General features: G+C 60.9%; 39 protein-coding genes and 1 tRNA gene (2 of these 40 cut by a window edge). 25 read left to right on the forward strand and 15 right to left on the reverse strand.

What is annotated here, in order from left to right:
• Together gcvH and mdh are read left to right on the forward strand one after the other, a co-directional pair.
• A protein-coding gene (gene gcvH, locus BLU78_RS11140; RefSeq protein ID WP_010264785.1) for a glycine cleavage system protein GcvH crosses the window boundary here: on the forward strand, nucleotides 1-248 show its 3' portion. The gene continues 130 nt to the left of window position 1, outside the view; only the last 248 of its 378 coding nucleotides appear in the window; the start codon falls outside the window, past its left edge; it ends in the stop codon at nucleotides 246-248.
• A gap of 203 nt (nucleotides 249-451) precedes the next feature.
• Nucleotides 452-1393, forward strand: coding sequence for a malate dehydrogenase (mdh, locus tag BLU78_RS11145; RefSeq protein WP_010264787.1), 942 nt, complete (start codon nucleotides 452-454; stop codon nucleotides 1391-1393).
• 106 nt (nucleotides 1394-1499) lie between these two features.
• Here the strand turns inward: mdh and BLU78_RS11150 are convergent, their stop codons facing one another.
• The 3 genes from BLU78_RS11150 to greA all read right to left on the reverse strand — a co-directional run bounded on the left by BLU78_RS11150 (nucleotide 1500) and on the right by greA (nucleotide 4819).
• Complete coding sequence (locus tag BLU78_RS11150; protein WP_026020793.1) at nucleotides 1500-3803, reverse strand: TonB-dependent receptor; 2304 nt, start codon at nucleotides 3801-3803, stop codon at nucleotides 1500-1502.
• A 66-nt stretch (nucleotides 3804-3869) separates the two neighbouring features.
• Nucleotides 3870-4205 carry a hypothetical protein gene (locus BLU78_RS11155; protein WP_026020794.1) on the reverse strand — a complete coding sequence of 112 codons (336 nt, stop codon included), beginning with the start codon at nucleotides 4203-4205 and terminating at the stop codon, nucleotides 3870-3872.
• A 137-nt stretch (nucleotides 4206-4342) separates the two neighbouring features.
• Nucleotides 4343-4819, reverse strand: coding sequence for a transcription elongation factor GreA (gene greA / locus BLU78_RS11160; RefSeq protein ID WP_010264790.1), 477 nt, complete (start codon nucleotides 4817-4819; stop codon nucleotides 4343-4345).
• 144 nt (nucleotides 4820-4963) lie between these two features.
• On the opposite strand from greA, the gene cls reads away from it, so the two are divergent.
• From cls to BLU78_RS11195, 7 genes are all read left to right on the forward strand, one after another.
• The gene (gene cls / locus BLU78_RS11165) at nucleotides 4964-6298 is read left to right on the forward strand and encodes a cardiolipin synthase (protein WP_010264791.1); all 1335 of its coding nucleotides are present in this window, start codon (nucleotides 4964-4966) and stop codon (nucleotides 6296-6298) included.
• A gap of 157 nt (nucleotides 6299-6455) precedes the next feature.
• Nucleotides 6456-7274: an outer membrane protein assembly factor BamD gene (locus BLU78_RS11170; RefSeq protein ID WP_010264792.1), complete on the forward strand. Its 819-nt coding sequence runs from the start codon at nucleotides 6456-6458 to the stop codon at nucleotides 7272-7274.
• 1 nt (nucleotide 7275) lies between these two features.
• A complete protein-coding gene (locus BLU78_RS11175) occupies nucleotides 7276-7608 on the forward strand; it encodes a DNA-directed RNA polymerase subunit omega (protein ID WP_010264794.1) in 333 nt (110 codons plus the stop codon).
• A gap of 13 nt (nucleotides 7609-7621) precedes the next feature.
• Nucleotides 7622-8842: a bifunctional phosphopantothenoylcysteine decarboxylase/phosphopantothenate--cysteine ligase CoaBC gene (coaBC, locus tag BLU78_RS11180; protein ID WP_010264796.1), complete on the forward strand. Its 1221-nt coding sequence runs from the start codon at nucleotides 7622-7624 to the stop codon at nucleotides 8840-8842.
• A gap of 8 nt (nucleotides 8843-8850) precedes the next feature.
• Nucleotides 8851-10494: a DNA repair protein RecN gene (recN, locus tag BLU78_RS11185; protein WP_010264799.1), complete on the forward strand. Its 1644-nt coding sequence runs from the start codon at nucleotides 8851-8853 to the stop codon at nucleotides 10492-10494.
• 20 nt (nucleotides 10495-10514) lie between these two features.
• Complete coding sequence (locus tag BLU78_RS11190) at nucleotides 10515-11747, forward strand: hypothetical protein (protein ID WP_010264802.1); 1233 nt, start codon at nucleotides 10515-10517, stop codon at nucleotides 11745-11747.
• Between the two features lies 1 nt (nucleotide 11748).
• Entirely contained in the window at nucleotides 11749-12336 is a 588-nt protein-coding gene (locus BLU78_RS11195) for a hypothetical protein (protein WP_010264805.1), read from the forward strand.
• An 83-nt stretch (nucleotides 12337-12419) separates the two neighbouring features.
• On the opposite strand, the gene BLU78_RS11200 is transcribed toward BLU78_RS11195, so the two are convergent.
• Entirely contained in the window at nucleotides 12420-13430 is a 1011-nt protein-coding gene (locus BLU78_RS11200) for a LacI family DNA-binding transcriptional regulator (RefSeq protein WP_010264811.1), read from the reverse strand.
• A gap of 187 nt (nucleotides 13431-13617) precedes the next feature.
• Between BLU78_RS11200 and BLU78_RS11205 the strand changes: the two genes are divergently transcribed.
• The 11 genes from BLU78_RS11205 to BLU78_RS11255 all read left to right on the forward strand — a co-directional run bounded on the left by BLU78_RS11205 (nucleotide 13618) and on the right by BLU78_RS11255 (nucleotide 30513).
• Nucleotides 13618-15432, forward strand: coding sequence for an FAD-dependent oxidoreductase (locus BLU78_RS11205; RefSeq protein ID WP_010264814.1), 1815 nt, complete (start codon nucleotides 13618-13620; stop codon nucleotides 15430-15432).
• A gap of 24 nt (nucleotides 15433-15456) precedes the next feature.
• Nucleotides 15457-17070 (forward strand): sodium:solute symporter family transporter, encoded by a 1614-nt coding sequence (locus BLU78_RS11210; protein ID WP_010264818.1) that lies wholly within the window; start codon nucleotides 15457-15459, stop codon nucleotides 17068-17070.
• The gene (locus tag BLU78_RS11215) at nucleotides 17067-18101 is read left to right on the forward strand and encodes a zinc-dependent alcohol dehydrogenase (protein ID WP_010264821.1); all 1035 of its coding nucleotides are present in this window, start codon (nucleotides 17067-17069) and stop codon (nucleotides 18099-18101) included. Before BLU78_RS11210 ends, BLU78_RS11215 begins: the two co-directional genes overlap by 4 nt.
• Nucleotides 18102-18138: 37 nt before the next feature.
• Nucleotides 18139-18984, forward strand: a complete 846-nt coding sequence (locus tag BLU78_RS11220) for a carbohydrate kinase family protein (RefSeq protein ID WP_010264825.1) — start codon at nucleotides 18139-18141, stop codon at nucleotides 18982-18984.
• Nucleotides 18981-20303: a histidine-type phosphatase gene (locus tag BLU78_RS11225; RefSeq protein ID WP_010264829.1), complete on the forward strand. Its 1323-nt coding sequence runs from the start codon at nucleotides 18981-18983 to the stop codon at nucleotides 20301-20303. The genes BLU78_RS11220 and BLU78_RS11225 overlap by 4 nt, the downstream gene beginning before the upstream one ends.
• Nucleotides 20304-20401: 98 nt before the next feature.
• On the forward strand, nucleotides 20402-23422 hold the full coding sequence (locus BLU78_RS11230) for a SusC/RagA family TonB-linked outer membrane protein (protein WP_010264833.1): 3021 nt from the start codon (nucleotides 20402-20404) through the stop codon (nucleotides 23420-23422).
• A 13-nt stretch (nucleotides 23423-23435) separates the two neighbouring features.
• Entirely contained in the window at nucleotides 23436-25238 is a 1803-nt protein-coding gene (locus BLU78_RS11235) for a RagB/SusD family nutrient uptake outer membrane protein (protein WP_010264837.1), read from the forward strand.
• A gap of 12 nt (nucleotides 25239-25250) precedes the next feature.
• Entirely contained in the window at nucleotides 25251-26873 is a 1623-nt protein-coding gene (locus BLU78_RS11240; RefSeq protein ID WP_010264840.1) for a hypothetical protein, read from the forward strand.
• Nucleotides 26873-28114 (forward strand): ComEC/Rec2 family competence protein, encoded by a 1242-nt coding sequence (locus BLU78_RS11245; protein WP_010264845.1) that lies wholly within the window; start codon nucleotides 26873-26875, stop codon nucleotides 28112-28114. The genes BLU78_RS11240 and BLU78_RS11245 overlap by 1 nt, the downstream gene beginning before the upstream one ends.
• A complete protein-coding gene (locus BLU78_RS11250; protein ID WP_010264848.1) occupies nucleotides 28107-29402 on the forward strand; it encodes a ComEC/Rec2 family competence protein in 1296 nt (431 codons plus the stop codon). Before BLU78_RS11245 ends, BLU78_RS11250 begins: the two co-directional genes overlap by 8 nt.
• A gap of 7 nt (nucleotides 29403-29409) precedes the next feature.
• Entirely contained in the window at nucleotides 29410-30513 is a 1104-nt protein-coding gene (locus BLU78_RS11255; RefSeq protein ID WP_010264852.1) for a glycerophosphodiester phosphodiesterase, read from the forward strand.
• Between the two features lie 163 nt (nucleotides 30514-30676).
• On the opposite strand, the gene BLU78_RS11260 is transcribed toward BLU78_RS11255, so the two are convergent.
• From BLU78_RS11260 to BLU78_RS11300, 8 genes are all read right to left on the reverse strand, one after another.
• A complete protein-coding gene (locus BLU78_RS11260; RefSeq protein WP_010264856.1) occupies nucleotides 30677-31597 on the reverse strand; it encodes a DMT family transporter in 921 nt (306 codons plus the stop codon).
• A gap of 109 nt (nucleotides 31598-31706) precedes the next feature.
• The gene (locus tag BLU78_RS11265) at nucleotides 31707-33374 is read right to left on the reverse strand and encodes a RagB/SusD family nutrient uptake outer membrane protein (RefSeq protein ID WP_231290926.1); all 1668 of its coding nucleotides are present in this window, start codon (nucleotides 33372-33374) and stop codon (nucleotides 31707-31709) included.
• A 29-nt stretch (nucleotides 33375-33403) separates the two neighbouring features.
• Nucleotides 33404-36637, reverse strand: coding sequence for a SusC/RagA family TonB-linked outer membrane protein (locus BLU78_RS11270; RefSeq protein ID WP_081504103.1), 3234 nt, complete (start codon nucleotides 36635-36637; stop codon nucleotides 33404-33406).
• Between the two features lie 32 nt (nucleotides 36638-36669).
• Nucleotides 36670-39435 (reverse strand): glycosyl hydrolase 115 family protein, encoded by a 2766-nt coding sequence (locus tag BLU78_RS11275; RefSeq protein ID WP_010264865.1) that lies wholly within the window; start codon nucleotides 39433-39435, stop codon nucleotides 36670-36672.
• A gap of 6 nt (nucleotides 39436-39441) precedes the next feature.
• Entirely contained in the window at nucleotides 39442-40641 is a 1200-nt protein-coding gene (locus tag BLU78_RS11280; protein ID WP_143029395.1) for a hypothetical protein, read from the reverse strand.
• A gap of 279 nt (nucleotides 40642-40920) precedes the next feature.
• Complete coding sequence (locus BLU78_RS11290; RefSeq protein WP_010264878.1) at nucleotides 40921-42852, reverse strand: DUF4962 domain-containing protein; 1932 nt, start codon at nucleotides 42850-42852, stop codon at nucleotides 40921-40923.
• A 92-nt stretch (nucleotides 42853-42944) separates the two neighbouring features.
• Nucleotides 42945-44243 (reverse strand): acetylxylan esterase, encoded by a 1299-nt coding sequence (locus tag BLU78_RS11295; protein ID WP_010264882.1) that lies wholly within the window; start codon nucleotides 44241-44243, stop codon nucleotides 42945-42947.
• Nucleotides 44244-44253: 10 nt separating this feature from the next.
• Entirely contained in the window at nucleotides 44254-45486 is a 1233-nt protein-coding gene (locus tag BLU78_RS11300; protein WP_010264884.1) for a glycoside hydrolase family 88/105 protein, read from the reverse strand.
• Nucleotides 45487-45657: 171 nt separating this feature from the next.
• Between BLU78_RS11300 and BLU78_RS11305 the strand changes: the two genes are divergently transcribed.
• Both BLU78_RS11305 and BLU78_RS11310 read left to right on the forward strand, forming a co-directional pair.
• Entirely contained in the window at nucleotides 45658-49767 is a 4110-nt protein-coding gene (locus BLU78_RS11305; RefSeq protein WP_010264886.1) for a hybrid sensor histidine kinase/response regulator transcription factor, read from the forward strand.
• Nucleotides 49768-49841: 74 nt separating this feature from the next.
• Nucleotides 49842-52334, forward strand: a complete 2493-nt coding sequence (locus BLU78_RS11310; protein ID WP_010264888.1) for an alpha-galactosidase — start codon at nucleotides 49842-49844, stop codon at nucleotides 52332-52334.
• An 86-nt stretch (nucleotides 52335-52420) separates the two neighbouring features.
• Here BLU78_RS11310 and groL read toward each other — a convergent pair whose 3' ends face one another.
• Both groL and BLU78_RS11320 read right to left on the reverse strand, forming a co-directional pair.
• Nucleotides 52421-54052: a chaperonin GroEL gene (gene groL, locus BLU78_RS11315; RefSeq protein ID WP_010264890.1), complete on the reverse strand. Its 1632-nt coding sequence runs from the start codon at nucleotides 54050-54052 to the stop codon at nucleotides 52421-52423.
• Between the two features lie 12 nt (nucleotides 54053-54064).
• Nucleotides 54065-54334: a co-chaperone GroES gene (locus BLU78_RS11320; RefSeq protein WP_010264892.1), complete on the reverse strand. Its 270-nt coding sequence runs from the start codon at nucleotides 54332-54334 to the stop codon at nucleotides 54065-54067.
• A 236-nt stretch (nucleotides 54335-54570) separates the two neighbouring features.
• Between BLU78_RS11320 and BLU78_RS11325 the strand changes: the two genes are divergently transcribed.
• Nucleotides 54571-54646 (forward strand) — tRNA-His (locus tag BLU78_RS11325).
• Nucleotides 54647-54858: 212 nt separating this feature from the next.
• Entirely contained in the window at nucleotides 54859-55086 is a 228-nt protein-coding gene (locus tag BLU78_RS11330; RefSeq protein WP_010264896.1) for a (4Fe-4S)-binding protein, read from the forward strand.
• 55 nt (nucleotides 55087-55141) lie between these two features.
• On the opposite strand, the gene eno is transcribed toward BLU78_RS11330, so the two are convergent.
• A complete protein-coding gene (gene eno, locus BLU78_RS11335) occupies nucleotides 55142-56443 on the reverse strand; it encodes a phosphopyruvate hydratase (protein WP_010264899.1) in 1302 nt (433 codons plus the stop codon).
• A gap of 280 nt (nucleotides 56444-56723) precedes the next feature.
• Between eno and BLU78_RS11340 the strand changes: the two genes are divergently transcribed.
• Nucleotides 56724-57671 carry the 5' portion of a cation:proton antiporter gene (locus tag BLU78_RS11340; RefSeq protein WP_010264904.1) on the forward strand. Its footprint extends 237 nt past the window's final position, so 948 of the gene's 1185 nt are visible here — the first part of the coding sequence; its start codon is at nucleotides 56724-56726; its stop codon lies off the right edge, out of view.

Raw genomic sequence — 57671 nt, forward strand, 5'->3', positions numbered from 1 at the left:
CGACTGTCGGCGAGACGCTCGCCGCCGGCGAGGTATTCGGCACGATCGAGGCCGTGAAGACCGTGAGCGACGCTTTCCTTCCGGTGGGCGGCGAGGTCGTGGAGTTCAACGACGCCGTAGACGCCGACCCCTCCATCGTCAACAAGGACGCTTACGGCGAAGGCTGGCTCGTCAAGGTCAAGATGTCCGACCCGGCCGAGTACGACGCCCTGCTGAGCGCTGCCGACTACGAAAAGCTGATCGGCTAACCTGCTTAAGAAGCGTTTAGGGCGACTCCGTACCTGCTATTCAGATAATATTGCCGAAATCCCGGTCGCATGCGATAAGCCCCTCCCGAGGGAGGGGTTTGGGGTGGGGTCAGGCTTGCAAACGACGCCAAAGGCGGCGACAAGGAGTTCGGATAGCGGGATAAGGAACGAAAACGTATAACATACCTATAAAAACAAACGTTATGTCTAAAGTTACTGTCGTAGGTGCAGGCGCCGTGGGCGCAACCTGTGCAAACGTAATGGCTTGCCGCGAAGTGGCGAGCGAAGTGGTCCTCATCGACATCAAAGAGGGTCTTTCGGAGGGCAAGATGCTGGATATGTACCAGTGCTCGACGCTGATGGATTTCGACACGAAGCTCGTCGGATTGACCAACGACTATAAGATGACCGCCAACTCGGACGTCGTAGTCATCACCTCGGGTATTCCCCGCAAGCCGGGCATGACCCGCGAGGAGCTGATCGGTACGAACGCCGGCATCATGAAAGGCGTGATCGAGAACGTCACCAAGTATTCGCCCCGCGCCATCATCATCGTGGTAGCCAACCCGATGGATACGCTGACCTACCTGGCCCTGAAGGCTTCGGGACTTCCGAAGAACCGCATCATCGGCATGGGCGGCGCTCTGGACTCGTCGCGCTTCAAATGCTATCTGGCCAAGGCTACCGGCGCCAACATCAACAACGTCGACGGCATGGTCATCGGCGGCCACGGCGACACGACGATGATTCCGCTCGTATCGAAGGCTACCGTGAACGGCGTTCCGGTATCGCAGTTCGCGTCGAAGAAGAAGCTCGAGGAGGCTGTCGCCAACACGATGGTCGGCGGCGCTACGCTGACCAAACTCATCGGCACGTCGGCCTGGTATGCTCCGGGAGCCGCCGCAGCGATGATGGTCGAGGCGATCCTCAACGACCAGAAGAAGATGGTTCCCTGCTGCTGCTACCTCGACGGCGAGTATGGCCAGAAGGACATCTGCATCGGCGTTCCCGCGATCATCGGCCGCAAAGGTATCGAGAAGATCGTGAAGATCGACCTCACGAAAGAGGAGGCCGAGAAGTTCGCCGCTTCGGCCGACGCCGTCCGCAAGACGAACAACGTCCTCCACGAGATCAAAGCGCTCTAAGCGAAGGAGGGAGGGGGCTATTCGCCGCATCCCCTGAAAGCAAGATTCCTACACAAAAAAGCCGCTCCTTTCGGGGCGGCTTTTTTGCGTCCGGGGAGAAGCGGCATTAGAAGCTGATCTTCGCACCGACGAACCAGCTGCGGGGCATCGAGGGACCGTAGACATAACCCGAATCACGTTCGGCCCCCTGGTCGAAATCCTTCTGATAGGCGTTGAAGATGTTCTGCACGCCGCCATAAAGCTGGAGCGTGATCTCCTTGTAAATCCGCAGGTCGTAGGCCAGCCGCAGGTTCACGTCGCAGAACGTCGGCGTGGTGACCGCCACGTCCCGGTCCACGCCCGACCCGGCCATGTGCTGCACGAGCATCTCACCCGTGCAGGTGCCGGTCACATCGGCCGTGAAGCGGCGCAGCGGTTTGAACGACGCCGTGAAATAGCCGTAGAGATCGGGCGTGCGGAACATCCGGCGCACGGGAGGCACCTCCGCATCCTCGCTCCACTGCTCGGGCTCGGAGTAGCGGCTCCGCTGCCACGTCATCCCCGCCTGCAGTTCGAACCAGCGGGTGAAGGCCGCCCGTCCCTCGACATTCAGTCCGCGCACCGTGGCGCCCGAGCCGTTGTAACGCTCTTTGATCTTGCCGCCGTCGGCCGTGTCCTCGATATCCCGCAGCGCAAATACATCTTCCAGCTTGGTATAGAATCCTTCGACGAGCAGGTTGGCCTGCACGCTTCCGAAGGTATGGTAGAGGTCGGCCGAGAGGCTCACGCTGTGCGACCGCTCCTCTTTCAGATCGTCCGCGAGGCGGATGCGGACCCGCTCGCCGCCCACGACGGCGATGTGCATATCCTCGTCGAAAGCCTGCGGAGCGCGGTAGCCTCCGGCGTAGCTCACCCGCAGGTTCACCGACTCCGAAGGGTTGAAGCGGACGTTGGCCCGGGGGCTGAAAATCACGTGATCCACAAGGTTGTGCTTATCGAGGCGGCCGCCGATCAGCAGCGACCATTTTTTGGTCTTCCACTCGTTCTGCAAATAGCCGCCCACGATATGCACCGTCTGGTCGGTGTCGATTGCGTAGCCGATCGAACGGTCCTCGAGTTCGTCGAAACTGTATTCGGCCCCTAAGGTCAATTCCGAGGGCATGAACAGCAGCTTGCGGAAGGCATGGACATACTGCACGCCGGCCGCCGCGGTCAGGTCGTGCGTCGTGCCGTAGGCGTCGGGGTCCTGGTTGCCCCCGTAGTAGCTCTTGCGCGCGGTGTTCTGGAACGAGGCGTAGGCGTTGAACCGGTTGCTGCGGTCGGCCGAGGAGAGGTCGAACGAGAGACTTCCGCCGTCGATCGCATGGTCGGTCTGCTCGGCGACGAAGGCTTCGTGCGGAGGCAGGTCCAGCCGGTCGCCGCCCCGGCGGTATTCGCCGATGTGGTGATACTGCGCCGTGATGCGCGAATAAGCGCCCGTGCGGAAAAACGAGCGCATGCCGACCGACTGGCTGTTGATGACCGGCAGTTCGGTGAATCCGTCGCCGTCGTGGTCGTAACCCGAGCGGTGGCGGCTCTGGCCGAAGACGCTGATGCCCGCGCGGCCGCTCTCGGAGACGATCGAGGCGTTGAGCATCGTCGAATTGTCATAGGAATTGCTGCCTCCGAGCGAGGTCAGCGTATGCGACAACTGGGCCGAACTGCGCGTCGGCTCCCGGGTGATGATGTTGATTGTGCCGCCAATGGCCGACGAACCGAAGAGCGCCGAGCCGCCGCCGCGCAGCACCTCGACCCGTTCGATCATGTTGGCCGGAATCTGTTCCAGCCCGTAGACGCCCGTCAGGGCCGAAAAAACGGGATGCGAATCGACCAGTATTTGCGAATAGTGTCCGTCGAGGCCGTTGATGCGCACCTGCATAAAACCGCAGTTCTGGCAGTCGTCCTCGACACGCACGCCGGGCTGAAACGAAAGCCCCTGCGCCAGACACGCGGCATTGGTGCGCTCGAACAGTCCGGCGTCGAGTACGCTCACCAGCGCCGGAGCTTCGCGCCGCAGCGTCGCCGAACGGCTCGCCGAGACGACCACCTCGTCCATCGAGATGCCGTTCTGCGCCACCTCGAAATTCAGTTCCAGCGTCTCGCCGCGCTTCAGCGCGACGGAGGTTCTTTTCGCAGCGTAGCCCAGGGCGCGGACTTCGAGCGTCAGCTCCCCTTCGGGCAGGTTTTTCAGGAAATAGTGTCCCGAAGCGTCGGTCGTCGTACCGAAGGCCGTGCCGACGACGGCTATCGAAGCATAGGGAATGTGTTCGTGGGTTTCACGGTCCACCACGTGGCCGTAAAGGTTGGCGTCCGTGCCTTTGCGCGGCGCATCGGCACCGGACACAATAAGATACAGGCATAGGAACAATGCCGATAAAACAGATCGTTTCATGGTAAAATCGAATTGAGGATGAGGCCCGGAGGACTCCGGGCAAATCAGAAAAGAGGCGTGACGGAGCTACGCCGCAGGAGGCGCCCGCAGGGAGAAAAGCGAAATCTCCGACGCACACTTGCAGCGCGTGGCCTCGGGCAGCAGCACGGCAAGCACCTCGGCATAGAACTGGTGCGCGTAAGGAATTTCGAGCAGATAGGGAAAGAAATGGAAATCATCGACGATACAGAGCTCGACGACCAGCTGGTCGGCACCGTTGTCGGGCACCAGGTCGCCGCTGAATGCCGCGAAGTGGGCCGGGTCCTCGTTATAGATATGCACCTTCTGTCCCGCATAGGCCGCGAGCAGGACCGACAGCAAGAAAGCCGCACAGCATTGTCTGAATCTGAGGTGCATCTTCATCGGACACAAAGGTATAACAAAAAAAGGGGCGCGACAAGCGGCCCCTGCAAAAATACCTAAATGTTAGTAGGTTGTATGTCTGTCCGACGGCCCGCTGCGGGAGACGGGCCGTGCGCCCCTCCCGGAAGCCGGGCGCCTCAAATGCTGATGTCGAGAATCTCGAAATGGATCGTACCCGCAGGCACGTCCACATCCACGCGGTCGCCCTTCTTGCGGCCCAGCAGCGCCTTGGCGATCGGCGTGCCGATGGCCAGCTTCCCTTCGCGCAGGTTGGCCTCGTGTTCGGCGACGATCGTGTAGGTCATCTCCTTGCGGGTGTTGTGGTTCAGGAGCGTCACCTTGCTCAATATCTGCACCTTGCTCTTATCGATCTTCGTCTCGTCGATTACGCGCGCATTGGCGAGCGTATCCTCCAGCTTGGCGATACGCATTTCCAGCAAGCCCTGTGCCTCCCGGGCAGCGTCGTACTCGGCGTTCTCCGAAAGGTCACCCTTGTCACGCGCTTCGGCGATCGCCGCCGAAATCGCCGGGCGCTCGACGGAACGCAGGTGATCGAGCTCCTCTTTGAGTTTTTTGTAACCCTCCGCTGTCAGATAAATAATCTCTTTTGCCATACCTAAAAAACATAAAAAATAAAGAATCCTGACCCGTAAAGGTCAGAACCCCGTTGCATTACTCAGACAAAGATAAAAAGTAAATTCCATATTTCCAAATCTTTTTCGCGCTCCGTGGCACGAATCGTGCCCGCAAACGGGGTTATGTATACCCTCTTCACGATCCATCTGTTATGGACGCTCGGCGCGGGTCTGGTCATCACGCGCCGGCAGCGAATACCCGCCTCGGCGGCGGCGTGGCTGGCCCTGGTTCTCCTGCTCCCCGCGGCCGGCACCCTGTTATACATACTGGCCGGATACCGCCGCCCCACACCTCCGGCCGAAAACTCCGTCTGCCGGGGCGACGCCGTGGAACAGATCGTCGCCCGGGGATGCGGAACGTCCTCCACGCGGCACAACCGCGTCGAGCTGCTGCACAACGGCAACAACGCCTTCGCATCGCTCATCGCCGCCCTGCAGCACGCCACCCGCTCGATCCACATGGAGTACTACATCATCCGCGACGACCGCATCGGCCGCACCATCGCCGAAATACTGATCCGCAAGGCCCGCGCGGGGCTGGAAGTGCGGGTGATCTACGACGCCGTGGGCTCGTGGAGGCTGAGCCGCGCGACACTGCGGCGCATGCACGAGGCGGGGGTTCGCACCGCCGCTTACGAACCGGTCCGCTTCCCGTGGTTCACCACGCGCGTCACGCGCCGCAACCACCGCAAAATCGTCGTTACGGACGGGAAAACCGCCTATCTGGGAGGCATAAACATTGCGAAATACTACCTCGACGGAGATTACATGGGCAAGTGGCGCGACGAGCACCTCCGCATCGAGGGCGACGCCGTCGCAGACCTGCAGCGGCTCTTCATCGCCGACTGGGCGCGGGCCACCCGGGAATGTCTCGACCCGCGCGGACACATCGCCCCTCACCGCATCCGGCAACGGCTGCCGATCCAACTGGCGTGGTCCGAAGAGGGCCCCTCGCGGCTGACCATCGCCGAGGCGTTCGCAGCGGCCATCGTCCGGGCCCGGGAACGGGTGCGCATCTGTTCGCCCTACTTCCTGCCCCCGGTGATGATCCTCGACGCCCTGCGGCTGGCGGCCCGGAGCGGCATCCGGGTCGAGGTGATGATCCCGACGTGCAGCGACTCCCCGTTCTCGGACCTCGTGTCCGACTCCTACGTCGGGGACCTGCTCAACGCCGGAGTCGAACTCTACCGCTACGACAACGGATTCCTGCACGCCAAACTGGTGATCGTCGACGAAGCGCTGGCCTCGGTGGGCACCGCGAACATGGACTACCGCAGTCTGACGGACAACCTCGAGGTCACGGCCTTCATCCGCGGCCGGGAGGTGGTCCGAGAGCTGGCCGCGACCTTCGACAACGACCTCGCCTCCTGCCGGCGCATCACGCGCCAAGAGTGGCGTCCGCCGCTGTGGCGGCGGACGCTGGGCGACGTGCTCCGGCTCGTGTCACCCCTGATGTGATTCCGTCCGGATGCCCGCCCCGGCAGGGCTTTCGCGTTCAGGACAACAAAAAAACGACCGCCTTTCGCTTTCGCGGCCCGGACGGGCAATATTTTTTTTTGCAAATCGTTAATTTATGCGTAACTTTGCGCGATAAAGCGCCGTAATAAATTCATAAATGAAGCAGACCTTTTTATACGCCCTTTGCGGACTGGCGGCCGCGATCATCCTCGGAGGGTGTTCCGGTATGAACGCCCTGCTGAAAAGCGGAAAGCCCGAACTGATTTACAGCAAGGCGATGGAGTACTACCAGAAGGAGAAGTGGCAGCGCGCCTCGACCCTCTTCGAAGGAGCCCAGTACTACTACACCGGCACCCCGACCGAAGACAGCATCTCGTTCTTCAACGCCCGCTGCAAGTTCAAGAACCGCGACTACGACACGGCGTCGACCCTGCTGGACGACTTCCGCCGCAAATTCGGCCGCAGCGCGTTCATCGAGGACGCCGAAGGCATGTACGCGCTCTGCTTCTACTACCTCTCGCCGGGACCTTCGCGCGACCAGACGATGACCGGCCATGCGCTGATCGCCATCAACGAGTTCATGTCGCGTTATCCGAAGAGCGACCGCATCGAGGATTTCAAAAAGATCAACGCCGAACTCACCGAGCGACTGCACGACAAAGCCTACATCAACGCCTACACTTATTATAAGATCGGCCGTTACAAATCGGCGATCGTGGCGCTGAAGAACGCGCTGAAGCAGTATCCCGAGAGCAAGCACCGCGAAGAGATCATGTACCTGATCGTCGACGCCAGCTACCGCTTCGCCAGCAACTCGGTCCGCGACAAGCAGACGGACCGTTACCTGACGATGCTCGATTCCTACCTCTCGTTCAAGGAGGAATTCCCCGAATCGTCGCACATCAAGGAGATAGACCGCATGGCCAAGAATGCCCGCGACTACCTCGACCGCAATAACAAAGACAACAACATATAAGATGGAAATCAAGAAGAACATTCCCAACAACACCATCACGCGCAAGCTGGTGGATCTGGACTCGGAAACGGGCAACATCTACGAGAGCGTAAACATCATCGCCCGCCGCGCCAACCAGATCGCAACCGAACTCAAAACCGAGCTCAACCGCAAACTCGCCGATTTCTCGTCGCCCACCGACACCATGGAGGAGACCTTCGAGAACCGCGAGCAGATCGAGATCTCGCGTTACTACGAGCGCCTGCCCAAACCCGTAATCATCGCCACCGAGGAGTTCATCGACCATGAACTGGTCTTCAAAGAGGGCAGGGACGGCGAGATGAAGGTGATCTAATCCGCACAGGGAGATGGCATCCGAAAGCGCTGCGAATCCCCCGCTGGCGGGGAAACACATACTGCTGGGCATCACGGGTAGCATAGCGGCTTACAAGGCTGCCGTGCTTTGTCGTTTATTGAAAACGGCAGGCGCCGACGTGCGCGTAGTGATGACGCCGCTGGCCAAGCAGTTCATCACGCCGCTGACGATGGCCACGCTCTCGAAAAATCCCATTCTCGTCGAATTTTTCGACCCGGAAAACGGGGCGTGGAACTCTCACGTGTCGCTGGGCGAATGGGCGGACTGCTACCTGATCGCCCCCGCCACGGCCAACACGCTGGCCAAGATGGCCGGCGGCATCGCCGACAACCTGCTGCTGACGACCTATCTCTCGGCCCGCTGCCCGGTCGCCGTGGCTCCGGCCATGGACCTGGACATGTACGCCCACGAAGCCACGCAGCAGAACCTCCGGACGCTCGCCCGACGCGGCGTCCATATCGTCGAGCCCGGCGACGGCGAACTGGCCAGCGGGCTGACGGGCAAAGGCCGCATGGCCGAACCCGACCGGATCGCCGCATTCGTCGGCGACCTTCTCCGCGAAAAAAAAAAGAGTCTGCAAGGTAAACGGCTGATCGTCACGGCAGGAGCCACGATCGAAGCCATCGACCCCGTGCGGTTCATCTCGAACCACTCCACGGGGAAGATGGGCTATGCCATTGCCGGGGAACTGGCCGGCAGGGGCGCCGAAGTGACACTCGTCACGGGCCGCACTTCGCTGCCGACACCCGCGGGCGTCGAGCGCGTGGACGTGCTCTCGGCCGCCGAAATGTACGACGCCGCGGTCCGGGCCTTCGACGGGGCCGACGGAGCGGTGATGTGCGCCGCCGTGGCCGACTATACCCCCGAAAGCGTTTCGGAGACCAAGATTAAAAAATGCGACGGCGACATGTGCATCACGCTGCGCCGCACGCGCGACATCGCCGCCGAACTGGGGGCGCACAAGGGCAGCCGCCTGTTGGCAGGGTTCGCTCTGGAGACCCACGACGAAGAGGCGCATGCCGAGGCCAAGCTCGCAAAGAAGAATTTCGACTTCATCGTGCTCAACTCGCTGCGCGACGCCGGGGCCGGATTCCGCGGCGACACCAACAAAGTGACCTTCATCGACCGTGCGGGCCGCGAAGAACTGCCTCTGATGCCGAAGCGCGAGGTCGCCGCACGCATTGCCGACAAAATCGAAAAAATCCTAAAATAACCTCCGCCATGCTACGCCGTCTGTCGGTCGAAAATTACGCGCTTATCGACAAGCTCGAAATGGAACTGGCCCCCCACCTGAACATCATCACGGGTGAGACGGGAGCCGGAAAGTCCATCCTGCTCGGAGCCCTCGGGCTGCTGCTGGGGGCCAAGAACGACGGTTCGGCGATGAAGGACTCGGCGCGCAACTGCACGGTCGAAGGGGTTTTCGACCTGACGGGACGCGACCTGGAGCCGTTCTTCGACGAGAACGACCTCGACTACGCCCCCGAGACGACCCTCACGCGCGTCATCACCCCGACGGGCAAGAGCCGCGCCTTCATCAACGACGTGCCGGTGCAGCTGGCGCAGCTCCGCGAATTGGGAACGCGCCTGATCGACATCCACTCCCAGCACCAGAACCTTATCCTCTCGTCGGAGGAGTTCCGCACCTCGGCGCTCGACACCGTGGCCGCAAACCGGGACCTGCTGGCCCAATACACGGCGCAGTATGTCCGGATGACCGAGCTGCGACGCAGACTGGCCGCCCTGCGCGAAGCCGCCGAAAAGGGCCGCCGCGACGAAGAGTGGCTCCGGTTCCAGACCGAAGAGCTGACGGCCGCCAACCTGCGTCCGGGCGAACAGGCCGAGCTGGAGGAGGAGCTGGCTGTGCTCGAAAATGCCGACCGCATCGGCGAAGTGCTGACCGCCCTGCGCAACACCTTCGACACCGACGAAACGGGGGTATTGGCGCAACTCAAAAATTCGGAGAACGAACTCAACCATATCCGCAGCCACTACCCCGCCGCCGGGGAATATGCCGACCGCCTGCGGTCGGTGCTCGAAGAGCTGAAGGACATCAACGGCTCGGCCACCGCCGCATGCGAACGGCTGGACGCCGATCCCGAGCGTCTGGCGAAGCTCTCGGCGCGGCTCGACACGCTGATCGCCCTCCAGCAGAAGCACCACGCCGGGAATGAAGCCGAACTGATCGCCGTGCGCGACCGCTGCGCGGCGCAACTGGCAGCCATCGTCCACAGCGGCGAGGAGATCGCCGAAGCGGAAGCCACCCTCGCCGAAGCCGCCGGGAAGGTCCTCACACTGGCCGAACGCCTGCACAAAGCGCGCGAAAAGGCCGCCGCAGGATTTGAAAAGCACATCCTCTCGACCCTCACCAAACTGGGCATGCCCGACACGGTTTTCCGCATCGCGCTGACGCCGCTGGCCGAACCGTGCCGCACGGGGTGCGACAGCGTGCAGTTTCTTTTCACCGCCAACCGGAACATGACGCCCCAGCCCGTCAAGCGCATCGCCTCGGGCGGAGAGCTCTCGCGCGTGATGCTGGCCCTGAAAGCCCTGCTGGCCGAGCGGATGCAGCTGCCGACGATCATCTTCGACGAGATCGACACGGGCGTCTCGGGACGCATCGCCGACGCCATGGGCGAGATCATCGAATCGCTCGCAGCCTCGATGCAGGTGGTGGACATCACCCACCTGCCGCAGGTCGCCTCGAAGGGCTCGGCGCATTTCGTGGTCTACAAGCGCGACGGACGCACGGACATCACCCGCCTCGGCGACGAGGAGCGCGTGACCGAAATCGCCAAGATGCTCTCCGGCTCCCGGATCACCGACGCCGCCGTGGCCCAGGCCCGCATCCTGCTGAAGAACTGACCTTTACAACCTATATAGAGATGAAGAAACTGACGATGCTCTGCGCGGCATTGTGCCTTGCGTTCACTGCCCTGGCCGGGGACAAGATGAAGCTGGACCTGAAAATCACGAACGATCCCAAGGAGTCGATGTTCTATTTCAACGGCACCGGCACGGGAACGCTCGACTACGAAGGACGGCAGCTCACGGCCGAGATCGACCTCGATTTCGAACACCCCGTCGACGGGCGCTACGGGGCGCTGACGCTCTGCGACCAACAGCATCAGGCCGTGGCGCGGTACGCAATCACAGGAGTCAGCCACCTCAGCGACGCCGTCAGTAAACGCGTGACTGTGAAGGGCATCGACGGCACTTGCGGTTCGGTCGAGGCGAACCTCGATTTTCACCGCGACCGCGACCGCAACTATTCGCTGCTCTTCGCCCCGGGAACGATCCCCTACTTCAAACCCATGAGCCGACTCACGTTCGATTCGCAGCTGCGAATCGCTCCGCGCGTGAAATCGGCTGAAGAACTCGAACAGGAGGCGCAAGTCCGGAAAATCACCGAAGAACGCCAGGCCCGCGGCCAGGCGGAGGCCTCCCGCCGGGCGTCGCGCCGCGAGGCCCGCGACACGGTCGGGGCACTGGCAGGTCTTGCCACCCTGCTCTTCGCCGTCTGGATGGCTCCGCGCGCCATGCGCCGCCGCCGGTTGCCGCACCTGCTGCTCTTCACGGCGCTGGGGCTGCTTTCGACCGTCCCGCCTTTCGTGCTGCTGCCCGTTCTGCCCGCCTATTTCTGGTGGTATTACAACCTCTACAACGAAAACTACGGAGCCCTGCACCTCGACCAGACATTTCTCCGGATCTTCTACTGGAGCTGCGGCATCCTGGGATTCGTATTCTACGGGGTGTTCGGCACGGTCGCCATCGTCTACGCGGTCGTCTGGTTTATCGCGGGTTATGTCGCCCACCTGCTGATCTTCTTCCCGCACACGGAAAGAGCCCGCTGCCCCCACTGCAACTACTACGGCCCCAACGAGATCATGAGCCGCGAACTGATCGACGAACACATTCACCGAACCGTCACCCGCCGATTAGAACACAGCCACACGGAGGAACGGAGCGACCGGATCATCGAATGGTACAAGGAGAAGTACAACGTCCGCATCGAAGCCGACCAGCGATTCCGCGACTTCCGTCGCTGCGGACACTGCGGAGAGATCTTCATCACGACTTTCCTGCGCATAAAGACGCTTTCGGACAAAGACTATTGATATGGAAAACATCTTCGAAATCGCGGCCGCCAACCAGCAGCGCGCCCGCGAGGTCATCCGCGACTCCCGGCTGGAGGAGGCCTGGCGCTCGGTGGGCGCCGAACCGAACCTCGTGGGTTCGCTCCGCACGGGCCTGCTGATGAAGCACCGCGACATCGACTTTCACATCTACTCTTCGCCCCTGAACATCGCCGACAGCTTTGCGGCCATGACCCGGATCGCCGAAAATCCCCGCATCCGCCGCATCGAATACGGCAACCTGCTCGATGCACAGGACCAGTGCCTCGAATGGCACGCCTGGTACGCCGATGCCGACGACCGGCTCTGGCAGATCGACATGATCCACATGCCCCGCGGTTCGGCTTACGACGGTTATTTCGAACGGGTGGCCGACCGGATCAGCGCCGTGCTGACCGACGAGACGCGGCGCGCCGTCCTGCAGATCAAATACGACACGCCCGACGAGGTGAAGATCATGGGCATCGAATATTATCGGGCGGTGCTGGGCGACGGCGTGCGCACCTACGCCGAATTCGAGGCATGGCGCGCAGCGAATCCCGTCGAAGGCATTCTGGAATGGATGCCGTAAGCCTCTGAAGCTGATTTGCCGGCACAGTCCTGTCGGCCGGCGCATGGAAAGCGCTGAACGGCCAATGCGGCGAGAAGAAACCGTTATTTCTCCGTGGAGGAACGTATAACCATGTTCGCCGGAAGCACCACGTTTTCCGACGGCGCCATCGGGTTTTCAATTTTCGCGAGCAGCAGCCTGACCGTTTCTTCCGCCATCCGGTCCAACGGCTGTTCGACCGCCGTAATGCCCGGATGCACGAGCGTCGCCAGTTTCGTACCCGACATGCAGGCGATGGCCATATCGGCAGGAATGGCGATGTTCCGTTCCTGCAACACCTTTTTAGCCCCTAACGCCTGCAATTCGGTAAAACAGAATACGGCGTTGCAGTCCACCCCCGAGTCGAGAATCCGGTTCATGGCCTCCGCACCGTCCTTTTCATCCACCCCCGCCGGGATGACCAGTTCAGGCCGGTAGTCGATTCCGTGTTTTTTCAGCACGTCGCGGTAAGCCCGCAGCCGTTCCGCGGTATTGCGGATATAGTCGGGACCCGCGAGATGCAGAATCCGGCGATACCCTTTATATATTAAATGCTCGACCAGGAAAAACGCCGAATGGTAATCGTCGCTCCTCACGCTCGAACACTCCAGGTCGGCGACCGTGCGGTCGAAAAACACCATCGGGATACAACGGCGGATAAATCCGTTGTAAAATTCGAGGTTGGCCCGGTGATGGCACGAACTGATCAGAATACCGTCGACACGATAGCTGTCGAAAATCTCGAAATTCGAACGCTCGGTCAGGAAATCTTCATCCGAAAGCGTCAGGATGATCCGGTAACCGTACGGTTGCAGAATACGCTGCACGGTGGCGGTGAATTGCAGATAGAATGAGGTAACGGCCTCGGGAACCACAATGCCGATGGTCTTGGCCCTGCGGTTGCGCAGATTCACGGCCATCTCGTTTTTCCGGTAGCCCATCTTTTCCGCCGTCTCCACCACTTTGCGTATCGTCTCCTCGCTAACATTCCAGGAGTCAGCCGACAAAGCCCGCGAAACCGTAGATTTCGAGATCCCGAGCACGTTGGCGATATCCTTAATGGTCACATACCTCATAATGATTCTTCATCTATCGTGGTTGAAAGATACGAATTATTATCCTGTTTTGCAATTTCAACACAGCGACAGTTGTTTGGGAACGGTTGCGGACGCCGGGAACGGTTGCGGGAATCGTTGCGGACCTTAATTAACGAGAATGTAACACGATTCAGTTAATTTAGTGTCCGAATCAACCAACCCAACTATGAATACAGACAATTCGGTCTATGTGGCGGCATCGACCTTCGAAGACAAGGGAGGCTGGACCGCAGACCCGCAGTTTATGGAACAGATGGGGTCGAGCTACCTGATAGCGCACGGGCTCGGACAGCCCGTAGACGACGCCCGGACACATTTCACCGTGCCGCAGGACGGCACATACAATCTTTTCGCGCGCACCCGCAACTGGACCGCCTGCTGGTCGGACCGGCCCTCGCCGGGCGTGTTCCGCATCCGGATCGACGACCGGGATACGGAGACGCTTTTCGGCGACGGAGCGGGTGAATGGCACTGGCAGGAGGGCGGAAGCATCTTCCTGACCAAAGGCACCCACCTATTGACATTACACGACACGACCGGATTCGACGGACGCTGCGACGCGATTCTCCTCACCGCCACCGATCAACGGCCTGACGACTCGCTCGAAGGGCTCTTCGCCCTGCGCGGCCGGCTGATGCGGCTGCCGGACATGCCCGAAGACAAGGGCGAGTTCGGACTCGTGGTAGCCGGCGGCGGAGTAGCCGGCATGTGTGCGGCTATCGCGGCGGCGAGGGGGGGGGTGAAAGTCGCCCTCATACAAGACCGGAAGGTGCTCGGCGGCAACAACTCTTCCGAGGTCCGGGTAGGTCTCGGAGGCCGCCTGAACATCGGCAAATATCCTTCGCTGGGCTACCTGCTCAACGAATTCGGACCCGCCGCCAAAGGCAATGCACGCCCCGCAGAGGTCTATGAGGATGACAAAAAGCTGAATGCCGTCCTTGCCGAGGAGAACATCACCCTCTTCCTCGGCTACAAAGTCACCCGGGTCGGTAAGTCCGGTCCGCGCTCCATTTCGTCCGTCGTGGCGACCCGTGTGGACGATTACACAACGATCGGGATAAAGGGCCGGCTGTTCGCCGACTGCACCGGAGACGGAGCGCTCGGGGTGCTCGCCGGGGCGGAATGGCACATGGGACGCGACCCGAAAAGCCGCTACAACGAGCCTTCGGCGCCGGAAACGGCCGACGGCATCACCCTCGGAGCCTCCGTGCAGTGGTACTGCCTCGAAGCGGACCGGCCCATGCCGTTTCCCGACATCGACTGGGGACTCCCGATCAGCGAGGAGACGGTGCAGAAAGTGCGCCGCGGCCAATGGTACTGGGAAGTCGGAATGGCCGAGGACCAGATGGCCGAGGCCGAGCGCATCCGCGATTACGGCATGTACGTCGCCTATTCCAACTGGGCATATATCAAAAACCACGCATCGTTCCGGGACGAATACGCCAACAGCTACCTCGGCTGGATGGCGCACGTGGCCGGGAAGCGCGAAAGCCGCCGCCTCGTGGGCGAATTCGTGCTCCGGGAGCAGGACCTCACCGATTTCGTCGTCTACCCGGACGGCTGCGTAAGCACCTCCTGGTACATCGACAACCACGAACCGGACCCCGAAAACAGCAAACATTTCAGGGAGCCGTTCCTCTCGCGCGGCTGTCTGCGTCCGCTCGATTTCTACCCGATCCCCTACCGGTGCTTCTACTCCAAGGACCTCGACAACCTGTTCATGGCGGGGCGGAACATCTCCGTCAGCCACATCGCCCTCGGCACGACGCGCGTCATGCGCACTACGGCGATGATGGGCGAGGTCGTCGGACTGGCCGCCCGCGTATGCCTGCGGGAAGGGCTTCTGCCGCGCGACATCTACGAAAAAGCCTTCGACAAACTCCGGGAACTGATGGGCAGGGGCGCCGGACGCACCGACGTGCCCTATTTGCAGGTCTATACGCTCATCGACACCACCGCAGCCCGCAGCGAAGAGTGCTAACCGACTGAAACACACACCAACGACATGAGCATAACAGACTGGATCATCATCCTTTTGTTCCTGGGAGGTCTTATCGCCATCGGCTTTGCCTTTTCCAAGAAAAACAAGGACCTCAAAGACTACTTCCTCGCCGGAAAATCGATGCCGACCTGGCTCGTGGTGTTCGCCGCCACGGGCACGTCCATCAGCGCCGGTACGTTCGTGGGCTCTCCCGAGCTCGGATTCAACACCAACCTCACCTTCATCATGAGCTGCGTAGGAGCGGTGATCGGGGGCGTGGTGGTGGCCGCGCTTTTCCTGCCGAAACTCTACAATTCCAGGACCATCACCATCTACGGCTATATCGGCGACCGCTTCGGCGAAACGTCGAAACGGGCCACGAGCGTGATGTTCATCCTCGGCCAGCTCTTCACCTCGGGATCGAGGCTCTTCATCGCGGCGATCGCCGTGAGCGTCATCATCTTCGGGTCGATACACTTCCGGTTCCTGATGTACTCCATCGTCATCCTCGGCGTCGTGAGCACGATCTACACCATGGCCGGCGGCATCAAGGGACTGCTCTACATCGACGCGATACAGATCATGCTGGTCATCGGCTCCGGACTCGTCGCCCTCATCATCGTCTTCCTCGCCCTCCACGACACGATGTCCCTCTCCGAGATATTCGCCTCGCTGCAAAACGGCATGGTAAAAGCTCCGGCGCAGCCCGAATACGCCATGGCGGCCGACGGGACCCTGAGCGGCTGGATTCCGGGCAGCAAGATACAGCTCGTGGACCCGCGTTTCCGGTTCGACGTTCCCTACAACCTGATCGGCGCACTCGGCGCTTACGCCTTTTTCAAGGTGGCCCAGTTCTCCACCGACCACGAGTTCGTCCAGCGGCAGCTCACCTGCAAAAGCGTCCGGAAAGCCGGCGTGTCGCTCGTATGGTCGCAACTTCTGGCCATTCCCATCGTCCTGATCTTCCTGCTGATCGGCACCCTGCTGTACGTCCGCTACATCAACGACCCGGCCTCCGCCGTCGGAGCCGGCGTATTCACCGACGCCCGCGACATCTTCCCGCAATTCATCTGCAACAGCATCCCCGCGGGCGTGCGCGGTCTGATGGTGGTCGGGCTTCTCGCAGCGGCGCTGTCGAGCTTCAACTCGGCGATCAACGCCATGGCCAGCAGTTTCGTATCCGACCTCTACCTTCCGATCCGCAAGAGCCGGGGCAAGGCGATCAGCGGCGATGCGGACCAGATGGCGGCCTCCCGGAAGATGGTGGTGCTGATGGGCGTCCTGCTGACCTCGTTCGCCATCGTCACGGCCGTGATGCAGCAGACCAGCGGACTCAACCTCGTGGATTTCGCCACCGGCGTAATGTGCTTCTCCTACGCCGGAATGATGGGCGTGTTCATCACGGCCCTCTTCACCAAACGGGGCAACACGCGGAGCGTCATCGCCGCCCTCGTCCTCGGACTTCTCACGGTGCTCTTCCTCCAACCCTACATCTTCGGGCCCGTGACCGAGGCGCTCTTCGGACGCGAACTGTTCCTCGCCTGGCCCTGGTGGTGTCCCATCGGCGTATCCGTCAGTCTTCTGGTGTGCCTCAGCGGCAAACCCGACCCTAAAACAAATCCACAAGCAACAATATGAGACAAGCAGTACTGACCGCCCCGGAACGGATCGAATTCCGGGAGGTCCCGGACCTCACCGCCGCACAGTTGGGTGAGGACGAAATACTAATCCGCATCAAAAAAATCGGCATCTGCGGCAGCGAGATTCACTCCTACCACGGCGAGCACCCGGCGACATTCTACCCCGTGGTGCAGGGACACGAATATTCCGGCATCGTCACGGCCGTCGGCTCCAAGGTCACCCGATGCAAACCGGGCGACAAGGTGACGGCCCGTCCTCAACTCACCTGCGGCCAATGCGCCCCCTGCCGCCGGGGCCAGTACAACGTCTGCGAGAACCTCCGGGTGCAGGCATTCCAGGCCGACGGAGCCGCACAGGACTATTTCATCGTTCCGGAGGAGCGGCTCGTCAAACTGCCTGAAACCTTCTCGCTCGAATACGGCGCGATGATCGAACCGGCCGCCGTAGGGGCGCACGCCACCTCGCGCGCGGGAGACCTCACGGGCAAAAATGTGGTGGTTTCCGGAGCCGGCACGATCGGCAACCTCGTGGCGCAGTTCGCCCTCGCCCGCGGTGCGCGCAGGGTACTCATCACCGACGTAAGCGATTACCGGCTGGAAACCGCCCGCCGGTGCGGCGTCGCCGACACCCTCAACGTGGCGAAAACCCCGCTGAAAGAGGGCATGAAAGCGGTTTTCGGCGACGAAGGTTTTCAGGTGGGGTTCGAGGTCGCCGGCGTGGAGTCCTCCATCCGTCCGCTGATGGAGTGCGCGGAGAAAGGCGGCACGATCGTCGTCGTGGCGGTTTTCGCCAAAGATCCGGCCCTCAGCATGTTCTTCCTCGGGGAACACGAACTCATCCTCGCAGGAACCATGATGTACCGCCATGAAGACTACCTGACCGCCGTCGGGGAAATAGCCTCCAGCAAGGTCACCCTCGCCCCGCTCGTGACCGACCGCTTCGCCTTCGAACAGTACGACGAAGCCTACCGGTTCATCGCCCGGAACCAGGAAAAATGCATGAAGGTCATCATAGACCTCGAACAATAATCCCCAAACGACAGCTACGATGAACAGGCCTAAAATAATGGGAATCGGGGAACTCGTCTGGGACCTGCTGCCCGACGGCAGGCAGCTCGGAGGAGCTCCGGTCAATTTCGCCTACTGGTGCAACCGGCTCGGCGCGGAAGGCTACCCGGTGAGCGCCGTCGGCAGCGACGACCTCGGACGGGAGGCTTTCGACCGACTGGCCGCGACGGGACTCGATCTCGGTTACGTGCAGCGCAACGCCCTGCCGACCGGACGGGTCAACGTGACGCTCTCGGGGAACGGCATTCCCGAATACGACATCGTCGCAGGGGTGGCCTGGGACGCGCTGGAAGCGGACGCCGGGACCCTCGAACTCGCAGCACGGGCCGACGCCGTCTGCTGGGGTTCGCTTGCCCAGCGGTCGGAAACGTCGCGCCGGGCGATCGCCTCCATCCTCGAAGCCACCCGTCCGGAGTGCCTGAAAGTATTCGACATCAACATCCGCCAGCACTGGTACAGCCGGGAAATCGTCACCGCCTCGCTCGGGCAAGCCGACGTGCTGAAACTCAACGAAGACGAACTGCCGCTCGTGGCGTCGCTGCTCGGCACCGGAAAGTCCGGTGCGGAGGCGATCGCGGAACTCGTCCGGGCATTCTCGCTGCGGTACGTCGTCTACACCGCCGGCGCCGACCACAGCGAGATACACGGAGCCGAAGGGCTTCTTTCCCGCATCCCGACGCCGGAAATCGAGGTTGCCGACACGGTTGGCGCCGGCGATTCGTTCACGGCAGCTTTCATAACCTCCCTCCTGCAAGGCGAACCGGTAGCCGCATCCCACCGAAAAGCAGTGGAAACGGCCGCCAAGGTCTGCACGGTGCACGGAGCAATACCCCGACCGCAATGAAACGGCCCCTCCTGATCCTGTCCGCATGCCTGTGCGCCCTCGCAGCGGCCGTATCCTGCTCGTCCGGCCTGCGGACCGCCGACGGAGAATCCGTCCCGGACCGGGTGATGGGCGTATACCTCCCCTATCCAGAGACGGTCGCCCCGTCCCCCGGCGCACCGGAGGGTTACGAGACGTTCTACATCAGCCACTACGGCCGGCATGGATCGAGATACCTGCTCTACGACTCCCAATACGCTTTTGTCCGCGACGTACTTTCCCGGGCGGCTGCCGACGGCAAGCTCACGCCATCGGGTCAGAAAGCCCTTGCGGATTTTCTCGAAGCCTATCCGCAGTTCGAAGGCCGGGCCGGGATGCTGACCCGAATCGGAGCGGCCCAGCACCGGGCGATCGCCCGGAGGATGGCCGAACGGCACCCGTCCGCATTCGCCCCGGAAGCCGCCGTAAGGGCCTCGACATCAGCCACCGCCCGCACGCAGGAGAGCATGGAGGCATTCTGCGCAGCGTTGCAGACATGTCGTCCATCCCTGCGGATAACGTGCGCCGAGGACGCCGCGCTCAACCCCTATTCGGCCGGTTCCGGCATCCCGACGGAGTACGACCTGAGGGTGAAAAGCCCGGAGGCGGAATGGCGGCCCGATTTCGAGACTTTCTGCCGGCAGCAGATCGACGCGGAGCGTTTCGCCGCACGCATCTTCACCGACACGGACTACGCCGCAGGGCTCTGCGACCTCACCGACCTCGAACGGGGCGCCTTTTACCTCGCCGTCCATTTCAGGGGATGCGGAATCGCCGCCGACTGGCTGCGGCTCTTCACCCTCGACGAACTGTGCACCCTCGCCGCGTGCGACGCCTACACGTTCTACATGGAGAAAGGCCCCGCTGCCGAAACGTCCGACCGCACCTGGGCCCTTTCCGCCCATATTCTCGACAAAATGCTGACGGATGCGGAGCAAGACATCGCCGACGGCACGGCGGCCAACCTCCGCTTCGGACACGACGGCTGCATCATGGCGCTGCTGACGCTCATGGGAGCCGACGGATGGACCGCGACGGCCGCCACCCAGGAAGAGATCGCCCGTGCATGGGACGTATCGCAGATCCCGATGGCCTGCAACCTCCAATGGATATTCTACCGCCCCGTATCGGGCGAAGGAGAGCCGCTCGTGCGGACGCTCCTCAACGAACGTCCGCTGCGGCTCCCCGTCACCGACCCGGAAGGGATGTGCGCATGGAGCGACCTGAAACGATACCTCGCGGAGAGGTGCGACACCGCTTTCGCGGTACTGAACAAAGACCGAACACCAAACAACCTTTAACGCTATTATTAACCGGAGCAGAGTTTTACACGACCTCTGTCAAAAAAACGATCAAGATGGGTAAACATTCGACTTCACTGAAACTACTCCTTTCAGTTGTGTTTATCTTGCACCTGCTGTCCGCCGCGGCCCAATCGGGGCGCATCACCGGCACAGTTTCGGATGCAGATGGCAAACCCCTCCCCGGAGCCGCTGTCGTCGTCAGCGGCACGCCCAAAGGCACCATTACCGACAACAAGGGTCAATTCACGCTCCCCGTCGCCGAAGGGGAGACCCTTGTGGTCACCTTCCTCGGATTCAAGGAGAAACTCGTAAAAATCGGCAAGCAGACCACACTCAGCATCTCCCTCGAACCGGACGAGAATCTCCTCGAAGACGTAGTCGTGGTGGGATACGACACGCAGAAGAAGGTCAACCTGACCGGTTCGGTCTCGTCCATCTCCACCAAAGAGTTCGCCCGCAGACCGATCACGCAGCTTTCGACCGCCCTCCAGGGCATCGCCCCGGGAGTGACGGTCACCACGGCGGGCGGCGCTCCCGGCGCCGATTCCGGAAACATCCAGATCCGCGGCATCGGTTCGTTCGGAGGCTCGGACTGCTCCCCGCTCGTGCTTATCGACGGCGTGGAGGGCGACCTCAACTCCGTGGACGCCTCGCAGATCGACCAGATCTCGGTGCTCAAGGACGCCGCCTCGGCGGCCATCTACGGAAGCCGTGCGGCCAACGGAGTCATCCTCATCACCACCAAGCGTGCGGACAAAGGCAAATTCGCCGTCACCTACCGCGGCTACGTGGGCTGGCAAAGCCCCGTGGTCTATCCGGACGTGGTCAACGCCGAGGAGTACATGCACCTTTCGCGCAGGGCCTCGGAGAACGACGGCGCCGTCTCCCTCTACACGGACGAATACATCGCCAACTACCGCCGGAACAACTACCTCGACCCGGACGCCTACCCCATCATCGACTGGCAGGACCGGCTGATGACCGGCAACGGGTTCACCCACAACCACACCCTCAGCATGAGCGCCGGCAGCGAGCGTATCCGGGTGATGACCTCGCTGGGCTACCTCGACCAGAACGGCATCATCAAAAACGCCAATTTCAAGCGCTACAACCTGCGCAACAACATGGACATCCGGATGAACGACCGGCTCAATTTCCGGCTCGACATCGCCGCCACCTATTCCCGCCGGGCCGCCAATCCCTATCAGAGCAGCGTCTTCGGATTCATGAACTCCAAGGACCCGCTGATGCTCGCCCAATGGTCCGACGGCAGCTACGCTCCGTTCACCGGAGGTACGGTCAATCCGCTGCCCATGATCGAGCAGGGGGTCGGCGGCAACAACATCCGCCAGAACGGAGTCCTCAAGGCTTCCGCGGCCCTCGAATACAAGCCGGTGCAGTGGCTCACCCTCGAAGTGAAAGCCGCACCCCAGCTCACGGCCATCAAGACCCACCGGTTCGTGGACCTCGTGGAGTACCACTCCGACCCCTACGGCACGGTTTCGAAAACCTCCAATGCGGAGTACAACTCCCTCGACGAGACGGTCACGGCCGCCTGGAACGGCTATTACCATGCGACCGCGGCGGCGACCCGCCAGTTCGGGGGCCACAGCTTCAAACTGCTCGTCGGCGCATCCTACGAAGAGTATGACTATTACAGTCTGGGCGCATACCGTCAGGAGTTCGCCTATCCCGACTACGAGGTCATCAGCGCCGGCGGCGACAACGAGTTCAAGGACAACTCCGGCAGCCGGACCCAGATGGCCCTGGGATCGTTCTTCGGCCGCATCAACTACAACTTCAAGGAGCGCTATCTTTTCGAGGCCAACCTCCGTTACGACGGCTCCTCGCGTTTCGTCCGGAAGAACCGCTGGAGTGCGTTCCCGTCGTTCTCCGCCGCCTGGCGCGTCACCGAGGAGCCGTTCATGGCCGCAGCCCGGAAAACGCTCTCGGAGTTCAAGATCAGGGCCTCCTACGGTACGCTCGGCAACCAGAACATCAACTCCTACTACCCCGCGTCGCAGCTGCTAACGATCAGTTCCATCTCCGCCGCCAACAAGATCTACCCCATCGTGGCCCAGAACTCGCTCGCCAACGAGGACATCACCTGGGAGACCACCTACATGACCGACATCGGTTTCGACGCTACGTTGTGGAACCGCCTTTCGATCACCGCCGACTACTACCACAAGAAGACCGACGGCATCCTGATGCAGCTCGACATCCCCTCCTCCATCGGACTCGGAGCGCCTTACCAGAACGCCGGCGTCGTCACCAACGACGGCTGGGAGGTTTCCGTCGGCTACAACAACAGCTGGGGCAATTTCAACTTCGGCGTGCAGGCCAACCTCTCCGACGTCATCAACGAGATCGTGGACATGAAAGGCACCTACGGCACCAGCGGCGTCATCCGCAACCAGGAGGGTTCGTCGATCAACTCGCTCTACCTGCTCAAATGCCTCGGCGTGGTGCAGACGCAGGAGCAGGCCGACTGGATGAACGCCAACTGCCCCCAGTACAACCAGATCACCCGCCCGGGCGACCTCGTTTACGAGGATTACAACCATGACAACAAGATCGATGACAGCGACAAGCAGATCGTCGGCAGCCTCATCCCGCGCTACACCTACGGCCTGACCCTCAACTTCGGCTGGAAGGGCATCAACCTCAGCGCGCAGTTCCAGGGAGTGGGCAAGGCCGACGCCTACATCAGCGGCGCCTACACCCAGCCCTGCGTGAGCGGCGGCACGTTCCAGCGGGGCCACCTCGACAACTGGACCCCGGACAACCCCGGAGCGAAATATCCGCGCCTCTCCTACACGAGCGACCTCAACAAGAAGCCCTCGACGTTCTGGATGGCCGACGCTTCGTACTGCCGTCTGAAAAACCTCCAGCTCAGCTATACGTTCCCGTCGTCGGTCACCAAAGCCCTCCGCGTCCACGGGCTGATGGTCTACGCCAACGCGACCAACCTCTTCACCATAAGCAACTACTACGACGGTTACGACCCGGAAACCGCCTATCAGGGCGGTTCGCAGGGAGCGACCACGGGAAGCATCGGCAACAACTACCCGCTCGTAAGCACCTATACGTTCGGTGTGGAAATCAAATTCTAATCGCATTACGGTCATGAAAAAATACATCGCATTTTTCGCCCTGGCGACGGCCCTGTTCACCGCAGGCTGCTCGCTCGACAGGATTCCGCTCACGGGTCCCTCCACCGGAACCTTCCCGGCCAGCTTCGACGAAGCGCAGGCCGGCGTGCTCGCCGCCTACAAGAGCCTCGCCAACAACATCGAGCAGTACGAGCCTTTTCCCAACAGGTGGATGGACCAGCTCACCGACATCGGCGCCATGCGCACGGTGCTCTCGAAATGGCCGGACTACACCCAGTCCACCATCACCTCGTCGTACAGCGGCGTAGAGCATTTCTACGCCCGGATCTACAAGAGCCTCGGACGTATCCACCTCGTGCTCGACAACCTCGACAATCTCCGCGGCAAGATCGAGGACGAGGAGTACTACCGGTTCAAGGCGGAGCTTCTCTGTCTGCGGGCCTATTTCTACGACTGGGCCTGCAAGGTCTACGGCGACGTTCCGTTCATCGACCACTGCCTCACGCTCGACGACTACGCCTATGCCCGCACCCCGAAAGCGGAGGTGATCGACCGCATCATCAAAGACATGGACGACGAACTGATCGACCATCTTCCGGTTTCGTGGGGCAGCCAGACCTGGGGCACGGCCCGAATCGGCCGCGTGGCGGCATACGCCCTCAAAGCGCGCATCTGCCTCGAATGGGGATTCTTCGAGAGTGCGGCGAGATGCTCGAAGCGGGCCCTCGAACTCGCCGACGGGGTCTATGACCTCACCCCGCTCGACTGCACCTATTACCCGACCCATGCGGAAGGAGAGCCCGACCCGACGCCCCTGTTCGGCTTCGCCGCCGAAACCGGTTCGAAGGAGTGGATCTGGGCCATCCAGTTCAACCGCCTGGCGGCCTCCAACACCCACACCGGCATCTACACGGGAACCTCCCGCGTCCACAACGGCGCCGCAGGAGCAGGCCCGTCGATGGCGATGATGGACACCTTCCAGTGCACCGACGGCAAGCCGATTTCGGAATCGGAACTCTACGACTGGCAGAATCCGTGGAAGAACCGCGACCCGCGCCTCGACCTCTACTGCGTGCGTTCGGGCTCGCGGACCATGGGCATCCAGTTCTCCACCGATCCGGCCGACAAGACCGTCTACGACTACATATCGGGCACCTCCGTCACCAACTCCGACGTGACCGGCAACAAGAGCGAGTACGGTCCGAACGGCATTCAGGGTCCGGGCGGATTCCTCTGGCGGAAATTCTGCGACCCGGCCTACTACGGCAGCATCACGGGCACCGGCTACGAAGACGAGCTCGACGTTCCGATCATCCGCCTTGCGGAACTCCTGCTCATCGACGCGGAGGCCAACATCGAGTGGGACGGCGGCGACCTCGCACGCGCCAAATCACAGATCGACCGGGTCCGCGCCCGGGTGAAGATGCCGCCGGTGGAGGGTTCGTCCCGGGAGGCGCTCCGCAGCGCGCTCCGCTATGAGCGGAAGGTGGAACTGTGCGCCGAAGGATTCCGCTGGTTCGACATCCGCCGCTGGAAGGAGAGCGACGGCAAAACCCCCGTAGCGCTCAAAGCCATCAACGGCCCCCAGTACGCCCCGGCCTACGAGCACACCACCTCCAACGCAAAACCCATCATCGATGAAAACTGGACCGTCACCTACGACGGCGTCACCACCTTCGACGGAAAGAAATTCGACGCGCGGGTCCACACCGAGCGGAAATTCCAGCTGGGCAAGGACGAGCTCTGGCCCTTCCCTTACAGCGAGATGGTGACCAACCCGCTCATCGGCACGGAAAACAATAATCCCGGATATTAGAACACGAAAACCATGAACAAGACTTTCAACCTGTTTTGCTGCTGTGCAGCCGCGGCGATGCTGGCCGCGGGCTGCGACGATTCCGAGCAGGCATACAACCCCGACATCCAATTTTCCAGGACGGGTGACGTCACGCTCATCGCCTCGATCGAGAACTGCACTACGCGAGCTTCGCTCGTCAACACCGGGGAGGCCCGCTGGCTGCGGGAAGACGCCGTTTCGGTCGTCTGCACCGACGGCTCGGCCGTGAAATTCGCCCTCGACGGCACGGGCGGAACCCGCCGGGCGTTCTTCACGGGAACGATCCCCGACGGCAAGGAGATGGGCGGCTATGCGCTCCATCCCGCCTCGGCCACCCTCTCCGGAAACACGCTCAAAGCCGTTCTGCCGGACGCGATAACCCCCTCGGCGACCGGGAGCTGCTCGGTGATGGCCGCCGAGATCGGCAACTCCTGCGAAATCACGTTCAGGCAACTGATGTCCTATTTCACCGTACAGATCGGCAACGTCAGCACCGAAGCGGCGACGATCGAACTGAAAGCCGACAACAACCTTTCCGGCGAAGTCTCCGCCACCCTCCCGGATGCGTTCGGGACGGGCATCGCGGCGCAGAAGGGGTCGAACGGCCTCGTCGTCACGCTTCCGGAAAAGCGGGAATCCACCGTAACGGTCTCCTTCGCCGTGCCCGTGGGCGAATACGGCAGCCTCACCGCCACCGCATACGACGCCTCCGGCAAAAACATCGGCGAGGCGGAGTGCCTCACCACACCGATAAACGCCGAACTCGCGGACATGAGAACCATCAGCGCAACCCTGCCCAAATATGCACCCCAGGAGCCGATCGAAGGCACCGTCCTGGTGGCCGGCATCTACTGGGCGCTCGGAAACCTCCAGCACGTGGAGGGAAGCACGGACGAAGGGTTCCGGACCGACTGGCGGATCGCCCCCGAGCAGTGGGAGTACATCAACTGCGAAAACGCCTTAGCCTCGGGCAAGGCCGTCACCTTCAAACCGACGGACTACACACAGTACGACCACTTCAACTGGGGCGGCATCGCCAATCCGTTCCTGTGTGCAGCCGAACATTCGGCGGTAGCCGCCGTCGGAACGGACATCTCCGGCCGGATGTACACCTCGCAGGAGTGCACCGCCGCCACCACGGATTTCTCCGCCGCCAGATTCGGCGACCTCGCCTATTGGGCCTCGAACGGCAAATTCCGGCTGCCGACGCAGGCTGAAATGACGAAACTCGTCAACGAGGCATCATCGCAGTACGGCAGATACAAGATCGCCGAAGGCAAGGTGATAACGGGCATTCTGTTCACCGACCCGGCAGAGGGAGAATCGCCTTCGCACAACGACACGGAGGTGGAATTCACGGCTGACGACATCGCCAAGGGGCTCTTCCTGCCCAAAGGCGGAAGACGCTACAACAAAACGGACCTCACCGTCAACGTACAAGGTACCCAAGGCACCTATTGGGCGTCGGAATCCATGACCGGAGACGACGCTACGGAACCCTGTTACGGCACGGTTTTCCACATCAATTCCGCGAAAGCCACGTTCCCCTACTGGAACAAGGCATTTGATGCGAAAGCCGGATTCATGATACGCCCCGTTTATATCAAAAAGTGATGAAAAAAGCACGGATATTCATTTTGCTGCTGCTCCCGGCGGTCGTTCTGACCGCCGGATGCGGCGGCGGAAAGGCCCGGGTCGGCAAACCCCTCCCGGCGTGGAGCGAAGGCTGTCTGGACATCCACGCCGTCAACACGGCCCGCGGGGAGTGCACTTTCCTCATCCTGCCCGACGGCACGACGCTCACGGTGGATGCGGGTGAGTTCAGCAGCGAACCGAAAAAGTACCGCAGCATGCCCCAAAAGCCGGACAGCCTCACGCGTCCGACCCGCACCTACGCCCGGTATATGCGGCATTTCATGCCGTACAAGGATTCGCTCGACTACTTCCTGCTGACCCATTTCCACATGGACCATCTCGGGCAGCTGGAACCGGAGTACGGCCGATCGGCCGGCGGGGACTACGTGCTGAGCGGCGTGACGGCCCTCTACGACGAGCTTCCGTTCCGGGAGATCGTCGACAGGGCCTATCCGGCCTACGACTCCCTCGCCTGCCTGGCGATGAGCACGGCGTCGCTGGCCAACTACCGCCGGTTCATCGGCCGCGCCACGGAGCACAACGGCCTGAAAGCCGCCATGCTGCGCCTCGGGGACAGCGGCCAGTTCCCGCTGCGGCGCCGTCCGGAGCGGTATCCCGACTTCCGCATCACGGGCATCTGCTCCAACGGCTGCGTGTGGGACGGCGAAAAAGTCGTGGACCACTACGGCGACGGCACGCTGAGGGAGAACGGGGCGTCGTGCGGCATCCTGCTGAGCTACGGCGATTTCGACTACTTCACCGCAGGCGACGCCGGCGGAAACACCCGCGTGGAATATCCGTGTGCACGCTCCATCGGGCGCCCCGTCGAAGCGATGAAGTCGCACCACCACCTTTCGCCCCACACGATGCAGGACGACATGCTGGCGGTGCTCCAACCGGATGTCATCGTGACGCAGAGTTTCTATATCCGTGACATCCAGCCCGACCAGGGGATCATCCGCCGAATCTCGGAAAGCAAAATCCCCGGAGCCAAGAGAATGTATTTCACCAACATCGACCGTTCGCTGACCGACGCCGATCCGCAGCTCTATGCCCGCAGCGCCGGGATCGGGGGACACATCGTCATCCGGGTCTCCCCGGGCGGAAAGGAGTATTGCGTCTACATGCTCGACGACAGCGACACGACCTACACCGTAAAACAGGCCGACGGCCCGTTCCGTTGCAAACCCCAACCCCAAAACACCGAAAAACATGAATAAGACCATCATCATCTTCTGCGCGCTCGCCGCCATCGCTTCCGCAGCATGCAGCGAGGAGCGAACAAAAATGCCCTGGGAGGACGACCTGAACAATAAGGTACCACCTCAGGAAACCGAGACTCCCGAAGCAAAGGTCGGCGAGCCCCTTCCGCTATGGACCGACGGATGTCTCGACATCCATTTCATCAACAGCGGCCGCGGAGAGTGCGCGTTCTACATTCTCCCCGACGGCACGACGCTGCTGGTCGACGCCGGCGAGATCGTCGTGACGGACGGCGCGGGAGTGCCGCAGAAGCCCGACGCATCGACCCGTCCCTACATCGTGGATGCGAAATACATCCGCCACTTCCTGCCGCAGGGCAGTTCGGCCGTCGACTGGTGCGCGCCGTCGCATTTCCATATAGACCACATCGGCAGCATAGACGCCGCCGCGGAAACCTCGCCCAACGGCTACCGGCTCACCGGGCTCATGGCCCTCTACGGCGAGGTTCCGTTCAGCCGGGTGCTGGACCGCGGTTACCCGAACTACGGAGACGATCCGGACATCCCCGAGATGGACGGCCAGACCTCCGGCGACTGGGTGGCATTCGTCAAATGGGCCGTGGCGAACAAAGGCATGAAGGCCGACCGGTTCCGCGCGGGCGAAGAGCAGATCACGCTGCTGAAAGACAAGGACAAGTATCCCGATTTCCGGATCTTCAACATCATCGCCAACGGCTACGCCTGGAACCTCGACTCCGCCACCGGACAGGGAACCCTCGTCAACGCCAATGCGGGCAAAGGCAATCCGGCCTGCTGCGGGTTCCACCTCAGCTACGGGAAGTTCGACTACATCGCCTGCGGCGACCTCACCTCGGGACCGCAGAACCGGATGGCCTACTATTACCGCGATTTCATCTCCAAAGGCGGCCTCGAAGTGTTCAAGGCGCACCACCACCTGAGCAACAACGCCTGGGGCAGCCAGATGCAGAACTGCGAATTCTCGCCCCGGGTAATCATCAACCAGAGCTTCTACAAAAAGCAGCCGGACATCCCCCTGCTGACCGCCATCGTCAACGGCAGCTTCGCCACCCACCCCTACACCTGGACCAAGGATATTTTCAGCACCAACGTACACCCGGAGTCGCTGGCCGAGAATGCGGCGCTTTACAAGAACGTCGCCGGGTACAACGGCCACATTGTCGTAAGGGTCGCCCCGGGCGGTGCGGAATACTATGTCTACATGCTCGACGACACCGATTTCGACTACAAGGTGACATCCATCCACGGTCCGTACAGTTCAAAATAACGGCGTCATGTCGAAAAACAGGCTGTTGACACTGCTCCTGCTGCCGTGGATTGCGGCGGGATGCACCGGAACCGAGGAAGACGCCGTCCGGCATTTCATCGCCCACCGGGGCGCGACCATGCGCTGCACCCTCGCGGGAGAAAACTCCCGCGAGGCTGTCCGGCTGGCTGCGCGCGCCGGGTTCGACTGCATCGAAACCGACGTGCGCTGGACCTCCGACAGCGTGCTCGTGGCCGTACACGACGCCACCCTGGCCCGCACGTTCACCTATAACGACGGCCGCCCCGTACCCAAAGAAACCGCCGTTTCGGATGTCAGCTATGCGGAACTCCGCGACAGCTTTCTTCTCAAAGCCGCCCGGCCCGAATACCGAACCCGGGTGCTCACCCTCGAAGAGTTCTGCACCGAGTGCCGCGACTGCGGACTGCGCACGTTCATCGAACCGAAGAAAGTCACTCCGGAATGGGTCTATCCACAGTTGATAGCCATCGCCGACCGGGTATTCGGACGCGGCAACTACGTCGTCACCTCGAACAACGACGCCAACGACCGCATCCGCCTCGAAATGGGCATCCGGGACATCCCGCTCATGGGTATTCTCTACCAGAGCACCTACGAACACATCGCATCGCTCGGGAACACCATCATGGCCGTAAGCGCCGCCCGGTTCGGGGAAGAGGCTTATTTCGCCCACGTGTCGCGCGCCAAAGCCGACGGATTCGAAACCGAGTCCCATGCCGACGATTTCGAACATTTCGACTGGATCAACCATGCCGACATCGACTACGTATCGACCGACCTGCTCGCCCCGGACTATACGGGCCAGGGTGAAACGATCTACCGGTCGAGGGGCCGGGACGCGGCAAAAATCGCCGCAGAAAGCGCGGCATCGGGAAAAATGGAGTTCGGCGCAATCTACCTCGACCTGGAATGGTGCGGATCGGCCACAGTCACACTCGCCGGCCAGACCTTCACACTGCCGGAGACGGAATCCCCGCGCCGCGCCCGCCACCAACTGCTGGTCTTCGACGCCATCCCCGCATTCGGGATCGCCTCCCCGTCGGAAGACTTCCGGATAAAGCGCATTTCACTCCGCATCGTCCGGTTCTGACTGGTTTCCGGCCTGCGCTCCGTTTTTCCATCTCCGGCCATCCGAACACTTACAAAGAAAATGACAAATGATTGACGATTAATCATTTGTCATTTTCTTTTGAGCCGGACGGCAGCGGAAACGTCAGATGCCTCCGAAATCAGGAAAAGCGGACCGTCAAACTCTATTCGTGCGGGTGTCGCAGCCGCCACCGTCCGACGAGGGTTTCGCCTTTGAAGTAGATGACCAGCGAACTGACGATAACCGCCATACCTGCCACGGTGCTGAAATGGGGATATTCGCCGGGCAGCATGATCCAGCTCAGGACAGCCCCCAGCACGGGATTTATCAGACGGCACATGTTGATGTCGCTGACCTTCGTGCCCTCGGTGCGCAGGGCCATAAACCAAAAGCTGAACGCAAAGACCGAGATGAAGACCAGCACCCCGAGGCTTCCGTAGAAGCCCGCAGGCTTGGCCCAGAAGGGTGCGAATCCTTCAGTGGCGATACCCACCCCGTAGATCAGCAGACCGCCGAAGAACATCTGCACGGCATTGAGGAAAATCGGGTCGACCTTGCCCTTGTCCTCGGAAACCGAAATCGCGGAGTAGCCCTGAAAGACGATGCTCGCCAGCAGCAGCACGATGCCCCCGATGCCGCGCCAGTCGAGCGGCGAGCCGTCGCTGCCCGTGCCGACGATCAGCAGCAGTCCCGCCAGGCTGACCAGCAGGCTCACGACCTTGTAGCGGTTCAGCCGGTCGTCGCTGGCCAGCAGGTGCGCCAGCAGGACGTTTATCAGCGGCGTAAGGCCCATGACGATCGAGCTGATGGCCCCGCTGACAAAGTCCACGCCGAAATAAAAGGCCGTGTATCCCAGGAACATATTGACCAGAATGAGGTTGCCGAACAGCCGTTTGTGCCGCACGATTTCGCGCCACATGCCGCCGTGCCACGTATAGGCGAAGAGGATGATGCCGACAACGGTAAAGCGCAGTCCGGCAAAATTCATCGGCGTAAAATCGTAGCTGAGTCCCTGTTTGATGAACGGATTGACGATGGCCCACAGCACCGAGGCCAATATCGCATAGAGAATACCCTTTTTCATAGCGTGCAAATTTCGGTCGCGAAGGTAGTGAAAACCGCCAGATAAAACAATAGTCCGCAAAAAGGGGTATCCCGTCACCGGCATACCCCTCTCCAACCTAACTATACAATCAATTCCATCCGGGATTATTCGTACCGATTGCCTTGTTGACCGACATCTCCAATTCCGGAATCGGCATCAGCAGGTGTTTCTGGTCCACGTTGCGGAACGGACGGGCCATCATCTCGGGGCCCGAAGGATTGCTGTTCATCGGGAATCCCGAGCCCGACTGGGTGAAAATCGGGTTATCGATCGATTTCCCCGTCCCCTCGTCGATTACTTTCAGCGGAATGGCGGCCAGCTCTTCACCGATCTCGTGCATCCGCTCGAGGAAGATTCCCCAGCGCATCAGGTCGAGACGGCGGTGCGACTCGAACGCCAGTTCCCGGGCGCGTTCGGCCTGGATATATTCCAGAAACTCGGCCTGCGACATGGCCTTCATGTCCACTTCGGCAAGCGGCGTCAGCGGATCGAATCCGAAGGCACGGCGACGCACCTGATTGACGGCTTCGAGCGATTCGGGCGTCGAACCGTTGTTCACCATATTGTCGGCCTCGGCGAACATCAGCAGCACGTCGGAATAACGCAGCAGCGGGTAGTTGGTCGAATTGCCCCACGAATAGACCGGAAGGTTGATCTCGTATTCGCGGCGAAACTTGCCCGGCCAGCGGAAGCGGAACGGCTCGTTGTAGGGAATCTGTTCCAGGACAGCCTCGTTCTTATACATATAGGGCATGATCGTCCAGTCGCGGCGCAGGTCGCCGTCGTCATAGGAGTCGTAAAGCTGCGGCGTGACGTAAAAGACACCCCGGCCGCGGGCGATCGACTTTTTGGTCTTTTCGTCCACGCAGTAATCCTGCTTCGAATACATCGGCGTATAGTAGGCCACGAACTGTCCCGTCTCCTTCATCTCGGTGGACTCCACGTTGCCGTAGCACTCCACCTCGAAAATCGACTCCCTGATATCGTACTCGTCCTGCATCAGTTTGATGAAAACGTCGCTGTAATCGGGATTGAGTGCGCAGACTCCCTCCTCCATCAGACTCCAGGCCCACTTGCGGGCTTCGGCATAGTATTCCGGTTCGTCGAGACGCCCGGCAGCGTTCAGGCAGACGCGGGCGAGGATACCCTTGACGGCCTGCTTGCTCACACGCCCTCCGAACCCGAGCGTGCGAATGTCGGCCACCATGTCGCAAGCATCGGCCATATCGGCGATCACCCTCCGGTAAACCTCCGCCGAAGCCGTGCGCGGCTTATGCACGTCCTCCGCCGACTTGGTGGATTCCAACCGCAGGGGAACATCGCCCCAGTAAGCCGTCAACAGGAAATGGTAGTAGGCCCGCAGGAAAAGCGCCTCGCCCTTGATCCGGCGGATCACCTCCGCATCACACGATGCGTTGTCAGCGTTTTCCAGCAGTACGTTGGCATTGTCGATCCCCTTGTAGAGCTCCTGCCACACCATTTTAATACTGTTGTTGCCGGCGTCGTAATTGTAATAATAGGGGACGAGCTTGGGCGTGGACTCCTTCGAAAAACATTCGTCGCTTCCCTGCGAGAATTCCACGCTCAGATAGACGCTGTAACAATCGCGCAGCGGGTCGTAGACCGAAGCCAGCGACGCTTCAAGTTCCTTCTGGTTCTTATACCAGGTCGAAGGCGAGGTAAAATCCTCCGGCAGGGTGTCGAGACACGCCGTGAAGGCGAAGGCGGCCAGGACCAATATCGATAATCGTTTCATAAGCGGCTTGCAATTCATCAGGTTAGACATTAGAACGAAAGGTTGAGTCCCACGGTGTAGGTCCGGCTGCGCGGGTAGGAGAGGTAATCGAATCCGGGCGTAAGCGGCGAATTGAAGATCGCCACCTCGGGGTCGTAACCCGAATAAGCAGTCCATGTGTACAAGTTCTGAGCCGCGAAATAGATGCGGAGGGTCGAAATACGCAGCTTGGTCAACAGGTGTCTGGGCAGCGTATAGCCGATCTGCACGGTTTTCAGGCGCAGGTAGGAGCCGTCTTCGAGCGTCTTGTCCGAATAGTAGGCCACCTTCTGTCCGCCCGGCACGTAGTTGTTCGAATTGGGATTCTCGGGCGACCAGCGGTCTTCATACGATGCGAACTGGTTCAGGCCGTAACGGTAGGTTCCCTCGAAAAGAATGCGGTTGGCATTCATGATCTTGTTGCCGCCGCTGAACTGGAAAAAGACGTTCAGGTCGAAATTCTTCCAGGTGAAACTGTTCGAGAAACCGCCGATGTATTTGGGATTGGGATCGCCCAGCACGCGGCGGTCTTCGCTGCCGACGTGTTTGTCGTCGTCGAAATCCTTGAAGCGGATGTATCCCGGACGGATCTGGTTGTGGGCCATGCCGTTGTCGGGCACGTCGTCACGCAGCACATACTGACGGCTCTCGTGCGGAATCGAAGGATCGCTGTCGTTCTGCCACGTGAAATCGCTGATCTGGTAGAGCCCGTCGTAGACCATGCCCACGAACATCGTGATAGGACGCCCCACGCGCGTTTCATAGAGCGGAACGCTCTGGTAATCCGAATTCCAGTTGATGAACGAATCCATGCTCTGTTCGCCGTCGGCCAGTCCGAGCACCTTGGAGCGGTTGAACGAGATATTGAAGTTCGTCGACCACATGAAATTCTTGGTCTGGACGTTGACCGTGTTGAGCGTCAGCTCGAAACCGGAGTTGCGCACGGCACCGACATTCATCATCGCCCGCTGGTACCCCGACGAAAGCGGCAGGTTGGCGTTGAGCAACAGGTCGTAGGTCTTCTTGTGGTAGTAGTCCATCGTCAAACCGATGCGCTGGCCGAAGAATCCCAGGTCGAGGCCGATATCCGCAGCTTTCGTGCTTTCCCATTTGAGGTTGTAGTTGCCCAGCGTTTGGAGCTGTGCACCCTGTACCAATTGGTTGTTCCAGGAATAGCCGTCGACGTTCGAAAGGTTCAGCTGCGACATGTAGGCGAAGTCGCCTACGCGGTTGTTGCCCGTCAGACCGTAGCTGGCGCGAATCTTGGCATCGGAAATCACCTTGCTGTCCTTCAGAAAATTCTCCTGCGAGATGCGGTAGGAGACCGATGCCGAGGGGAAGTAGCCCCACTTGTTCCCCGCCGGGAATTTCGATGAACCGTCGGCGCGGAACGAGACCGTGAGGTAATACTTGTGGCCGAAGTCGTAGTTCACGCGGGCCAGTCCCGAAACCATGCGGTTGATCGACTTCGAGGAGTTGAGCGGCTGCGCCACGCCTTCGTCGAGGCCCGAGATGCCGAGACTCTCGCGGGGAACGTCCCACGCTGTGCCGCGGAAACTCGAGAATTTGTACTCCTGCATGGTAACACCCGCCACGACGTTCAGGTGGTGGCGCTTGTTGAACGTACGGTCGAAGGTCAGCGTGTTCTCGTTGAGCAGCGATTGCCGCACCTCGTACTGCGCATAACCGTTCACGCCCTTGATCACCCCCGCGATCTTTTGCGAATAAGGGTGCTTGCTGTTGAAGAAGTCCTCCAGAATGGCCGTATTGCGGTTGATACCGCCCGTGACACGCAGTTTGAGATACTTTCCGAAACGGTATTCGCCGTAGACATTGGCCACGAAATTACTCTGCCCGTAGTTCTTCTCCTCGTTGTTCAAATAGAGCATCGGGTTGTAACGGTTGCCCCAGGTGGTCATCTCGACGATCTCGGTATCCTCGTCGGCATTGAGCAGGTCGTCGATGCTGCCGCCCGTGACCGGACGATAGCCCCACATATTGTACATCAGCGTCAGCGACGCTTCGGCGTTGCTCGACGGCATACGCACCGACGTTCCGTATTGGTTCGTCCAGGAATAACTGGTGTTGAACCCCACTTTGAAGTTCTTCGAAGCGTCGACATCCAGCCGCAGGCGGCCCGACACCCGGTCGTAGCCCGACTGGCGGACGACCCCCTCCTGCCCCATGTAGTTGAGCGAGGCGGCATATTTCACGGCTTTCGAGCCGCCCGTGAGCGAAACCGTATGGTTGTGCATCGGCGCTACCTGCAACACGCGCTCCTGCCAGTCTACATACTGCACGTGACGGTAATACTCGGGCGTACGGGTGTCCAGCCCGTCGGAATTGGGTTTCAGGTAACTTTTACGGCCCTGATAGGGGTCGATTTCGAGCTGCAGCTTTACGAATTCATAGGGATTCATCAGGTCCATGCGGTTGGTGGTGTTCTGCAGGCCGAACGAGCCCTCGTAGCTCACCTGCGTACGTCCGGCGTGGCCGCTGCGCGTGGTGATCATGATTACGCCGTTCGCACCCCGGGCGCCGTAGATCGCCGTGGCCGAGGCATCTTTCAGCACGTCGATCGACACGATGTCGGAGGGGTTCAGCGACGAGGCGTTGAAACTTTCGAGCGGAAATCCGTCAACCACGTAAAGCGGCGAACTGTCCTGCGTCAGCGAGTTCTGACCGCGAACGATGATGTTGACCGACGAACCGGGTTCACCCTCGCTCGAGGTGACCTGCACGCCGGCGACACGTCCCGCAAGCGCCTCGTCGAACGAGCGCACGGGGGCTTTCTGCATCTCCTCGGTGTTGACCGAAGCGACTGAGCCGGTCAGATCGACGCGGCGCACATAGCCGTAGCCGACGACGACTACCTCGTCGATCTCGCTGGTATCCTCAGCGAGCGACACGTCGAGTACGGTACGCTTGCCGACGCGCAACTCCTGTGAAACGTATCCCAGCATGGAGAAAACCAGGTCGGTGTTATCGTTTTTGATCCGGATCGTGTATTCGCCTTTGGCGTTCGTCGTCGTTCCGCGCTGCGATCCCTTTTCGAGGATCGTGACGCCGACCAGCGGCGCGCCCGAAGCGTCCTTGACATGGCCGGTCACCTGCCGGCCTTGCTGGGCATAGGCCCCGAAGCTCCAGCATGCCGCCACGAGCCACAGACACAAGGTCCGTGCGACCGTCACACACAGAGCGCCCCTTCGGGAGGAGCCGGCCCGATGAAGTAAGAAGTTCTTCATATTCGTTGGGTTATAGGTTTAAGTTTCAAGTTTTATCTGGTAAATCCTTGCAGCACATACGGGTTGCGGTGAAGGCGGTCGATAAAGATTCCGTCGAGCAGCATCGCTTCGTCGACCGGTTCGACTCCGATCCGGTGAACCCCTTCCGACAGATGCAGGCGCACGCCGCGCCGCGCCTGATTGCGCAGGACGTTGACTTTCCACGGCTCCTCGCCGAACGTTTCGCGGATGTCGAACAGGCCCCGGTCCTCGCCGTCCACCGTCAGGCGGAAACGCAGCGTTTTCGCGGCGGCGGGATGCTGGGGGAGGAAACAGGCCACGATGTCGGCCTTGCCTGCCGTATCGTTCCGCAGCAGGTACTCGGCACGGCACCCTTTCGCCAGCCTCACGGCACGGCCGCTCTGTCCGAGTCCGTCGATCCCAGCGACCGATCCCCGGGCATACACGTATCCAGAGCCAGCCACGGAGGCGACACCGTCGGTCATTGCGGCTCCCGGCTCTTTGCGGTCATCCGCACACCGGACCCGGAACACGTACCGGCGTCCGTCGGCCAGCACCGAGCAAACACGCTCCTCCGTCCGCCGGCAGCGGGAAAAATCGGCCCGAAAGACGATCCGCCGATGCGACGGCATGCACCCGCGCACTTCGGCCTTCAACCACACGGGGAGGGATTCGACCCGCACGTCAGAAGCGGAAAAGAGGTTGACCGCCACCGTATTCGCCGTCGAGCGTACGAAACAAGGGAGTTCCGTCGTATCGGCTCCGATGCACTTTCCGGCTCCGTCAGCCCACAGCACGGGAGCACGCTGCACCCGCGGCATCTCACCGAAAACCGGAGCCGCGAAAACAGGCAGGCTGCGGGGCGACATGGACATCATCTCCCTCCATTTGCCGCCCGCAATCTCACCATTGTAACGGTCGGTCAGCAGGCAGATCGAATCATACGCCTGCCGGGAGGCCTCGACATATTCCCCGGCGGCGACAAGCCCTTCGGCGGCATACCGGCGCGCATGCTGGGCGTAAAGCCATTTCTTATTCATCAGTGCAGCCCCCTCCACGGGATACCGCACCAGTTCGAACCAGGCGTCGCGGCGGTCGGCAGGAAGCATCGCTTCGAGCTGCCGGACCTCGTGCTGCAACCGTTCGTAAGCCGCCACGCGGTCGAAAGCCTCCGCAGAGAATGAACCGTATTCTGTATCCGCCACAGGCGTAATTCCACCCCGGACACCCGGCTGCTGGATGCGGCTCCACCCCATGTGTTCGGGCTTACGTTCCGCAGCCAGCCGGTAATGCTCGCGCATCAGGAGTGCGGCGCGCGGCGCAACGTCCGGCCCGAACTCCCGTTCCAGCCAGCGCAACTGGTGTTCGCCGACCTTTTCAGGTGCGACGGCATCCGTATTCCACGCCATATCGAGGAACAGCTCCGTATGGTATTCGGCGGGTTTGAGGTCGCCGACATTGAGAATCCAGATCTTCCGGGCGCCACAGTCCCACGCGCGCCGCATCTCGGCGGCCATCAGCGCGGGCTGCGACGTTGCGAGCCAAAGGTAATCATGAGGCTTGCCGTAATAGGAGACGTGGTAATAGACCCCCGCCCCGCCGCTCCGGGCCTGTTCCGCAGCATTCGACAGCCGGGTTACGTATCCGTAATTGTCGTCGCACCACATCAGGGTCACGTCTTCGGGGAGTTCCACGCCGTTGTCATAGATGTCGAGCACCTCCTTATAGGGCACGAAGGTCTGCGGAATGCCGTCGACCGGACGATGCAGCTCCGCGGAGAGCATCTGCCGCTGGGCGCGGATCACCTCGTTGGTCAGCGCAGTCTGCTCATCGAGCGTCACAGCCCCGGCCATCTCGCCGTCGTGGATACCACGCATGCCCAGCGTAAAGATATTCTCGTCGTCGGCGACTTCGAGCACCCGTTCGCGCCAGTAGCGCAGCACCCCCGCACGGTTCGTGACAAAATTGTAGGCTCCGTAACGCGCCCCGTCCCATTCGCCGACATTGTTGCGCATCATCGGCTCGCAGTGCGACGTACCCACAACGATCCCATAGCGTTCGGCCGCTTCGCGGTTGCCGGGAACCTTGTAAAAGGCCACGGTCGAAGCGTGCATCGCCGGCCAGAGCGTATTGGCCCGCAGGCGCAGCAACAGTTCGAAAATCCGGGAATAGGTCTTCGGACCGAGCTCCCCGGCCACATCGCTGCCCTCGTAGCGCGTGCCCCACGGATCGAGGCCCCAGTCCTCGTCGTTGAGGAAGATACCCCGATACTGCACCGACGGAGCTTCCGCACGGTCGTATCCCGGCGCAAGCGTCACATTCCGGACGCGGCGCGGCGCCACATCGGCCCACCACTCCCAGGGAGAGACCCCCAGCAGGCGCGAAAGTTCCAACACGCCGTAGGCCGTGCCGCGCGGATCGCTCCCCACGACGAACAGCGCACGTTCCCCGTTCCGGGATGCCTCGCAGATGCGGAATGCCTCCCAGCGTCCCTCGACGGCCTTCGCCGACACGCCCCAGGCGCGTAGCAGCGGATCGAGCCGCTCCCGCTCGGAGAGCGATCCCACGACGACGACCGCGTTTCCCGGGGCATCGCAACGAGCAGGCGCTTCGCCGGCCACACGCTCCGCATCGGCGGCATAGATCGCCAGCGCGGTCTTCACGACCTGTTCCCCGCCGACATAGCACACCGGTGCAGGGCGGCCATCGCGGACCAACGGGAATCCCGCGCGCGCCGCCGAAACCGAAGACACGACACCGAGCGTCCAAAACAGCAGTATTCCGATTCGCAGCATCATTCTACGTTATTTCGCTTCGCGCACACAGCGCACGATATAAGCATAATTTCCCGAACCCATTTTAGTCGTGCGGCCCGCACTCGAAACCTTGACGCTCGGGTTGGAGCTGCGGTTGACCAGCATGCGCCACGCCTGCGGCTGCGCATTGGCGCGCGTTTCGCACGACCACGGACGGATCTCCGGATTCGTGCGCGTGGCACCGAAGATCTCGCAGTCGCTCCGGCCGCCGTCGCGCATATTCCAGTAGAAGTAATCGGGACCGGTGGGATCGGCAGATTTGTTGCACGTCCAGTTTTCCTGTTCCGCGATACGCTTCATCTGGACCTCGGTCGGCGCGTTCCAGCCCTCGGGACAGGGATTGACGGGAGCCGTCTGGTTTTTCGACGTACTGTTCTGTTCCAGCGTCAGGCCGGGATCGAACACGTCGTTCCACGTTGCGTTCGGATCGACGGGGATATTCACGCCCGCAACGTCGATACCGCACACGAGCGGATAATAATAACCGCCCGGAGCCCCCGTTTCGGGCAGCGCGCCCATCGGAACTTCCAGTCCCGGCTGGTAGACGGTAACCTGCACCGTCTGATCGGGTTTATCCGACACGGCGACCGCAAAGAGAGCCTCGTTCGGGAAGAACGTGACATTGGCCGGAGCGGTGAAAGAGAGCGAGGTCGGCTTCTCCGCAGGCGAGAGTACCGGCGTGAAGACCTCCGAGCCGCTGACCCAGGTCACCGACACGGAACCTGTGCCCGGATTGGCGATCGTACCCGTGTAGGTCGGAGTGCCGTCGTCGCCCACCGTATATTTGTAGATACCGCCGCCCACGTCCTTGCCCGGGCTGACGGAGAAATAGTTCGAGATCTGGATCAGCGAAAGGTAGATCATCTCCCCGCCGTAGGTCACGCACACCTTGTCTTCGAGGTTGACCATGCCGGTATTCTCGCCGATCGACACGGTGAACGTGTTCGCGGCTTCATCGGCTTCGAGCACAAAGCCCTGCTGGCCGTCGAGCAGACGGGCCGTCCAGCCGCCCGAAGCGCCCGCCGTCACCACTTCATAGGTGCGCGATATGGCGCCGTAAACATTCCGGGGCCAGTCGTTGGTCGTGGATTTCACGGTGAAGGTTCGTGCGCTGCCGATGATCTTCTCATCGTCGTTGCACGATACGGCAGCCAAGCCGGTTAGGATCAATAGCAGAATTTTTTTCATATGGTTTTTCATTTGGTTGGTCTTTTCGGTCTGCGGAATCTCTCATCCCGCCATGCAAGTTAGCCATTTACCCTCTGGAGCTCTTATTCCCCCGATTCAAAACATTAATAGAATCGTTCAAACCATCCTGCCGCCGGTCATCGCATCCGAGCCACTCGGCACCGGAGTGTTCACCCAGCCGGAAACGCCAGTCGAAATTCAGCAGTTCGGAGCGGCGCTCCCCGCCCCGGGCCATCGGCAAGGCCAGCAACAGGCCCAGCAAAAGCAATCCTAACCGTCTCACAGCGTATAGGTTTTACCGTCGACAGTCACCGTTCCGGCCTGTTCATCGTAAGTCACGACCGGAGCCGCAGCGGGCAGCGCGGCCCAGCTGACGGCCGTCACCTGTTTCAGCGACGAAGCGTCGGCCGCCACGGTCACCAACGGACGGTTCTCGCCCGAAGAGGTGCTGCGCTCCTCGACGAACTGGGTGCCGAGCGTCAGCACGGAGCGGGCAGGGGTCAGGTTCTCGATACGGACCGAGTTGCGGGGCGTAGTCGCCTCGACGACGGCATCGGAACTCTGCACAAGTTTCCGCTCGGGGAAAAAGCGCAGTTCGATGCGGCCCGGGGAGGCCAGCTCCACGTCATCGCAGACGACCGCCACACCCGCCTCTTTGATCCACACCAACTTACGGACGAAGCGTTTCACGCCCGCATTGTCGAGATAGGCGGCCGAAGCGTCGCCCGTCATGCGGTCGATGCCCCCGGAGGAGATCGCCTCCACGATTTTCGCATCGCGCGAAGGCGTCAGCGGCCACGGCGTAAACCACGTGCGGACCTCGCCCCACTGCCCCATATCATTCGCCAGCAGGGTATTGTGGTATTTGGTCACACGCTTGACATAGCCGTTGTTGCGCAGGATGTATTCACCGTTGGCATAGATCACGAAATGGTTGGCGTCGGGATGGATATGCCCCATATCGCCCGAAACGTAGGAACCTTCGGGCTGCTGTCCGGCGAAGGTGCCCAGCGGCGCGCCGCAACGGAAGACTACCATCGCTTCGTCGCCGTTCCAGTCGGTGCGGGAAGCTACGAGACCCATGTTCTCGAAATGGCGGAAAGTCGGGGTCGAAGGCAGCAACACGGACGAAACCGAGGTGTCGTACCAGATCAGGTTCAGCCACGAGGAGGTCGCATTGTAATGCACGGCCTTTCCGGCGAAATACTGCGCCCGGGCATCGTGGTTCAACCCGGCCAGCCGGCGGTAAAGATGTTCGGGACCGTACCACGAATAGCGCGGAGCGTCGGCCCAGTCGACGATGCTGCTCTCGGCGGTGCAGCGGTCGGCGGGAAGGGTCATGTACATCGCATAGGCAGCAGTGTTATCCCACCAAGTGCTGTTTTTGTAAAAATCGTTGCCCACCCCGCGCGAGAGGTCGAAAGCCATCATCAGGAACTCCATGCCGTACTGCCAGTAACCGGGGCCCTCCTGGCTGGCGCCATCGGGCGACAGCAGCCGCGAGGTCTTGCCCAACACCTCCTGCGTGAAGTCGATCCACTTCTGTGCCTCGGGCGTATCGTTGCGCAGCACGAGGGCCGCGGCGAGCATGCCGCAGGTATTGATCCACGTATGGTTTTGGATATAAGCCTTATCCAGCGTCTTATAGGCCGCATACTGCCGCTCGGTCCGGGCGATCAGCGTATGGCGCAGCGTGGCGAGGGTGGCTTCGCTCAGGTAATTCTGCCCGTAATCGTAGAGCATTGCCAGTCCCAGCAGTTGATGACCGTAGGGAAGTCCATACTCCGCACCGTCGGGCGTGTCGTCCATGCCCCACGTAGGATAGGCACATGCGGCGAGCGCCCAGCGTTCGGCTCCCTCGAAATAGCTTTTGTCCCCGGTCAGGTAACCCGCCACGGCAAGCGCCGAGATGGTATTACCCACATCGCGCTGCCAAAGCTGTTCGCCGGCATCATTCTTATAGGCCGGCGGGTCCCGGCGGACCTTGGCGTCGGCAACGGCCTTGAAGCGGGTCCACTGGGCCAGGTGGGTCGAGCTGATCGCCGTTTTCAGCTGCTCGCCTTCCCAGTAGTTGAAGAAGAGCATCGGATGCCAGACCTTATCGGTCGGCTCGGGCCGGGGATAATCGAAATGCGGTTCGTCCGCCGAACAGGCGTTCAGCAGCAACAGAACGGGGGCCGTCACACGGCACATTTTGCATAAAAGGTTCATGGTAGTCGGAGGTTTTAATTCATCGGAATCGAAAAAGGGAAAGCCGCTTCGCAACAACAGCAGCACGACCGGCAGGAGATACGGCCGCCGGATCATTTCTCCCCGAAGAACCGGCGCAGCATCCAGGCATCGGCCAGACGGTTCTGCCGCTCGCTGCGACGGTGACCGTTGCGCAGTTCGAGCACCAGTTCCTTGGGTGCGTCCACCACGTTATAGGCCGAATACATCGAGGTAATGGGACACGACAGGTCGTTGTAACCCCACGAGAAGAAGCCCGGCACACGGATCAGCCGCGCGAAATTCGCCGCGTCGTAGTAACGCGAATTGAGAATGCGCTCCGCCGTGCGGAAATAGGTGCGCGTGCGGTCAAACATGTGGGGCCAGCCGCCGGCACGGTCGTAAAGGTAACCCATGTGGTCGCACAAAGCGGGATAGAAGCAAACGAAGTATTTCACACGCGGATCGAGGGCCGTGGTGACGATCGACAGTCCCCCGCCCTGGCTGCCGCCCGAGACCATCAGGCGTTCGCCGTCGAATTCAGGACGGGTGAAAAGGTAGTCTATGGCCCGGATACAGCCCATGAACACCCGCTTGTAGTAATATTGGTCGCGGTTGTCGAGGTTGACGAACTGGTAATTGTACAAGGCGCCGTTTTTCAGGATGTCGTAATTCTCGTCGGGCATGTCGAGCGGAATGCCGTGGATGCCGAGGGTCATCGTGATCACCCCCTTCTCGGCCATGTAGGTCGACGGCTTGGTCTTGGCAACTCCTGCACCGGGAACATAGAGCACGGCCGGATGCGGTCCCTTCGACTTGGGAACCGAAACATAGCCGTACACGTAGTTATCCTTGCGGAAACTTTGCAGACGCACGTAGTAAACGTCGACCTTGTCCGTACACCACTGTTCGGCACGCTCGACGCGGGGGTCCATCGGAATTTCGGCATTCTCGGCCTTGGCCCGCTCCCAAAATGCCGCGAAATCCTCGGGCATGTCGGTCATCGGACGCAGTTTCTCGGGTTCGAAAGCCGCCTGTGCCAGATCGTTGGCCACAGCGGCGCCCTTCTCGTCGAGCAGGAAAACCCGGCAGGTCAGGAATCCCGGGCACGGCATGCCTACGGTACGGACCCGGAGGCGGCCGTCGGGCAGCGTCGCCTGATGCGTCTCATGGGCGGGCATCTTCTCCCGGGCGAACGTGTATTTCACCGACGCGTTTTTCAGCGGTTTGCCGTCCACTCGGACCACGATGTCGTAAGCGACGCTGTCGCCCGCCGAGTAGCGCCAGTCTTCGGTGCGGTCAGGTGTGATTTCGATACTGATTTTCCCTTTCGGGAAGGCCGAAGCCGCATGTAGAAGCAGCGACAGCCCGATTACGAGTAAAAGTCGTTTCATCGTTCGGGATTTATAAGTTCAGTTTCTCTTTCAGGCGCAGGATTTCCAACCCGGCGTCGAGCAGCAGGCCCGTGCCGTGGGTCTCGCCGTCGACCTTCGGACGGTTGTAGTAGAAAGGCATGTCGTTGCCGATGCCCGTACCCACACAGACGTCGCGCAGTTCCCCTTCCGGCGTGATCTTTTCGCGGCAAAGTCCCTCCCAGCCTTTCAGGGCCGCAGAGGCATAGCGGGCGTCGACCCACCCCTCGCACACGGCGTGCGCCAGGCAGTAGACAAAAATCGCCGAACAGGAGCTCTCCTCGTAGGAATCCTCCCGGTCGAGCAACTGACGCCACAGACCGGAAGCGGACTGGCGTTTCACCACGCCTGCGATCTGGCGTCCGAGCAACGCCTGCAACTGCCGCAAATCGCGGTCTCCGGCAGGCAGAACATCCATGAGCTGTACGGTAGCCAGCATCACCCAGCCGTTGCAACGGCCCCAATGCGCCCCGGCCGTACGTTCCAGATCGCCGTAATAGCCGTGATACAGCAGTTCCGTCGCCGGATTCCAAAGATAATGATGGAACCGTCCGACTTGCCGCACGGCATCGCGCAGCATCGCCCTGTCGGCGAAACACCCGCCGTAGCGCGACATGAACGACAGCCCCATATAGAGGTCGTCGGCCCAGAGCGTATGCTTATGGGGCCACGTGCGCACGAGCGTCCCGTCCGGAAAACGGGCCTGTACGCGGCGGATGTGCTCTGCGGCCCGTTCGATATAAGGCATATAGGCCTCCGTTTTGGCCGGACGCCGTGCAGCCAGCTCAATCATCGCGGCGCACTCCGCCCCGCAATGGTCCAGTTCGTTGAATTTGCGCAGGAAATGATAGGGTTCATGGTCTTCTCCCTGCGTGACGCCGAATTTCCGGTAAGCCGAAAGGGCACTGTCAATCTGCCGTTCGACGAAATCGACGTACCCTGCCTCCCCGAAACGGTCGGCCATCCGCAGCATGGCCATATTGAGCACCCCGAGGCTGTAATGCCAGTCCATGTACTTGCAGGCGAAACGGACCCGCGTCCCGCCGGGAATATCGTCGGGCGAAGCGTAAAACCGTCCCGTGGCACGATCGGTGTAGCCCGTGCGGTAATCGGCGAGCACTTTATCGGCCACACGACGCAACAGCGCTTCATCGTCCGAAGCGGCGCTCCGCGGGGGAAACAGCAAAACAGCGAAAAGCAGGCAGGCAAATAACGGAAGTCTCATGGCGGGTTGTGGATAGGTTCGGTTTTCGAAGACAAAGGAACATATTATCCACGGCTGCGGGTTAATCAAAATGTTCATTGATTTATTCCTGCGTTTCAAACCGCATGACGACCTCCTGAAAGATCATTATGCCCGAAGAGAACATCCCGATTTATATTGTATATTTGATGCATGAACCTCCCGACCCGCATAAAACACACTCTCGCCGGCATTCTGGGCCTGCTGGCATTGCTTGCAGCCCATGCAGGGCCTTCGGCCCGGAAACTCCGGTTCGACCACCTTTCGGTCACCGACGGACTCTCGCAGATGTCCGTGGTATCTGTCATCCAGGACGCCGACGGCTACCTCTGGTTCGGCACGCGCGACGGACTGAACCGTTACGACGGATACGATTTCCGCATCTTCCGCCACGAACTCCACGACACGACTTCGATCAGCGACAGCTACATCCGCTGTATGGCCAACGACCGCGACGGCCGGCTCTGGGTAGGAACCACCAACGGACTGAACCGCTACGATCCCCGCACCGAACGATTCACTCACTATTACATCGACCGCGAACGACATACGGGCAACATCAACGAGATCAACGCCATCTGCGCCGACCCCGCAGGCGGCGTATGGCTGGGAACCTACGAGGGTCTCTATCACCTGGGCAGGGACGAGGCACAGGCGCGCCGCTTCGAAGAGGTCTCCCAACGCATTTACAGCCTGGCGAGTGACGGCACACAACTCTATATCGGCCACGACCGCGGGCTGGCGGTCCTTTCGCCCGACGGAGTGCTGCGCCACATCATCCGCGACGACCGCAACCGTGCGGTCAACCTCGTCTATCCCGATTCGCAGGGGCGTGTCCATTTCAGCTTCGCAAATACCGGGACCCTCGGGCTGCTGAACCCTGAAACGGGAGCACTGAGCGAACACACGATCATCGCCGGCGATCCGCACCGGCGCAACAACCTCATCCGCAGCATCGCCGAACAACCCGACGGGAAACTCGTACTGGGAACCTACGACGGCCTGCGCATTTACGACCCGCAGAGGGGGGGGGAGACCGAAAGCTACAACCAGACCCCGCAGGAGGGCGGAGGACTTTCGCATTACGCCGTTGAAACAGTCTACGTCGACCGCGCAGGCACCCTCTGGGCCGGCACCTATGCCGGCGGAGTCAACTACGCCCACGCACAGAACGCCCTGTTCAACTATTACGATCCCCGGCGCGGCAACCACCTGCCGGGCGTCCTGAGTGCCATCGTGGCCGAACCTTCGGGCGACGTACTCTGGATCGGGTCCGACGCGGGCGGCATACTGCGCTTCGACGTCCGCAGCGGAGAGTTCGCCTACTATCCCTGCACGACTGTCCCGGGCGAAATGTTCAAGGACAACAACGTCAAATCGCTGCTGCTGGACGGAAAAACGCTCTACGTGGGGCTTTACACGGGCCTGCTCTACACGTTCGACACCGCCGCCTGCCGCTGGACGGGAATGTGGCGGAATCCCGACCATTCGGCGATCTACTCGCTGGCCCGCACACGCGACACGCTGCTGCTGGGGACCTACTCGGCCCACGGGCTGAAATACCTCTCCCCCCGGGGCATCGAGGACCGCGACCTGATGTCGGACGACGGCCGTACGGTCAACATCAACCAGATTTCGGCGCTCTGCCCCTCCGACGACGGGCTTTGGATCGGAACCCGCAGCCGCGGCCTCTACCGCTACCGGCCTTCCGGCGAACTGACCCGCTACACCTCCGACGACGGGAATTCCATCTCGGGCAACCGCATCACGGCGATCTTCGCCGACAGCCGCAAACGCATCCTGATCGGCACTTCGGACGGGGGACTGAATGTCTTCGACCCCGAAACCGAACGGTTCACGATCGTCACCCACAACGAGGGACTGCACGACAACACGGTCTGCTCGGCGGTCGAAGACCGCAAAGGCCGCCTCTGGGTAATCACCCGCACCGGTATCTCGGAACTGGATGCCTCGAACCGCGTACTGCGCACCTACGACCATTCGGGCGGCATCCGGGTACAGGAGTTCTCGCCGGCATCGGCGTTCGTCACCGACGACAACACGATCTGGGTCGGCGGCGACAGCGGGCTGGTAAGCTTCAATCCCGACAACCTGCACGTCAACACCTACGCCCCGCCTGTGGTCATCACCTCCGTAGCGGTCAACAACCGCCCTCTGGGCGGCGGATTCGGACTTTCGACGGGCCGGACGCAGCTGCGCCTGAAACACGACGAGAACAACCTCACCTTCGCATTCAGCGCCCTCAACTACATCTACCCCGAACGCAACGCCTACTCCTACAAACTCGAAGGCGCCGACAACGAATGGCGGTCGGTCGGCTCGGTGCGCGAGGTCAACTACGCCAACCTGGCGCCGGGAAGCTATCTTTTCCGGGTGCGGGGTTCGAACAACGACGGCATCTGGAACGAATCGGACACCACGCTGGGGATCGAGATCGCCCCACCGGTCTGGCTCCGCTGGTGGGCGCTGACCTTCTACCTGCTGTTACTGGCGACGGTGGGCTGGCTTATCTTCCGCTACGCCCGCGAACGCCGCCGCCTGCGGCAGCACGTGATGCTCAAACAGAAGCACGAGGAGCTTTACAAGGCCCGCATCGAACTCTTCACGAACTTCGCGCACGAACTGCGGACGCCGCTGACGCTCATCCTTTCGCCGCTCGAAGAGATGCTCACGCCCGACAACCCGCAGGAAGCGACCCACGAATCGCTGATGATGATGTACGCCAACGCCAAGCGCATGATGCTGCTCATCAACCAACTGATGGACCTGCGGCGCAAGGAGGCTGGATCGATGACCCCCAAAGTGGCCGAGGGCGATTTCGCGGGCTTCGCCGAAGAGATCTTCATCGCCTTCAACCATCAGGCCCGCAACCACCGCATCGACTACCGGTTCGAAACCTCAGAACGCCCACTGACGCTGTGGTACGACCGCTGGCTTTTCGAAAAGGTGCTGCTGAACCTGTTGTCCAACGCCTTCAAATTCACCCCCGACGGCGGAAGCATCGTCCTGCGGGCCGAAACCGCAACCCGCGAAGAACTTCCGGAAAAGGCGCAGTCCGATGCAGGGCTCTATCCCGACGCCGCACTCTACCTCCGCCTCACGCTCGCGGACAACGGCGTCGGCATGGACACCCGCGACCTGGAACGTATTTTCGACCCTTTCTACCAGGCGCAGAACCCCGACATAAAGAGCATCGGCACAGGCATCGGGCTCTCGCTGGCCAAAGGCATCGTGGAGATGCATCATGGCGTGATCTACGCCGAATCGGAGAAGGGCCGCGGAAGTACGTTCCACGTGATCGTCCCCTGCGGCAACGCCCATTTCCACGCCGGGGAGATCATCTCCGACTACCTCGACAGCGAAACGCTCGAACGCTATACGGACAGCATCGCCGCAGACGAAACTCCGGAAACCACGGAACTTCCGGCGGCCCGGAGCGAAACCACAGTACTCGTCGTAGAGGACAACCGCCAACTGCGCACCTACATCCGCCGCCGGCTGTCGCCCTACTGGAAAGTCATCGAGGCCGACAACGGCAAGTCAGGCCAACTGCTGGCGTTGGAAAAGATGCCGGCATTAATCATCAGCGACGTCATGATGCCCGTGATGGACGGCCTTCAAATGTGTTACAACCTCAAACACGATTCCCGCACGGCCCACATTCCCGTCGTCCTGCTCACGGCGCGCCAGTTCGTGCTCCAAATGAAAGAAGGGCTCGAATTCGGCGCCGACGACTACATCACCAAACCGTTCCATATGCGGGCGCTGATCCTCAAAGTGCGGAACATCATCGCCTCACGCGAAAAACTCAAAGACCTCTACGGCCAGCGACTCTCGCTCGAAAACCTGGGCGTGGAGATCAACGGCGGCGACGACAAGTTCCTGCAACAGTTGAACGAGGCCATCGACCGCGACATCGCCGATCCGGCGCTGAACCTCGACACCCTCTGCCGTCGGATCGGACTGAGTCGCGCCAGCCTCTACCGCAAGCTGATGTCCGCCACGGGACTCTCGCCCGCCCGCTACATCCAGTCCGTGCGGCTGAATCTCGCGGCCCGCATGCTGCGCGAAACGCAGATGAGCATCTCGGAAATCGCCACGGCTTCGGGTTTCAACAGCCTGATCCATTTCTCGGCCTCGTTCCGCAAGCAGTACGGCGTGCCGCCCTCGCGTTACGCCGCCGGACAGGACGCGACCGGGCCGGAAGCCGCTCCCGGCAGGGAGAATGAACCGCAGGAATAACTGTTTGAATCAATCCTTATAGCCGGCGGCGATCATTCCCGCTACTTTTGCCGCAGTAAAACCAAACTTTGTCCATGATACGGATTTTCACCGCACTGCTCCTTCTCGGCACGCTCTGCACAGGAAGCGCCGCCGCCCGGGAACACCGGCTTACGATCGGCAACGACGATTTCGAGAGCACGCTTCTGGCCGCCGACAGCCGCATCCGCGCCGTCTCGCTTCTCGATAAGAAAAACGGCGCCGAACTGCTCGCGCCCAACGGCGAACCGCTTTTCGAATTCGCCGTGAACGGCCGCACGGTCAATTCCGACATGCCGCTCTGGGACTATGCCTCGGCCACGGAGGAGAAGCTCGCCAACGGCGGAACCATTGTCTCCTATACGTTCACGGGGCGAAAGTGGCTCCAAGGGCTCCGGGTGACGCTCGACCGGGAGTATTTCCCCGACGGAGCATTCCTGCGCGAACGTCTGCGACTGCGCGCCGCACGCCCCGGAACTTTCCGCCTGACCAACGTCGGAAACCGCAACCGCTTCATCTTCCCGCGTTATACATTCGCACAGGCCGACGGCGACGCGCCGACCGAGATGCGCATCGGCACCTACGGACGCGAGGTGCTGCCCGGTTACGACCCGGCACGCGCCGACGACCGGCGCCCCGACCGCAACCTGGCCACCTGCCACATGTTCCACCCCGATTTCATCGTTCACCGGCTCGAAGAGGGAGTTCCCTGCGAGGTCAAAGGACCGTTCCTGCTCATTCCGACCCGCACGCACCGCATCCTAACCTCCTACGAACACGCCTCGCAGGACTGCAGTTACATGACGCTCCGCCCGCAGACGGTCAACACCGCTCTGAGCGACGCCTCGCAAGGCGTAAAGGGCGACTCCGACCTGGTGACGGACGACGACCTGTGGTTCATCTCCACGGGAGTCACCCAGCACGGCGACCGGCGCACCGTAAGCTGGCGCATCCGCCGCGGCGGCTATCTCGACGGCGAAGCGATCCCCGCCGAGCGGGATTACGAAACCGTATGGAGCACGATCTCCGTACTGGCCCCCGGCGAAGACCCGTCGGACGCCATCCGCGAATATCTCCTGCACCGCATCACCGACAACGCCCGCTCGCGGGAACCCCACTTCTACTACAACACCTGGGGCATGCAGCGCGACTCCTCGCCCAACATGCGGGAGGCGTTCACCGAGAAGCGCATCGCCCACGAGATCGCACTGGCCGCCGAAATGGGCGTCGACATCTTCATCTTCGACGACGGCTGGCAGCAGACCATGGGCGACTGGCGGCCCCATACCGAACGGCTGCCCCGGGGATTGAAACCCCTTGTGGATTCGCTTCGCCGCCACGGCATCACGCCCGGCATCTGGCTCTCGCTCATGGGGATCGACCCCGCCCTGGAACGCGCCCGCCGGCATCCCGAATGGATCATCCGCGACCGCCGGGGCAAACCTTACGCCGCGCAATGGGACTTTCCGGCCTGCGACCTCGTCGGCGGATTCTACGACTGTATCCTCGACGATCTGAAACGCCTTACGGACGAAGGCATCCGTTTCTTCAAATGGGACGCGATCAACACCTTCAACAGCGCGCAGCCCGGACTTGGCCACGGTTCCGACAAACACTCCCGCAAAGAACGAATCGACCGATACAACTACCTGATCCCCTTCTACGTCACCCGGCTGATGCGGGAGCTGCGGGCTTACTGCCCCGACGTGGTGGTCGAAATCGACCTCACCGAGCCCGAACGCGCGCTGATCGGGTTGATGCCGCTCCAAGAGGGCAAATTCTTCTGGATGAACAACGGGGCATCGGGCTACGGCGACTATTCGACATTCCGCACCAAGAGCATGCGCAACTCGGTCAATGCGACGGCCTGCCTGCTGCCGCCCGAGGTGCTGACCTATGCCGTCTATCCACACAACAAATCCCCCTATGCAGCACAGCGTTACAACCTGAACACAATCCTGCAAGCCGGGCACGGATTCTGGGGCAATCTGGCGGCCACCTCCTCTTCGGACCGACGCTATGTCCGCGGCACCGTGGAAAAGGCACGGCGCGTACTGCGGCACGTCGCCGGAAGGCCGCTCCGGATCGAAGGCAGGATCGGAGCCTCGCCCGAAACCTATCTCCAAGCCGCGCCCGAAAAGGGTTACGCCTTGTTCACGGCTTTCAGCGGCTCCCCCACGGAACACACCGAGCATATCGCACTCGACGTCCGGCAAGTTCTCGGCGTACTGAACCACGCCTACACGACCAACTCCGACGGCGTATGTCTCGACCTGCAATTCGCCGCACCGGACGACACGCGCGAAGCGTTCGTCGTGGGCAACGGCAACAGCGGCATACGCATCCTCTCCTCGACGGGATGGATCGATGCGCTCGATATTTCGCCGAACAGTCTTCGCATCCGCAGCGGCGACACCACCCGCCTGCACGTCGCCCTGCCCGAAGGTGCACAAAATGTCCATGCAGACGTTCCCTTCGAGACCCGGTCCGACGGGACACTGCAACTGCGGCTCGACGCCGCTCAGCAGGCGACGGTCAGTTGGCAGTAAGGCGATCCCGAAAAACAGGAATCCCCGGACGGAAAGCCGTCCGGGGATTCGAATATGATGCGGAAAAGTCCGCTTGCCAATCGGAATTACATCATGCCGCCCATACCGCCTCCGGGCATTGCCGGCATAGCGGGAGCGTCGGACTTCTTCTCAGCCAGCACGCACTCGGTGGTGAGGAACATCGACGCGATCGACGCGGCGTTCTCCAATGCGACACGCGACACCTTCGTCGGGTCGATGATACCGGCCTTCATCATGTCCTCGTACTTGTCGTCACGGGCGTTGTAACCGAAGGCATCCTTGCCCTCCTTCACCTTGTTGACGACCACCGAACCCTCGCCGCCGGCGTTCTCGACGATCTGGCGCAGAGGCTCCTCGATGGCGCGTTTCACGATCTGGATACCCGTCGTCTGGTCTTCGTTGTCGCCCTTCATGCCTTCGAGAGTCGCCGTCGCACGAATGTAAGCCACACCGCCGCCCGGGACGATACCCTCCTCGACGGCTGCACGGGTTGCGGCCAGCGCGTCGTCCACGCGATCCTTCTTCTCCTTCATCTCGACCTCGGTAGCGGCTCCGACGTAGAGCACGGCGACACCGCCTGCCAACTTGGCCAGACGCTCCTGCAGCTTCTCCTTGTCGTAGTCCGACGTAGCCTTGTCGATACCGGCACGGATCTGCGCCACACGCGAGGCGATCTCCTCCTTCTTGCCGGCACCGTCGACGATGGTGGTGCTCTCCTTGTTGAGCGACACCTTGTCGGCCGTACCCAGCATGGCCAGCGTAGCGTCCTCGATCTTCATGCCCTTGTCGGCCGAGATCACGGTTCCGCCCGTCAGCACGGCGATATCCTCCAGCATCTCCTTGCGACGGTCACCGAAGCCCGGAGCCTTGCAGGCGGCGATCTTCAGCGTACCGCGGAGTTTGTTGACCACAAGCGCCGAAAGAGCCTCGCCGTCGACATCCTCGGCGATGATCAGCAGCGAACGGCCGCTCTGGGCAACCGGCTCCAGCACGCCCATCAGCTCCTTCATCGTCGAAATCTTCTTGTCCGTAATCAGGATATAGGGCTTCTCGAGCTGGGCCTCCATCTTCTCGGTGTCGGTGATGAAATAAGCCGAAATGTAACCGCGGTCGAACTGCATACCCTCGACCACCTCGACGTGGGTCTCGGTGCCCTTGGCCTCCTCGACGGTGATGACACCTTCGTTGTTGACCTTGGCCATCGCCTCGGCGATCAGCTTACCGATATTCTCGTCGTTGTTGGCCGAAATGGTGGCCACCTGCTCGATCTTTGCGAAATCCGAACCGACCTCCTGGCTCTGCTTGCGGAGCGACTCCACGACCTTCGAAACGGCCTTGTCGATACCGCGCTTCAGGTCCATCGGATTGGCGCCGGCCGTCACGTTCTTCAGGCCCACGCTGATGATCGACTGCGCCAGCACGGTTGCGGTCGTCGTACCGTCGCCCGCGTCGTCGTTGGTCTTCGAAGCGACCTCCCGGACCATCTGGGCGCCCATGTTGGCGAAAGCGTCCTCCAGTTCGACCTCCTTGGCCACGGTCACACCGTCCTTGGTGATCTGCGGAGCACCGAATTTCTTGTCGATGATCACATTGCGGCCTTTGGGGCCCAGCGTTACCTTTACGGCGTTCGACAGCGCGTCGACACCCTCTTTGAGCAGCTCGCGCGCCTCTACGTTGTATTTAATATCTTTTGCCATGACTTTTACGAATTAGATGATTGCCAAAATATCGTTCTGTTTCATGATGAGGTAATCCACGCCGTCGACCTGGATCTCCTGACCGGCATACTTGCCGTAGAGGACCTGATCGCCCACTTTGACCTCCATTTTGACCTCCGAAGTGCCGGGGCCCACTGCAACGACCTTACCTGCCAGCGGTTTTTCCTTTGCCGTGTCGGGGATGATCAATCCACCGGCTGTCTTCTCCTCCGCGGGATTCGGGAGAACCAGCACACGGTCCGATAACGGTTTTACATTCATAGCTTTTACGTGTTTTAAGTTTTACTGATATATTTGTGTTATTCGCTTTCGCAACCCCGAATCCATCAATAGATGTGCCAAGCGTTTTTTGGCAGGTTTTGCGTGACAAACGAGCAGTGGAGACTGCCATTTTGTCACCCGGGACACTTTCCCGAAGATTTTTAAGCCGAAAATTTTGCACGGACCGAAAAAACGTATTACATTTGCATCCCGATACGACAAGTGCGTATCGACACGGTGGATGTAGCTCAGTCGGTTAGAGCGTCGGATTGTGGTTCCGAAGGTCGTGGGTTCGAGCCCCATCTTCCACCCCGAAAGGGTCTTCGCAAGAAGACCTTTTTTGTTGGCAGACAGCCGCAAGCCAGCCCAAACAATCCTGTATATCAACAATATGCAGGATTGCTTCATTTACAGACCGAAGCATACGGAGAAAACAGCCCCATCTTCCGAGGTTCCGGAAAGCGATATTTTTTCGTATCTTTAGCACCATAAAAATTCATTCAGTCAACCAAAGACTTTTGCACATGGACCCGAAAAACACCATTAAAGAGTACACCAACGGCGAAATCATTATCGTCTGGCAGCCGGAACTTTGCACACACGCAGGCGTCTGCGTAAAGATGCTGCCCAAGGTTTACAATCCGAAAGAGCGGCCCTGGGTGAAACCGGAGAATGCTTCGACAGCCGAACTCATCGCCCAAATCGACAAATGCCCCTCGGGAGCGCTGTCATACCGAATGGCCGAAAAATAAAAACAGAAACCCGGATGTCTTCCGACATCCGGGTTTCTTGTATCCGGTCCGCAAATTACTTGCGGTATACCTTCGTGTAGCCGTAGACAGCCTCGTCGCCGAGCTCCTCCTCGATGCGGAGCAGCTGGTTGTACTTGGCCATGCGGTCCGAACGCGAAGCCGAGCCGGTTTTGATCTGGCCCGAGTTCGTAGCCACGGCGATGTCGGCGATCGTCGAATCCTCGGTCTCACCCGAACGGTGCGACGTTACCGACGTGTAGCCTGCGCGGTGAGCCATCTCGATAGCGTCGAGCGTCTCGGTCAGCGTACCGATCTGGTTTACTTTGATGAGGATCGAGTTGGCGCAACCCATTTCGATACCCTTCTTCAGGAAGTCCACGTTCGTAACGAACAGGTCGTCACCCACGAGCTGGCACTTGTCGCCGATCTCGGCGGTGAGCATCTGCCAGCCTTCCCAGTCGTTCTCCGACATACCGTCCTCGATCGAGTCGATGGGGTATTTGGCAACGAGGCCCTTCAGGTACTCAACCTGCTCCTTCGACGAACGCTTGGCACCTTTGGCGCCCTCGAACTTGGTGTAGTCGTAAACGCCGTCTTTGAAGAACTCCGACGAAGCGCAGTCCATGCCGATCGACACGTCGCCGCCTTCGCACTTGCGGCCGGGCTTGTAACCGGCCATCTTGATGGCCTCGATGATCGACTCGATGGCGTCCTCCGTACCGTTGAGCGCGGGAGCGAAACCGCCCTCGTCACCTACGGCCGTCGAGAGATTGCGGTTGTGGAGCACTTTTTTGAGGTTGTGGAATACCTCGGCGCCCATGCGGATACCCTCTTTGAACGAAGCGGCACCTACGGGACGGATCATGAACTCCTGGAATGCGATCGGAGCGTCCGAGTGCGAACCGCCGTTGATGATGTTCATCATCGGAACGGGCAGCGTCTTGGCGTTCGCTCCGCCGATATAGCGATAGAGGGGCATGCCGAAATAGTCGGCGGCGGCGCGGGCCACGGCCAGCGATACGCCGAGGATGGCATTGGCGCCCAGCTTCGACTTGGTCGGGGTGCCGTCGAGGGCGATCATGGCCTTGTCGATACCCACCTGATCGGCAACGTTCATGCCGATAACGGCCGGGGCAATCACCTCGTTGACGTTCTTCACGGCGTTCAGCACGCCTTTGCCCAGGTAACGGCTCTTGTCGCCGTCACGAAGTTCGAGAGCCTCGTTCTCGCCGGTCGATGCGCCGCTCGGAACGGCAGCGCGGCCGAATGCGCCCGATACAGTCCGTACTTCGACCTCGACGGTCGGATTGCCTCGCGAGTCGAGGATCTCCCTTGCATGAATCTCTACAATCTGCATAGTTGTAATGGTTTGAATAATATGTGTTTGAAATACTAACTTCCTAAACGTCGCGGCAAAGGTAGTACAAGCCGGGCGCAATGACAAATTTATTTGAATTGCCGGGGCGCAGTCTTCCTAAGCCGGGATTTCCCGGCAAAGGTACAAAATAATTGCGAATTGCGGTTTCTTTATTGTTATTTTTTTCACGATTGCGGCACGCGTTTTTCTGTTTCTGATGCAAATATCGTATCTTTGCGCCGCGACTTACGCGCAAAACCACGTAAACGACCGTCATTCAATGCGAAAAGTTCTTTCGTTCTCGCTCTTCCTGATGCTGGGCCTCGTCGCCTCGCAACTGCTCCCCGGCGCGCTGGGCGCGGCCTATCCGGGCTTCAAAGCCACTACCGACACCCTGCTCTACGTCTGTCTGGGATTCATTATGATAAACGTCGGCCGGGAGTTCGAGATCGACAAATCCCGCTGGCGCTCCTACACCGCCGATTACTTTATCGCCATGGCCACCGCCGCGCTTCCGTGGCTGCTCATCGCCCTCTATTACGTCTTCGTCCTGCTGCCCTCCGACCTGTGGGGAAGCCCCGAGGCGTGGAAGGAGAACCTGTTGCTGAGCCGTTTCGCGGCCCCGACCTCGGCGGGCATCCTCTTCACGATGCTCGCGGCGCTGCACCTGAAAAAAAGCTGGATATACCGTAAAATACAAGTGCTGGCGATCTTCGACGACCTGGACACCATCCTGCTGATGATCCCGCTGCAAATCCTGATGATCGGCCTCAAATGGCAGATGTTCGCCATCGTGGGCGTGGTGACCCTCCTGCTCGCCGTCGGCTGGCGGTGGCAGGCGAAGTGGGACGTGCGGCAGGACTGGAAACGCATCCTGGGACTCGCCGTCGTGGTCTGCGCCCTGACGCAGCTGCTCTACCTGGCGACGGCCCACTGGTACGGCCCCGAAAACAGCATCCATATCGAAGTGCTGCTTCCGGCGTTCGTGATCGGCATGCTGATGAAGCACCGCGAACTCGACACCCCCGCCGAACGCCGCGCTTCGACGGGCATCTCGTTCCTGTTCATGCTGCTGGTGGGAATGAGCATGCCGCTGGTGACGGGCACCGCGGCGTCCGACGCGGCCGCGGCAGCCGGATCGGTCACCGCCGCGCAGCCGATGATGCCGTGGGGCATCCTGCTGCTGCACGTCGTAGCCGTATCGGCACTTTCCAACCTCGGAAAACTC

The organism is Alistipes timonensis JC136 (genome assembly GCF_900107675.1).
Classification (GTDB): domain Bacteria; phylum Bacteroidota; class Bacteroidia; order Bacteroidales; family Rikenellaceae; genus Alistipes; species Alistipes timonensis.

Excerpts from the sequence above, each read along its gene's own strand:
- BLU78_RS11255 (WP_010264852.1), top strand. The coding sequence starts at position 29,410 with ATGTCGAAAAACAGGCTGTTGACACTGCTCCTGCTGCCGTGGATTGCG.
- BLU78_RS11205 (WP_010264814.1), top strand. The coding sequence starts at position 13,618 with ATGAATACAGACAATTCGGTCTATGTGGCGGCATCGACCTTCGAAGAC.
- BLU78_RS11330 (WP_010264896.1), top strand. The coding sequence starts at position 54,859 with ATGGACCCGAAAAACACCATTAAAGAGTACACCAACGGCGAAATCATT.
- BLU78_RS11235 (WP_010264837.1), top strand. The coding sequence starts at position 23,436 with ATGAAAAAATACATCGCATTTTTCGCCCTGGCGACGGCCCTGTTCACC.
- BLU78_RS11275 (WP_010264865.1), bottom strand. The coding sequence starts at position 39,435 with ATGATGCTGCGAATCGGAATACTGCTGTTTTGGACGCTCGGTGTCGTG.
- BLU78_RS11170 (WP_010264792.1), top strand. The coding sequence starts at position 6,456 with ATGAAGCAGACCTTTTTATACGCCCTTTGCGGACTGGCGGCCGCGATC.
- BLU78_RS11225 (WP_010264829.1), top strand. The coding sequence starts at position 18,981 with ATGAAACGGCCCCTCCTGATCCTGTCCGCATGCCTGTGCGCCCTCGCA.
- coaBC (WP_010264796.1), top strand. The coding sequence starts at position 7,622 with ATGGCATCCGAAAGCGCTGCGAATCCCCCGCTGGCGGGGAAACACATA.
- BLU78_RS11300 (WP_010264884.1), bottom strand. The coding sequence starts at position 45,486 with ATGAGACTTCCGTTATTTGCCTGCCTGCTTTTCGCTGTTTTGCTGTTT.
- BLU78_RS11280 (WP_143029395.1), bottom strand. The coding sequence starts at position 40,641 with ATGAAAAAAATTCTGCTATTGATCCTAACCGGCTTGGCTGCCGTATCG.
- BLU78_RS11320 (WP_010264892.1), bottom strand. The coding sequence starts at position 54,334 with ATGAATGTAAAACCGTTATCGGACCGTGTGCTGGTTCTCCCGAATCCC.
- groL (WP_010264890.1), bottom strand. The coding sequence starts at position 54,052 with ATGGCAAAAGATATTAAATACAACGTAGAGGCGCGCGAGCTGCTCAAA.
- BLU78_RS11295 (WP_010264882.1), bottom strand. The coding sequence starts at position 44,243 with ATGAAACGACTTTTACTCGTAATCGGGCTGTCGCTGCTTCTACATGCG.
- BLU78_RS11310 (WP_010264888.1), top strand. The coding sequence starts at position 49,842 with ATGATACGGATTTTCACCGCACTGCTCCTTCTCGGCACGCTCTGCACA.
- cls (WP_010264791.1), top strand. The coding sequence starts at position 4,964 with ATGTATACCCTCTTCACGATCCATCTGTTATGGACGCTCGGCGCGGGT.
- BLU78_RS11250 (WP_010264848.1), top strand. The coding sequence starts at position 28,107 with ATGAATAAGACCATCATCATCTTCTGCGCGCTCGCCGCCATCGCTTCC.
- BLU78_RS11190 (WP_010264802.1), top strand. The coding sequence starts at position 10,515 with ATGAAGAAACTGACGATGCTCTGCGCGGCATTGTGCCTTGCGTTCACT.
- greA (WP_010264790.1), bottom strand. The coding sequence starts at position 4,819 with ATGGCAAAAGAGATTATTTATCTGACAGCGGAGGGTTACAAAAAACTC.
- BLU78_RS11215 (WP_010264821.1), top strand. The coding sequence starts at position 17,067 with ATGAGACAAGCAGTACTGACCGCCCCGGAACGGATCGAATTCCGGGAG.
- BLU78_RS11175 (WP_010264794.1), top strand. The coding sequence starts at position 7,276 with ATGGAAATCAAGAAGAACATTCCCAACAACACCATCACGCGCAAGCTG.
- BLU78_RS11265 (WP_231290926.1), bottom strand. The coding sequence starts at position 33,374 with ATGAAACGATTATCGATATTGGTCCTGGCCGCCTTCGCCTTCACGGCG.
- BLU78_RS11245 (WP_010264845.1), top strand. The coding sequence starts at position 26,873 with ATGAAAAAAGCACGGATATTCATTTTGCTGCTGCTCCCGGCGGTCGTT.
- BLU78_RS11240 (WP_010264840.1), top strand. The coding sequence starts at position 25,251 with ATGAACAAGACTTTCAACCTGTTTTGCTGCTGTGCAGCCGCGGCGATG.
- BLU78_RS11195 (WP_010264805.1), top strand. The coding sequence starts at position 11,749 with ATGGAAAACATCTTCGAAATCGCGGCCGCCAACCAGCAGCGCGCCCGC.
- eno (WP_010264899.1), bottom strand. The coding sequence starts at position 56,443 with ATGCAGATTGTAGAGATTCATGCAAGGGAGATCCTCGACTCGCGAGGC.
- BLU78_RS11220 (WP_010264825.1), top strand. The coding sequence starts at position 18,139 with ATGGGAATCGGGGAACTCGTCTGGGACCTGCTGCCCGACGGCAGGCAG.
- mdh (WP_010264787.1), top strand. The coding sequence starts at position 452 with ATGTCTAAAGTTACTGTCGTAGGTGCAGGCGCCGTGGGCGCAACCTGT.
- BLU78_RS11290 (WP_010264878.1), bottom strand. The coding sequence starts at position 42,852 with ATGAACCTTTTATGCAAAATGTGCCGTGTGACGGCCCCCGTTCTGTTG.
- BLU78_RS11270 (WP_081504103.1), bottom strand. The coding sequence starts at position 36,637 with ATGAAGAACTTCTTACTTCATCGGGCCGGCTCCTCCCGAAGGGGCGCT.
- BLU78_RS11200 (WP_010264811.1), bottom strand. The coding sequence starts at position 13,430 with ATGAGGTATGTGACCATTAAGGATATCGCCAACGTGCTCGGGATCTCG.
- BLU78_RS11305 (WP_010264886.1), top strand. The coding sequence starts at position 45,658 with ATGAACCTCCCGACCCGCATAAAACACACTCTCGCCGGCATTCTGGGC.
- BLU78_RS11260 (WP_010264856.1), bottom strand. The coding sequence starts at position 31,597 with ATGAAAAAGGGTATTCTCTATGCGATATTGGCCTCGGTGCTGTGGGCC.
- BLU78_RS11155 (WP_026020794.1), bottom strand. The coding sequence starts at position 4,205 with ATGAAGATGCACCTCAGATTCAGACAATGCTGTGCGGCTTTCTTGCTG.
- BLU78_RS11150 (WP_026020793.1), bottom strand. The coding sequence starts at position 3,803 with ATGAAACGATCTGTTTTATCGGCATTGTTCCTATGCCTGTATCTTATT.
- BLU78_RS11210 (WP_010264818.1), top strand. The coding sequence starts at position 15,457 with ATGAGCATAACAGACTGGATCATCATCCTTTTGTTCCTGGGAGGTCTT.
- recN (WP_010264799.1), top strand. The coding sequence starts at position 8,851 with ATGCTACGCCGTCTGTCGGTCGAAAATTACGCGCTTATCGACAAGCTC.